This window comes from uncultured Sphingomonas sp. (genome assembly GCF_936927845.1).
Classification (GTDB): domain Bacteria; phylum Pseudomonadota; class Alphaproteobacteria; order Sphingomonadales; family Sphingomonadaceae; genus Sphingomonas.
Map to the genome: position 1 here is coordinate 57,672 of NZ_CAKZHV010000067.1, position 57,346 is coordinate 115,017.

The 57,346-nt window shown below is 68.1% G+C and carries 50 protein-coding genes, 1 tRNA gene and 1 pseudogene (2 of these 52 only partly in view); 21 read left to right on the forward strand and 31 right to left on the reverse strand.

Translation table 11 applies throughout. From position 1 onward, the window contains the following. Positions 1-1,140 carry the 3' portion of an alginate export family protein gene (locus Q0579_RS15105; protein ID WP_298813838.1) on the forward strand. 375 nt of this gene lie to the left of the window's left edge, so only the last 1,140 of its 1,515 coding nucleotides appear in the window; its start codon lies beyond the left edge, outside the window; its stop codon occupies positions 1,138-1,140. Between the two features lie 146 nt (positions 1,141-1,286). Here Q0579_RS15105 and Q0579_RS15110 read toward each other — a convergent pair. After that, positions 1,287-2,046, reverse strand: a pseudogene (locus tag Q0579_RS15110) (IS5 family transposase). Between the two features lie 623 nt (positions 2,047-2,669). Beyond that, a complete protein-coding gene (locus Q0579_RS15115) occupies positions 2,670-3,071 on the reverse strand; it encodes a helix-turn-helix domain-containing protein (protein ID WP_298813840.1) in 402 nt (133 codons plus the stop codon). A gap of 82 nt (positions 3,072-3,153) precedes the next feature. Between Q0579_RS15115 and Q0579_RS15120 the strand changes: the two genes are divergently transcribed. Then, the gene (locus Q0579_RS15120) at positions 3,154-3,888 is read left to right on the forward strand and encodes an SDR family oxidoreductase (RefSeq protein WP_298813842.1); all 735 of its coding nucleotides are present in this window, start codon (positions 3,154-3,156) and stop codon (positions 3,886-3,888) included. 137 nt (positions 3,889-4,025) lie between these two features. Here the strand turns inward: Q0579_RS15120 and Q0579_RS15125 are convergent, their stop codons facing one another. After that, positions 4,026-4,901, reverse strand: a complete 876-nt coding sequence (locus tag Q0579_RS15125) for an aldo/keto reductase family oxidoreductase (RefSeq protein ID WP_298813844.1) — start codon at positions 4,899-4,901, stop codon at positions 4,026-4,028. A gap of 94 nt (positions 4,902-4,995) precedes the next feature. Between Q0579_RS15125 and Q0579_RS15130 the strand changes: the two genes are divergently transcribed. Beyond that, positions 4,996-5,898 (forward strand): LysR family transcriptional regulator, encoded by a 903-nt coding sequence (locus Q0579_RS15130; protein WP_298813846.1) that lies wholly within the window; start codon positions 4,996-4,998, stop codon positions 5,896-5,898. Positions 5,899-5,914: 16 nt separating this feature from the next. Here the strand turns inward: Q0579_RS15130 and Q0579_RS15135 are convergent, their stop codons facing one another. Beyond that, complete coding sequence (locus Q0579_RS15135; RefSeq protein ID WP_298813848.1) at positions 5,915-6,751, reverse strand: helix-turn-helix transcriptional regulator; 837 nt, start codon at positions 6,749-6,751, stop codon at positions 5,915-5,917. 96 nt (positions 6,752-6,847) lie between these two features. Between Q0579_RS15135 and Q0579_RS15140 the strand changes: the two genes are divergently transcribed. Further along, the gene (locus Q0579_RS15140) at positions 6,848-7,750 is read left to right on the forward strand and encodes an SDR family oxidoreductase (protein ID WP_298813850.1); all 903 of its coding nucleotides are present in this window, start codon (positions 6,848-6,850) and stop codon (positions 7,748-7,750) included. 99 nt (positions 7,751-7,849) lie between these two features. On the opposite strand, the gene Q0579_RS15145 is transcribed toward Q0579_RS15140, so the two are convergent. The 3 genes from Q0579_RS15145 to Q0579_RS15155 are packed head-to-tail and all read right to left on the reverse strand — an operon-like array spanning position 7,850 to position 11,831. Next, positions 7,850-10,060, reverse strand: a complete 2,211-nt coding sequence (locus Q0579_RS15145; protein ID WP_298813852.1) for a molybdopterin cofactor-binding domain-containing protein — start codon at positions 10,058-10,060, stop codon at positions 7,850-7,852. Further along, entirely contained in the window at positions 10,057-10,548 is a 492-nt protein-coding gene (locus Q0579_RS15150; RefSeq protein ID WP_298813853.1) for a (2Fe-2S)-binding protein, read from the reverse strand. Before Q0579_RS15150 ends, Q0579_RS15145 begins: the two co-directional genes overlap by 4 nt. Continuing rightward, a complete protein-coding gene (locus Q0579_RS15155; protein WP_298813854.1) occupies positions 10,545-11,831 on the reverse strand; it encodes a cytochrome c in 1,287 nt (428 codons plus the stop codon). Before Q0579_RS15155 ends, Q0579_RS15150 begins: the two co-directional genes overlap by 4 nt. Before the next feature lie 170 nt (positions 11,832-12,001). On the opposite strand from Q0579_RS15155, the gene Q0579_RS15160 reads away from it, so the two are divergent. Further along, positions 12,002-13,288 (forward strand): sorbosone dehydrogenase family protein, encoded by a 1,287-nt coding sequence (locus Q0579_RS15160; RefSeq protein WP_298813855.1) that lies wholly within the window; start codon positions 12,002-12,004, stop codon positions 13,286-13,288. Continuing rightward, positions 13,285-14,160 (forward strand): hypothetical protein, encoded by an 876-nt coding sequence (locus Q0579_RS15165; RefSeq protein WP_298813857.1) that lies wholly within the window; start codon positions 13,285-13,287, stop codon positions 14,158-14,160. Before Q0579_RS15160 ends, Q0579_RS15165 begins: the two co-directional genes overlap by 4 nt. Before the next feature lie 282 nt (positions 14,161-14,442). Here the strand turns inward: Q0579_RS15165 and Q0579_RS15170 are convergent, their stop codons facing one another. Then, entirely contained in the window at positions 14,443-14,634 is a 192-nt protein-coding gene (locus Q0579_RS15170; RefSeq protein ID WP_298813859.1) for a transposase, read from the reverse strand. Between the two features lie 164 nt (positions 14,635-14,798). Here Q0579_RS15170 and Q0579_RS15175 point away from each other — a divergent pair, with 164 nt between their 5' ends. Next, positions 14,799-15,284 (forward strand): DUF892 family protein, encoded by a 486-nt coding sequence (locus Q0579_RS15175; protein ID WP_298813861.1) that lies wholly within the window; start codon positions 14,799-14,801, stop codon positions 15,282-15,284. Here Q0579_RS15175 and Q0579_RS15180 read toward each other — a convergent pair. The 3 genes from Q0579_RS15180 to Q0579_RS15190 form a co-directional block, all read right to left on the reverse strand. Then, on the reverse strand, positions 15,274-16,674 hold the full coding sequence (locus Q0579_RS15180) for an amidase (RefSeq protein ID WP_298813863.1): 1,401 nt from the start codon (positions 16,672-16,674) through the stop codon (positions 15,274-15,276). The genes Q0579_RS15175 and Q0579_RS15180 overlap by 11 nt on opposite strands. A gap of 423 nt (positions 16,675-17,097) precedes the next feature. Continuing rightward, positions 17,098-17,334 (reverse strand): hypothetical protein, encoded by a 237-nt coding sequence (locus Q0579_RS15185; RefSeq protein WP_298813865.1) that lies wholly within the window; start codon positions 17,332-17,334, stop codon positions 17,098-17,100. 67 nt (positions 17,335-17,401) lie between these two features. Continuing rightward, entirely contained in the window at positions 17,402-17,893 is a 492-nt protein-coding gene (locus Q0579_RS15190) for a phosphatase PAP2 family protein (protein ID WP_298814131.1), read from the reverse strand. Positions 17,894-18,121: 228 nt separating this feature from the next. On the opposite strand from Q0579_RS15190, the gene Q0579_RS15195 reads away from it, so the two are divergent. The 4 genes from Q0579_RS15195 to Q0579_RS15210 all read left to right on the forward strand — a co-directional run bounded on the left by Q0579_RS15195 (position 18,122) and on the right by Q0579_RS15210 (position 21,735). Beyond that, complete coding sequence (locus Q0579_RS15195; protein ID WP_298813867.1) at positions 18,122-18,799, forward strand: response regulator transcription factor; 678 nt, start codon at positions 18,122-18,124, stop codon at positions 18,797-18,799. Continuing rightward, positions 18,786-20,141 carry a HAMP domain-containing sensor histidine kinase gene (locus Q0579_RS15200; RefSeq protein WP_298813869.1) on the forward strand — a complete coding sequence of 452 codons (1,356 nt, stop codon included), beginning with the start codon at positions 18,786-18,788 and terminating at the stop codon, positions 20,139-20,141. The genes Q0579_RS15195 and Q0579_RS15200 overlap by 14 nt, the downstream gene beginning before the upstream one ends. A 241-nt stretch (positions 20,142-20,382) precedes the next feature. Further along, a tRNA-Pro gene (locus Q0579_RS15205) sits at positions 20,383-20,459 on the forward strand. A 178-nt stretch (positions 20,460-20,637) separates the two neighbouring features. Then, positions 20,638-21,735, forward strand: coding sequence for an ABC transporter ATP-binding protein (locus tag Q0579_RS15210; RefSeq protein ID WP_298813873.1), 1,098 nt, complete (start codon positions 20,638-20,640; stop codon positions 21,733-21,735). A gap of 6 nt (positions 21,736-21,741) precedes the next feature. Here Q0579_RS15210 and Q0579_RS15215 read toward each other — a convergent pair whose 3' ends face one another. Genes Q0579_RS15215 through Q0579_RS15225 form a run of 3 tightly spaced genes read right to left on the reverse strand, consistent with a single transcriptional unit; the run spans position 21,742 to position 24,760 of the window. Further along, positions 21,742-22,611, reverse strand: a complete 870-nt coding sequence (locus Q0579_RS15215) for a carbohydrate ABC transporter permease (RefSeq protein WP_298813875.1) — start codon at positions 22,609-22,611, stop codon at positions 21,742-21,744. Then, positions 22,602-23,483 carry a sugar ABC transporter permease gene (locus tag Q0579_RS15220; RefSeq protein WP_298813877.1) on the reverse strand — a complete coding sequence of 294 codons (882 nt, stop codon included), beginning with the start codon at positions 23,481-23,483 and terminating at the stop codon, positions 22,602-22,604. Before Q0579_RS15220 ends, Q0579_RS15215 begins: the two co-directional genes overlap by 10 nt. Continuing rightward, on the reverse strand, positions 23,480-24,760 hold the full coding sequence (locus Q0579_RS15225; RefSeq protein WP_298813879.1) for an extracellular solute-binding protein: 1,281 nt from the start codon (positions 24,758-24,760) through the stop codon (positions 23,480-23,482). The genes Q0579_RS15220 and Q0579_RS15225 overlap by 4 nt, the downstream gene beginning before the upstream one ends. A gap of 136 nt (positions 24,761-24,896) precedes the next feature. On the opposite strand from Q0579_RS15225, the gene Q0579_RS15230 reads away from it, so the two are divergent. After that, positions 24,897-27,845, forward strand: a complete 2,949-nt coding sequence (locus Q0579_RS15230; protein ID WP_298813881.1) for a TonB-dependent receptor — start codon at positions 24,897-24,899, stop codon at positions 27,843-27,845. Between the two features lie 28 nt (positions 27,846-27,873). Here the strand turns inward: Q0579_RS15230 and Q0579_RS15235 are convergent, their stop codons facing one another. From Q0579_RS15235 to Q0579_RS15250, 4 genes are read right to left on the reverse strand one after another with little or no spacing between them, the layout of a single operon-like run. Further along, positions 27,874-28,611 carry an SDR family oxidoreductase gene (locus Q0579_RS15235; RefSeq protein ID WP_298813883.1) on the reverse strand — a complete coding sequence of 246 codons (738 nt, stop codon included), beginning with the start codon at positions 28,609-28,611 and terminating at the stop codon, positions 27,874-27,876. Between the two features lie 43 nt (positions 28,612-28,654). Then, the gene (locus Q0579_RS15240) at positions 28,655-29,203 is read right to left on the reverse strand and encodes a hypothetical protein (protein WP_298813885.1); all 549 of its coding nucleotides are present in this window, start codon (positions 29,201-29,203) and stop codon (positions 28,655-28,657) included. Between the two features lie 56 nt (positions 29,204-29,259). After that, positions 29,260-30,675: a sensor histidine kinase gene (locus Q0579_RS15245; protein WP_298813887.1), complete on the reverse strand. Its 1,416-nt coding sequence runs from the start codon at positions 30,673-30,675 to the stop codon at positions 29,260-29,262. Continuing rightward, positions 30,665-31,330, reverse strand: coding sequence for a response regulator (locus tag Q0579_RS15250; RefSeq protein ID WP_298813889.1), 666 nt, complete (start codon positions 31,328-31,330; stop codon positions 30,665-30,667). Before Q0579_RS15250 ends, Q0579_RS15245 begins: the two co-directional genes overlap by 11 nt. A 132-nt stretch (positions 31,331-31,462) precedes the next feature. On the opposite strand from Q0579_RS15250, the gene Q0579_RS15255 reads away from it, so the two are divergent. Genes Q0579_RS15255 through Q0579_RS15270 form a run of 4 tightly spaced genes read left to right on the forward strand, consistent with a single transcriptional unit; the run spans position 31,463 to position 36,020 of the window. Beyond that, the gene (locus Q0579_RS15255; RefSeq protein WP_298813891.1) at positions 31,463-32,521 is read left to right on the forward strand and encodes an extracellular solute-binding protein; all 1,059 of its coding nucleotides are present in this window, start codon (positions 31,463-31,465) and stop codon (positions 32,519-32,521) included. Next, on the forward strand, positions 32,518-34,017 hold the full coding sequence (locus tag Q0579_RS15260; protein ID WP_298813893.1) for a porin: 1,500 nt from the start codon (positions 32,518-32,520) through the stop codon (positions 34,015-34,017). Before Q0579_RS15255 ends, Q0579_RS15260 begins: the two co-directional genes overlap by 4 nt. A gap of 19 nt (positions 34,018-34,036) precedes the next feature. Next, the gene (locus tag Q0579_RS15265; protein ID WP_298813895.1) at positions 34,037-35,338 is read left to right on the forward strand and encodes a CitMHS family transporter; all 1,302 of its coding nucleotides are present in this window, start codon (positions 34,037-34,039) and stop codon (positions 35,336-35,338) included. 13 nt (positions 35,339-35,351) lie between these two features. Then, positions 35,352-36,020, forward strand: coding sequence for an alpha/beta fold hydrolase (locus tag Q0579_RS15270; protein WP_298813897.1), 669 nt, complete (start codon positions 35,352-35,354; stop codon positions 36,018-36,020). A gap of 10 nt (positions 36,021-36,030) precedes the next feature. On the opposite strand, the gene Q0579_RS15275 is transcribed toward Q0579_RS15270, so the two are convergent. The 10 genes from Q0579_RS15275 to Q0579_RS15320 all read right to left on the reverse strand — a co-directional run bounded on the left by Q0579_RS15275 (position 36,031) and on the right by Q0579_RS15320 (position 46,215). Next, a complete protein-coding gene (locus tag Q0579_RS15275; protein ID WP_298813899.1) occupies positions 36,031-36,726 on the reverse strand; it encodes a PIG-L family deacetylase in 696 nt (231 codons plus the stop codon). Positions 36,727-36,736: 10 nt separating this feature from the next. Then, entirely contained in the window at positions 36,737-37,897 is a 1,161-nt protein-coding gene (locus Q0579_RS15280) for a glycosyltransferase family 4 protein (RefSeq protein ID WP_298813901.1), read from the reverse strand. Between the two features lie 44 nt (positions 37,898-37,941). Beyond that, positions 37,942-38,772 (reverse strand): sugar phosphate isomerase/epimerase family protein, encoded by an 831-nt coding sequence (locus Q0579_RS15285; protein WP_298813903.1) that lies wholly within the window; start codon positions 38,770-38,772, stop codon positions 37,942-37,944. Then, the gene (locus Q0579_RS15290) at positions 38,769-40,265 is read right to left on the reverse strand and encodes a YcaO-like family protein (RefSeq protein WP_298813905.1); all 1,497 of its coding nucleotides are present in this window, start codon (positions 40,263-40,265) and stop codon (positions 38,769-38,771) included. Before Q0579_RS15290 ends, Q0579_RS15285 begins: the two co-directional genes overlap by 4 nt. Next, entirely contained in the window at positions 40,262-41,077 is an 816-nt protein-coding gene (locus Q0579_RS15295) for a hypothetical protein (protein WP_298813910.1), read from the reverse strand. Before Q0579_RS15295 ends, Q0579_RS15290 begins: the two co-directional genes overlap by 4 nt. Then, the gene (locus Q0579_RS15300; RefSeq protein ID WP_298813912.1) at positions 41,068-42,072 is read right to left on the reverse strand and encodes a Gfo/Idh/MocA family oxidoreductase; all 1,005 of its coding nucleotides are present in this window, start codon (positions 42,070-42,072) and stop codon (positions 41,068-41,070) included. The genes Q0579_RS15295 and Q0579_RS15300 overlap by 10 nt, the downstream gene beginning before the upstream one ends. Next, a complete protein-coding gene (locus Q0579_RS15305; protein WP_298813914.1) occupies positions 42,072-43,214 on the reverse strand; it encodes a class I SAM-dependent methyltransferase in 1,143 nt (380 codons plus the stop codon). Before Q0579_RS15305 ends, Q0579_RS15300 begins: the two co-directional genes overlap by 1 nt. Further along, positions 43,211-44,143, reverse strand: coding sequence for a hypothetical protein (locus Q0579_RS15310; RefSeq protein ID WP_298813915.1), 933 nt, complete (start codon positions 44,141-44,143; stop codon positions 43,211-43,213). Before Q0579_RS15310 ends, Q0579_RS15305 begins: the two co-directional genes overlap by 4 nt. Then, on the reverse strand, positions 44,140-45,318 hold the full coding sequence (locus tag Q0579_RS15315) for an inositol-3-phosphate synthase (RefSeq protein WP_298813917.1): 1,179 nt from the start codon (positions 45,316-45,318) through the stop codon (positions 44,140-44,142). Before Q0579_RS15315 ends, Q0579_RS15310 begins: the two co-directional genes overlap by 4 nt. A 141-nt stretch (positions 45,319-45,459) precedes the next feature. Then, positions 45,460-46,215 carry a Crp/Fnr family transcriptional regulator gene (locus tag Q0579_RS15320; protein ID WP_298813919.1) on the reverse strand — a complete coding sequence of 252 codons (756 nt, stop codon included), beginning with the start codon at positions 46,213-46,215 and terminating at the stop codon, positions 45,460-45,462. 194 nt (positions 46,216-46,409) lie between these two features. Here Q0579_RS15320 and Q0579_RS15325 point away from each other — a divergent pair, with 194 nt between their 5' ends. The 4 genes from Q0579_RS15325 to Q0579_RS15340 are packed head-to-tail and all read left to right on the forward strand — an operon-like array spanning position 46,410 to position 50,597. Continuing rightward, positions 46,410-47,612, forward strand: coding sequence for a metallophosphoesterase (locus Q0579_RS15325; protein ID WP_298813921.1), 1,203 nt, complete (start codon positions 46,410-46,412; stop codon positions 47,610-47,612). After that, a complete protein-coding gene (locus Q0579_RS15330) occupies positions 47,609-48,859 on the forward strand; it encodes an arsenic transporter (protein WP_298813923.1) in 1,251 nt (416 codons plus the stop codon). The genes Q0579_RS15325 and Q0579_RS15330 overlap by 4 nt, the downstream gene beginning before the upstream one ends. Before the next feature lie 11 nt (positions 48,860-48,870). Beyond that, entirely contained in the window at positions 48,871-49,317 is a 447-nt protein-coding gene (locus Q0579_RS15335; RefSeq protein WP_298813925.1) for a DMT family transporter, read from the forward strand. A 26-nt stretch (positions 49,318-49,343) separates the two neighbouring features. Next, positions 49,344-50,597 carry an MFS transporter gene (locus Q0579_RS15340; RefSeq protein ID WP_298813927.1) on the forward strand — a complete coding sequence of 418 codons (1,254 nt, stop codon included), beginning with the start codon at positions 49,344-49,346 and terminating at the stop codon, positions 50,595-50,597. A gap of 28 nt (positions 50,598-50,625) precedes the next feature. On the opposite strand, the gene Q0579_RS15345 is transcribed toward Q0579_RS15340, so the two are convergent. After that, on the reverse strand, positions 50,626-51,855 hold the full coding sequence (locus Q0579_RS15345) for a heparan-alpha-glucosaminide N-acetyltransferase domain-containing protein (protein WP_298813929.1): 1,230 nt from the start codon (positions 51,853-51,855) through the stop codon (positions 50,626-50,628). 10 nt (positions 51,856-51,865) lie between these two features. Here Q0579_RS15345 and Q0579_RS15350 point away from each other — a divergent pair, with 10 nt between their 5' ends. Further along, positions 51,866-53,974, forward strand: a complete 2,109-nt coding sequence (locus tag Q0579_RS15350; protein ID WP_298813931.1) for a TonB-dependent siderophore receptor — start codon at positions 51,866-51,868, stop codon at positions 53,972-53,974. Here the strand turns inward: Q0579_RS15350 and Q0579_RS15355 are convergent, their stop codons facing one another. Together Q0579_RS15355 and Q0579_RS15360 are read right to left on the reverse strand one after the other, a co-directional pair. Continuing rightward, complete coding sequence (locus tag Q0579_RS15355) at positions 53,975-55,513, reverse strand: MFS transporter (protein WP_298813933.1); 1,539 nt, start codon at positions 55,511-55,513, stop codon at positions 53,975-53,977. 187 nt (positions 55,514-55,700) lie between these two features. After that, positions 55,701-57,346 carry the 3' portion of a long-chain-fatty-acid--CoA ligase gene (locus Q0579_RS15360; RefSeq protein WP_366522290.1) on the reverse strand. 7 nt of this gene lie beyond the right edge of the window, so 1,646 of the gene's 1,653 nt are visible here — the last part of the coding sequence; the start codon falls outside the window, past its right edge — the gene reads right to left on this strand; its stop codon occupies positions 55,701-55,703.

The window sequence follows — 57,346 nt, forward strand, 5'->3', positions numbered from 1 at the left end:
CGTGAAGCGCAACGCCAGGACATCGACCGGCTCGTCGCCGGCGCCGACCTCCACCTGGGCGAGCATGTCCGCCTGTTCGGCGAGATCGCGCACGGTGGCATCTCGGGTCCGAACATCGGCGCACCATCGGGCTTCCTGCGCAACCGCCTGGTGGTGCAGCAATCCTTTGCCGATCTCACCGCTACCGTCGGGGCGGCCGATCTTGGTGTGCGCGTCGGTCGCCAGACTTTTGCCGACGGGCCCAATCTGCTGGTGGTGCCGCGCGACAACAATACGATCTTCCTGACGTTCAACGGCGTGCGCGCCTGGGGCCGCGTCGCCAAAGCACGGGTCGACGTGTTCGATTTCACCCCGACCCGGCTCGGCAACGGCGGCACCGGCGACGACCGGAACGAGGACGGGCGCCGCTTTTCGGGCGTGTCATCCGGCTTCGTGCTACCCACTACCCTGTTCGGCGGGTCGAAGCTCTACGTCGATCCATTCCTGTGGCGGCTCCGCAATCGCGCCGCGGTGTGGGGCGGCGCGCCCGCGCGCGAGGTGCGCACCTTCTACGGTCTGCACGTCTGGGGCGACGCGGGGCCGGTCAATCTCGACTGGACGATCAACCACCAGGGCGGCAGCTACGACAATCGCGACATCTCGGCCTGGCTGCTGCTGCTCGCGCAGAGCTACCGGCTTGGCAAGGACCGCCAGGCGCCCCGCATTGGCTTCCACGTCGATTACGCGAGCGGCAGCGGCGCTTATGGCCGCGGCACGCTGCGTAACGCGCTCGCCCCGTTCGGCAACAATGTTTATTACAGCTACCAGCTCTACGCGACGCCGACCAACCTGATCGCGGCAGCGCCGAACGTCAGTTTTCAGCCGGTTGCCAAGGTGCGCGTGGCGCTGGAATACCAGCTATCCTGGCGCGACAGCGTCAACGACGCGGTCTACCGCGCCAACGGACAGGCGTTCGCGGGGACGCAGAATGTCAGCGGCCGCCAGATCGCGGACACCGCGCGCGCGCAGCTCGTCTGGTCGATCTCGCCGCGTCTGTCGTTCACCGGACGGTACGAACATCTCTGGGCAAAGGCGGCGCTGACCGACGCGGGGTACCGCAGCTCGGATTTTTTGGCGGGGTGGCTCAGCTTGCGTTTGTGACTCCGGCGGCGTTGTTATCGGAGTCCGGGACGCCGACGTCACCAGCACGGCGCATCACAGCCACCCCGCAAACGACACGCTGCTCGCCGCTTCCGAAGCCGGTGCGAAGAAGCAGGCAGCCGCCCAACCCCGCTCGCATGCGAAGGTCAGGCCCTGTTGATCACAGCCAAAAGGGTGACGGTAGCGGCGAAGGCGACGGCGGAGAAAAAGGCGGTGGGGCAGCGATCGTAGCGGGTGGCGACGCGGCGCCAGTCTCTCAGGCGGCCGAACATCATCTCGCTGCGGCTGCGTCGTGGGTAGCGGCGCTTGTCGTATCTGACTGGCTCGTTACAGGATTTCCGGCCTGGGATACAGGGCTGGATGCCTTTGGCATGAGGGGCGTCTCTGAACCGGTCTGCATCGTAGCCGCGGTCACCAAGCAGCTACTGTTCGTTTGGCAGATCATCGAGCAGCGCTGCCGCGCCGGTATAGTCGCTGACCTGGCCTGCTGTCATGGAGAAGCTTAGAGGGCACCCGTTCGCATCGGCGATGGCAGGGAGCTTGGTGTTCATGCCTCCTTTGCTGCGCCCGATCAGGCGGCCGAAGCCCCCCTTTTTTACCCGCAGGCTCGGTGCCGTGCGGTGCACCTTCAGGTAAGTCGCGTTGATCATAACCGTCTTCGGCTCGGCGTCCGCCGCAGCCAAGCCCTCCATTATCCGCGTGAACACGCCTGCCTCGCCCCAGCGCTTTCAACGGCTGTACAACGTTTTGTGCGGACCATGGTCCCTGGGGGCACCTCGCCAGCGCAGCCCGTTGCAATTGACGAACACAATACCACTCAGCACCCGCCGGTCGTCCACCCCCGGCTTGCCATGGCTCTTGGGAGGACGGCCGAAGCCGCTCTATCTCGTCCGTCAACCAGTACAGGTCGCTCGTTAAAGTCTCCTCTTGGAGTCTGAATCAGATCTCGCGCCTCACACCAATGAGTCCTGACCCTAACTCGACCTGTAACTATCGCCTCTCAGCGGTAATGGCGAGTGACGGCGTGTGCTGCAAAGCCGCCTGTCCGCTATCGGGCAGTTGGCTGCGGAGAAAGCCGGTTCGTTCAGGTGGTAGCTGTGAAAATCTGAATGCCCGTGCCTGGTACGAAGCGAGTTGGTCAGGCCAACGTGAGCGCCGGTCGTTCCCGTTTGCGTCCGTCACGGCGCATGATCGCGCGTTCGCGGCGACAAATCTCCGTGCCGTTCGCATTTTCGGCAAACCCGCGTCCTCCGTGTTGGTCGGGACCGCTGGGCGAAGCAGGAGATCGTAGGCGGCGACAACGCGGCCTTCGCCGCGAGCATGTGCCGATTGCGCCATCAACGTACAGCTATCCCGATCTCTGCGAGTGAAGTGGTAGACGGTCATGAATGAACGCGATTTCTCGCTTCTGCGCCGCTGACGTCATCCCCGACGCCGAGGTCGAGGGCCCGGTGAAGGCGTTCGCCAACGCGGTGCGCGCGCTCCACGCCCGCGCGAAACCTTGAGCGTCGTTCGGAGCGATCAGGTCGTCAACGCTGCGCCCGTCCCCAGCCGGCGCGCTCGGCGAAAAGCTTCTGCATCTCCGCCATGTTCTCCGTCCCCCACTGGCATAACGGCTCCAGTGCCTGGGCAAGGCTCTGTCCAATAGGCGTGAGCATATAGTCCACCCGGGGCGGCACTTCCTTGTAGTCGTTTCGGCTGAGCACACCGTCCGCCTCCAGCTCCTTCAACTGCTGGATCAGCACCTTGTCGCTGACGTCGCGAATGGCCCGCTTCAACTCGCCGTACCGGGTCGGGCCGCGCAGCAAGAAGTAGAGGATCAGCGGCTTCCACTTGCCCGAGATGATCTTCAGCGTGGCGTCGAGCCCGCAGGTGAAGGCGGGAGCAGCGATGGTCGCGCCTGGCTGATCGGCGTGGCGGGCTTCAGACATATCTCATACTTACCAAAAGGTGCATACTTGTCCTGAGGTATGCGGATGGTCAGCTGCGTGCAACCAATCAGTGGAGGCATGTATGACCAGACTCGAAGGAAAAATCGCGCTCATCACCGGCGGTGGCACCGGTATCGGTCTGGCGTCCGCGCAGCGGTTCGTCGCGGAAGGTGCGTTCGTCTATCTGTTCGGACGTAGGGCTGATAAGCTCCAGGCGGCTGCGAACATGCTCGGGCCTCAGGCGCGGGCCGTCGCGGGATCGGTCAGCGACGCGGCTGATCTGGACCGGCTGTTCGGCACCGTCCGACGCGAGCATGGCAGACTCGACATCCTGTTCGCCAATGCCGGCACCGGTGCGCTGCTGCCCTTGTCCGAGATCACGCCGGAGCACGTCGACGCGACGTTCGACGTCAACGTGAAGGGCACCATCTTCACGGTGCAGAAAGGCCTTACCCTGATGGAGCGAGGCGGCTCGGTCATTCTGACCGGATCGACCACCGGCGTCATGGGCACGCCCGCGTTCAGCGTTTACAGCGCATCCAAGGCGGCGGTCCGAAATCTCGCGCGCAGTTGGGCGCAGGACCTGCGGGGAACGGGTATCCGGGTCAACGTCCTGTCGCCGGGACCAACCCTGACCGAACTCGCCGCCGAGGTGGTCGGGCGCGACGCCATGATCGAGATGGGTGCGACGACGCCGATCGGCCATGTCGGCGATCCGTCGGAGGTAGCGGCCGCTGCCGCCTTTCTGGCGTCGTCGGACAGCAGCTTCATGACGGGAAGCGAGCTGTTCACCGATGGTGGTCTGGCGCAAATCTGATGCCGTGCGCCAGCCGGGGCAACACCGGCTGGCCGACACCAATGCATTCCCCCGTGAACAAAACCTAGATGTTGAAAGATGCGCGGCGGGCGAACGCTCGGAGTCACCCGCCGCCTTGAACGTGTTCGCCCGCGGGTTCAGCCCTGGTCGGTGCCGATCGTGTCCAGCTCGCTCATCGCCTCGTCCGGCAGCTCGATGTCGGCGACTTGCAGGTTCTCGCGCAGGTGAGACAGCGACGATGTGCCAGGGATCAGCAGGATGTTGGGCGAACGACGCAGCAACCAGGCGAGCGCCACCTGCATCGGCGTGGCACCGAGCCGGTCGGCCACGGCCAGGAGCAATGCCGACTGAAGCGGGTTGAAGCCGCCGAGCGGGAAGAAGGGCACAAAGGCGATGCCGTCCGCTGCAAGCCCGTCGATCAGCGCGTCATCCTCGCGATGCGCGAGATTGTACTGGTTCTGCACGCAGACGATCGGCGCAATGGCGCGCGCCTCGGCGACCTGCGCGGGGGTCGCGTTGCTGGTGCCGAGATGGCGGATCAACCCTTCCGCCTGCATCGCGGCCATCGCCTCGAAGCTGCTGGCAATCGACTGATTTCCGCGACCGTGGTGACCCGGATGCACCCGGAAATTGACCACCTCCAATCGCTCCAGACCAAGGTTGCGCAGATTGTCCTCTACCGCCGAGCGCAACTGCGCCGGCTCTTGCGCCGGGTTCCACGACGCATCCTCGCCGCGGATGGCGCCGACCTTGGTGACGATGACGAGGCCGTCCGGATAGGGCGACAGCGCCTCGCGGATCAGCTGATTGGTGATGTGGGGACCGTAGAAGTCGCTGGTGTCGATGTGATCGACACCCGCTGCCACCGCGTCGCGCAGCACCGCAAGCGCGGCGTCGCGGTCGCGTGGTGGCCCATAAACACCGGGCCCGGCTAGCTGCATCGCGCCGTAGCCGAGCCGCCGGACCTGTCGGTCACCGAGCTTGTAGGTTCCTGCGTGGTCAATCGTGCGCATGGTCGTTCTCCTCAAAGCGTGAACACGATTTAGGCGCATGACTTTCACGCGATTAGCGGCCACGATCCGCACGCCCTGTTCGGATAACCGTACGATGCCCGCCGATCTTTCCGACGTTCAAACGCTGCTGGCGGTGGCCAAGGCGGGTGGTTTCCGTGAGGCGGGGCGGAGCAGCGGGGCAAGCGCGTCGACGATGAGCGAGGCGGTGCGCCGGCTTGAGGAGCGGCTCGGCGTACGGCTGCTTCACCGCACCACCAGGAGTGTGACGCCGACCGAGGCCGGCCAGCGCCTGATCGAGCGGCTGGGTCCCGCGCTGGCCGAGGTGGAGGCCGCGCTGCGTGTCGTGGACGAGCTCAAAGGTCGGCCTGCCGGCACGCTGCGGCTGAACGTGCCGGTCAGCGCCGCGCGGCTGGTGCTACCCGCGATCCTGCCAGGCTTTCTCGCGGCCTATCCCGACATTCGCGTCGAGGTCGATGCCGAGGACAGTTTCGTCGACGTGCTGGCGGCGGGCAGCGATGCGGGGATCCGCTACGACGACCGGCTCGAGCAGGACATGATTGCGATCCCGATCGGGCCACGGGTGCAGCGCTTCGCGACCGCGGCGTCACCGACCTACCTTGACCGACGCGGGCGGCCGTCACACCCGCGCGACCTGCTGGCGCACGACTGCATCCTGGGTCGCTTTGCCAGCGGCGCGCTGACCTCGCCATGGGAGTTCGAGCGGGACGGCGTGGTGGTAAAGGTCGAACCGTCCAGTCGCCTGGTCGTGCGGGTAAACGGGGCAACGGACCTGGCGATCGATGCGGCGCTGGGCGGCACTGGCGTGATCCACTTGTTTGAGGACTGGCTGATGCCCCATCTGACCACCGGTACGCTCGAGCCTGTGCTGATGGAATGGTGGCAGCCCTTTTCGGGCCCGTTCCTTTATTATTCGCAGCGCCGGCTGGTCCCGCAGCCGCTGCGCGCGTTCGTGGATCACGTCAAAGCGCTGGGATGACGGGGCTCTGAAGCGGTCAGCCGCCGGCTGCGCCCATTAGCCCGCGAACCTTGTCGGCGTCGGCCGGTGTTGCGGGATTGTACACGATCATGCCCAGCTCAGGCCTGCCCTCGACCGCAAAGGATGAGAAGTCGAGCTTCACCAGTCCGACCTCCGGATGGCGAATCCGCTTCACGCCTTCGCTGTGCGCGACGACATCGTTGTCGCGCCACAATGCCGCGAACTCCGGGCTCAGACGGCTCAGCTCCTCAACCAGTCGGGCGGCCGTCGCACTGCCGTGCGCACCAGCCCGCGCCACGTCGGCGCGAAATGCGCCAACGACGAAGCGCGCCACGCTGTCCCAATCCTCGTTGCGACTGCGGCTTCTGCCGCCCGTGAACATCAGCCGCAGGATGTTGCGCCCGTCGGCCGGCAGCAGTGCATAGTCGGTCAGCAGTGCCGCGGCGGCGCGATTCCAGCCGACGATGTCCCACATCGCCGTCTTGATGATCGCCGGGCTGAACGGCATCCCATCGAGCACGCGCTGTAGCCGTGGAGTGATGCCGTCGATCGGTTGGTAGCGCTTGTCCGGCAGACGACCGAGGCCGAGCATGTAAAGGTGTTCGCGCTCGGGCTCAGTCAGCATCAGTCCCTTGGCCAGGCGATCGAGCACGTCGGCGGAGGGCGCACCGCCACGCCCCTGTTCCAGCCAGGTGTACCAAGTTGCGCTGATGTTGGCGCGGCTGGCCACTTCCTCCCGGCGCAGCCCCGGCGTGCGTCGCCTGCCACCCGTGTAGCCGAAGGTTGCCGGATCCAGGCGGGCGCGACGATCGCGCAGGTACACGCCGAGCAGATTGGGCGTTGTGCTGGCCATCACCGATCCTGTTGGTCGTTTTACCATGATAAGGTCACTACTTTAACATGCTGCCGTCGGCTGCGACATCCTTCTCCGGCAAGAAGGAGATTAACGATGCGCGTGTTCCTGACCGGCGCGACCGGCTTCATCGGCTCGCATCTCATTCCCGAACTACTTGGCCGCGGTCACCGGGTACTTGGCCTGGCGCGCTCCGACGCGGGTGCGCGGCAACTCGAGGCTGCAGGCGCCGAAATCCATCGCGGCGACCTTGAGCAGCCCGAAACGCTCGCCAACGGGGCGGCCATGGCTGACGCGGTGATCCATTGTGCCTTCGACCACAACTTCAGCACCTTTGTAGAAAACACTCGCAAGGACGAACGCAATATCGCCGCGATGGGTGACGGGCTGGACGGAACTCACAAGCCGCTGCTCATCACCTCGGGCGTCGGCATCGGCACGCCGCTCGGGGGCGGCGTGGCAACTGAGGACGTGCTCAATCCGCGCCATGCAAATCCGCGCATCGCGACCGAACTTGCGGGCGCGGCACTGACCGCGCGGCGCATCGACGTACGCACGATACGCCTGCCGCAGGTGCACGACACGACCAAGGCCGGGCTCATCACGCCGTTGATCGCCGAAGCGCGCCGGGCCGGCGCGATTGCTTATTTGGGCGAAGGCCGGACGCGCTGGGCCGCCGCACATATCAGCGACGTGGCCAGGCTCTACGTCCTGGCGCTGGAGAAGGGCGAGCCGGGCGCGCGCTACAATGCCTGCGCCGAGGAAGGCGTCCCCGCGCGCGACATCGCCGAGGCAATCGGCCGCGGCACAGGGCTGCCAGTCCGTTCGATCTCTGACGACGAGATTGAGCGATATTTCGGCTGGATGGCGCCGTTCGCCGGGCTCGACATGGTTGCGTCGAACGCCTGGACGCGGGCGCGGCTCGGCTGGGAGCCGATCGGACCCGATCTGCTCACCGACCTCGCCGAAACCGACTATGCGGTGCCAGCCGGCACCTGACCTGCGTGTCGACCTCGCGCTGTCAACACCACGCGCTCACATGAACGAACCGCCGCTTTCGCCGCCACCGAGAAGTGGTCTTCAACGGCTACCGCCGGATCATCCTCGATCGGCACCAGTTGGTAGCAGCGGAAGCGATCGCTGCCGCGAGCCCGTGGCCATCGCCAAGGCATTCGCCAGCGCAGCAGCAGTCGGCCCTTGCGCGCATTCGCCGGTGCCGAGGAACGGCGTACCGGGGCGGTCGATGATCTCGACCGCGACGGTGCGCGGCGCGTTGCCGAAGCGCAGGATCGGGTAGGTGCTCCAGTCATAGGCGGTGCGGCGCGCGCCGTCGTGGCTCGCCGCCTCGAACGCGGTCCAGCTCAGCGACTGGACGATCCCGCCCTCGACCTGGTTGCGGATGCCGTCGGGATTGACCGCCTCGCCGCTGTCGACCGCCGCGACCGCGCGGTGGACGATCAGGCGGTCTTCAACCGGCACGCGCTCGACGTCGAGTGCGACCGCCAAATAGGCGCCGTGGTTCTTGTAGCGCGCGAAGGCGAACCCGCGGCCGCGGTTGGGGGCGACGCGGTAGCGCGACCAGCCGAACCTCTCGGCTGTCCGGCTGATCACCGCCGCGGCGCGCGGGTCGTCGAGATGCGCGAGCCGGAACGCGACCGGATCTTCTCCCGCCGCCGCGGCGAGTTCGTCCATGAAGCTTTCGAGCGCGAAGATGTTCAGGTGTGCGCCCAATCCGCGCAGCGCCGACACGCGGATCGGCATGTCGGGCAGAAAATGGCTGACCACGCGCTGATTGGGAAAGCGGTACAGCGGAATCGCATTTCGATCCCCGCCGCCATTGGGTTGCGGGATCGGCTTTGGCGGGGTGGCCGGAAACGGCGGCACCATCTCCTGCCCGGCGAGCAGATCACCCGCCGCGGTCGGGCGCGTGCTGTGCGTGTTGCTCCAAACCTGGTGCTGCCAGTCGACGATCCGGCCCGCGGCGTCGAGCGCGGCGTCGAGCTGCGCCAGCATCGCTGGGCCGAGCGGCTCCCAGCCGTGTTCCTGCGCGCGGCTCCATTGCAACCGCACGGGCACGCCGGGCACGGCACGCGCGACCAGGGCAGCGTCACCCGCGACGTCGTCGGCACCGTTGTGACCGTAGCAGCCCGCACCTTCTCGGTGGACGCAGCGGATGCGTTCAACCGGCATGGACAGCAGTTCGGCGAGCGAATGGCGCAGCGGTTCGACGCCCTGGCTGTGCGTCCACACCGTCATCTGTCCGTCCCGGAACAGCGCCACCGCGCACGACGGACCGATCGCGCCGTGCATCAGGTACGGGCGGTCGTAGCGGGCCGACAGCCGCCGAACAGGGCGGGCCGCGGGATCGCCGCGCTCCTCCGCGATCGTCTGGCTCTCGCGCCGCATCGTCAGCAACGCGCCCGGCAGCGCGCCGGGAAGCTGCGCGGGCGGCGTTGCGATCGACCCGCCGCGTGCCGCGGCCTGGAGTGCACGTTCGAGCGGCCACTCGCGCGGACCAACGATCGCCGCGAAGTTCCCCAGTTGAACGACGCGGGTGACGCCGGGCTGTTGTGCGATCGCTGCCACGTCGAGCTTGGCGCGGGTGCCCGACATCGGCCCGCGCAGCACGCGTGCGTGCACCATGCCGGGCAGGCGCATGTCGTGGACGTAGGCGGCCTGCCCGGTCAGCTTGGCGGGGAGGTCGACCCGCGGCACGGGATGTCCGATCAACCGGCGTGCCGCGACACGCTTGCGCGGAACGTCGGCGCGCGCACGAACGGCAAGTGACGTGGCCCCGGCCAAGTCGGCGTAGGACAGGCGGCGTCCGTGTCCGTCAAGCACCGCACCGTCGCGCGTGAACAGGTCGGTTGCCGCAACACCCCAGCGCGCGGCCGCCGCCTCCGCCAGCAGGAGGCGCACGTTGGCGGCGGCATTGGCGACCGCCGTGCCGCTCTGTTCGAGCGTTTGACTGCCAGCAGTCACGCCCTCGTTCGGCGTCAGCCCGGTATCGGCGGTGATGAGGTTCACGTCAGCCATCGCGACGTCGAGTTCGTCCGCGGCGAGCTGCGCGATCGCGGTCTTGATGCCGGTGCCGAGCTCGGCCTTGCCGGTGAACACCGTGACGCAACCGTCCGGTGCAATACGGATCCAGGCGTCCAGGTCGGGAAACTTGGAAAGCGTGCCGGGCAGGTCGGGCGCGACCGTCGGCGGACCGCCGCTACCTTCGCCGCCGCCGGTCTGCGCCGCGGCCGGGGTGATCGCAAAGGCGACTATCAGCCCGCCGAGCATCTCGCGGCGCGATGGCGTCACGTGACCGGCTCCGCAGGCTCGACCACGCCACCGCCGCGCGCGACCGCGGCGCGGCGCACCGCGCGCAGGATGCGCATGTGCGTGCCGCAGCGACACAGCGAGGGCGCCATCGCGGTGCGCACCTCATCCTCGCTCGGCGTGATTGTCCACCGCAGCAGCGCCTCGGCGCGCGCGATCATGCCCGGGATGCAATAACCGCATTGGCCAGCCTGTTCGTGCAGGAACGCCTGCTGCACATCGCCGGGCGCCTCGGCGGTGCCAAGCCCTTCGACGGTCGTGATCGCGCGACCGCCGACCGCCCCCACGGGCAGCAGGCAGGAAAAAACCGGACGATCATCGACCAGCACGGTGCAGGCGCCGCACTGACCCAGCCCGCACCCGAACTTGGCGGCATGCAGGTGCAGATCGTCGCGCAGCACGTAGAGCAGCGGCGTCGCGGGATCGACGTCGGCGCGCGCTCTCGCGCCATTGACGGTCAATTCGATCACTCGCCTTCCTTTCTGGCCTTTGCGACCTCGGCTGGCAGGTCTTTCCACGCCGGGCCGGTGCCGTGACGCGCCTGCAGATACGCGACGATCTCGGCGATCTGCGCGTCGTTCAGCGCGTCGGCATAAGCCGGCATGTACGGGCCGCTCGCCGACACGGGCGGGCGCAGGCCTTGCAGGATGATCTGGATCGTGTCGCGCGGATTGTCCTCGTGCAGCGGCGTGCCGAGCGGCAGCAGCGGTCGACCGGCCACGACCATCGGCGCACCGGGTTCGTGGCAAACGGCACATGCACCTTCGTACAGCCTCGCGCCGATCGGATGCGCGCGCGTCGCCGACGCGCGACGGTCCGGCAGCGGCGGTTCGGCACGCGCGGCGGGTGCCTGGCGCATCCACCACGCGTAATAGGTCGCGAGTGCGTGCACGTCTTCGGGAGCGGCCCGCGCAAGATTGTAGGTGACCGGACCCATTGGTCCGGCGGCCGCGGCATGATGAACGCTCAATCCCGTGCGCAGATACGCGTCCAGCCGCTCGGGCGTCCACGCGCGCACCGCGGCCGAGCGCGCGTTGATCGGCGGCGCATACCACCCGCCCGACCAGCCGCCGTTATAGGCATCTTCGCCGCGCTTCTCCTGCTGCAACAATCCGCGCGGGCTGTGGCAGGCGCTGCAATGCGCCAGCGTTTCACCCAGGTAACGTCCGCGGTTCCATTCGGCCGACTGCGATGCGTCGGCGCGGACCGCCCGTGGACGAAAAAACAGCAGCTTCCATCCGGCGAGCAACGGGCGGAAGCCGAGCGGCGGGATCAGATCGTTGGCGGGTGGTTTGGCGCTCACCGGGGCGCGCGTCATCAGAAAAGCGTAAAGTGCATCGACATCGGCGTCGGTGATCCCGGCATAATGGGTGTACGGAAAAGCCGGGTAAAGATGGCTGCCGTCGCGCCCAACCCCGCGGTGCAGCGCACGCGCGAACGCGGCGCGCGACCAGCGGCCGATCCCGGTGTCGGGATCGGGCGTGATGTTGCTGCCGTAGATCGTGCCGAACGGCGTCTTGACCGGGTATCCACCGGCATAGGGTCGCCCTCCGCTCGACTGGTGACAGCTGACGCAATTGCCGACGCGCGCCAGGTTCGCGCCGCGCGCGACCAATGCAGCGTCGAACGAGCGGGGATCGGGGCGTGGAACCTCGGCGATCGAGGGCCGATAGGTAAGAAGCAGCAGCAGCAGCGCCGTAAGCAGCGCGACGACCAGCAGCAGCGTCAGCCGCCCCGCGCTTCCGGCCCTCACGATTGGTTCACAGGCAGCGCGGTCATCATCTCACAACACGCGAGCAGGTCAGAGGTTCGCTGGATTGATATGTTGTGCCGGCCTGCTGGGTAACATCGTGTGTCTCAATCGGCTGCCGTGGATATGCAGCCACATCGGATGGTTCTGCGGCCATCAAACCGGGAGTTCTCATGGTCAGGATCGTGCCGCGCCACCTGCTGCTCGCAACCGCAGCGCTCGCCACCAGCGTTCATGCGCAAGCGCCGAAGAAGATCGTTGGGCTGGAGCCGCAGCCCGAGCCTTATGCGACCAAATCCGTCATCAACCATCCGCGCACGATCGGCTGGCCCGAGGGACGCACGCCGGTCGCGCCGCGCGGCTATCAGGTGGTGAAGTTCGCAGGCGGCCTCGATTATCCACGACAGGCCTTGCTGCTGCCGAACGGCGACGTGATCGTGTCCGAGGCGCGCACCAAGCCCAAGCTCGATGCCGAGCCCGAGGTCCAGCGCGGACAGGCGTTGTCGAAAACCACCGGCTACAGCGCCAACCGGCTGACGCTCCTGCGCGACGCCGATCGCGACGGCGTCGCCGAGCAGCGCTTCGTGCTGCGTGAAGGACTGAACCAGCCGTTCGGGATGCAATATGCCGGCGGTCGGCTCTACGTCGCCAACACCGACAGCGTGGTCAGCTTCCCGTTCCAGCCCGGGCAGACGCGCATCACCGCGGCACCGACCGCACTCGCCTCGTTGCCGGCCGGCGGCTACAACAATCATTGGACGCGCAACCTGCTGCTCAGCCCGGACGCGCGCACGCTCTACGTCTCGGTCGGCTCGGCCTCCAACGTCGGCGAACACGGCATGGCCGAGGAGAAGCGCCGCGCCGCGATCCTGGCGATCGATCTCGCAACGGGGCGTGAGCGCTTGTATGCCTCGGGGCTGCGCAATCCCGTCGGTATGGCATGGGCGCCCGGGACCGGCACGGGCGGCGCTACCTTATGGGCGGCCGTCAACGAACGCGACGAATTCGGCGACGATATCTCGCCCGATTACCTCGTCGGGGTGCGCGAAGGCGGCTTTTACGGCTGGCCGTACAGCTATTACGGCAAGCAGGACCCGCGCCATGCCAATGAACGCCGCGACCTGCTCGCCACCACCTTGCTGCCCGATGTCGCGGTCGGGGCGCACGCCGCAGCCCTTGGCATCGCGTTTGCCAAGGGTGCGGACGCCAACACCGCGTACGTCGCCCGCCACGGATCGTGGAACCGGTCGAGCTTCATCGGCTACGATGTGCTCGCCGTACCCTTCGCCGCCGGTCGCCCGGCAGCGGCGCCGCAGCCGTTCCTGACCGGCTTTGTCGCCGACGCGAAAAAGGGTGACGTCTACGGGCGACCAGTCAGCGTGCAGACGCGCGAGGATGGTGCGATCTTCGTGGTCGACGATGCCGGTGACACGATCTGGATGGTGCGCCGTACGTCGTGAGGCTGATCGCCTGGTGGATGCTGCTCGCCGCGGCGATGGTCGCGGCGCCACCCGCCGCCGCGCAATCGATCCCCTTTGCCGACACCGAGGATGCGACGCTATCCGAGATCGAGGTCGACGATGCAGATTTCCACCCGGTCGTCTCGGTCGACCTGCGTAACGGCGATTACGCGCGCGGCGCGCTGGACGACGACGATGCGGGGCTCGGCCGCGTGCCGCTCCATGTCGCGCTGGGTGGTGCGGCGGCGATCCACCGGCGAGCCGATGGCCGGGCAAACGTGTTCCTGATCGGGCAAAGCTCCAACGGCTTCCACGCGCCGGCGGACGACGAGCGGGCGCGGCCCCGGGCGTGGTACGAGAGCAACAATCTCCTCGGCCTCGCGTGGCGACCGGTCGACGGGCTGAACGCTGCGGCCACCTATACGATCAAGATCAGCCCCAACGGCGTGGCGCCGACCACCCATGAAGCGAGCCTCACCGTCCTCTATTCCGCGGATGACGGCCTGGGACGGCTGAAACCGCGCGCCGCCGTCACGCGCCGCACGCGCGGCGACGGCGGCTTCTACACCATCGCTGGCATCGCACCGTCGTTCGACCTGAGCGAGCGCGAACGCGGTCCCTCGATCAGCCTGCCGGTGACGATCGGCATCGGCTGGCGCGGTTTCTACGCCGCTGGCAGCGGTGATCGGCTGTTCGGCAGCGCGGGTGTGTCGCTCGCCCGGCCGATGCGCCTGGGCCGGGCGAACGCCACGCTCCAGGCCGAGATGCTGGGACTGCTGCGCGACGACCGGCTTCGCCGCCTCGATGCGCCTGGCGGCACCACCGCGACGATCGTGCCCTATGCCACGGTATCGTTTTCCGTGGCGCTGTAGGACGATGGTGACGTGACCCCGGCCCTTCATCCAGCGGCAGCCAGAGACCGATTGGGGTTGTCGGTGAAGCAACGGGCGTTAACTCCGCCGGTGTAACGGTCGACCCGGCGGGCAAGGGTCGCGCGAGCCTGACCGTCAACCCTCCTCACGGTAGAGCCGCTGAGCCTTGTCGCGGCTGATCGTGATACCGTCCCGACGGCGCCGGTTGAGCTTAGCGTCCACTTTTCAGAGTGCCCGCAACCGCTTAGCGCTGAGTTCCTTCAGTGCGTCGAACTCGGCCTTTCAACCATATTCGTTGGCGCTCGACACCCCGTGCTTGCGGCACAATTGCGTCACCACCGCACCCGCCTCGGCTTTCTTCAGGAAACCATTGATCTGCTCCTTGGGCGAACTGCTCCCGCTTGATTCTATCCATCCCTTCAAGAGATCGCTTTCTAGGCCCAGGTGGATCGAGAAACGGAGGGTCACGTCCATCCGGAGAAAGCTGTGTTCTTGGTTGGTGACGACGCGAACAAATTTCGAAACAAATACCGCTGGATCATGCGCGCGGCATGCGACGTTCTCGGCGGCGCTCCTCGGCGCGGGGAACCTTCGCGCGCTTGGCCGGTCGGGTACACGACATGTCAGGGATGAGAGAAATGCCAGAAGTTAGCTCGCTTCACGGGTTGATGGTCACGTGCCTGCGTGACCTTCGGAAAGGCGAAGAGGAGACGCTGAAGCGGTTTCCCGCGGTCCTTAACGCCGTCCGCGATTCGGCAACACAGCTCGCGATGCAGCAGCGCCTCTCCGATGCGCGCGAGCGGGCAAGTCTCCTGGACGACCTCGGCCGGACGCTGGAAATCAACCCGATGGGCGACGAGAATATCTGGATGGATGGCATGTTGACCGACGCGGAGGGCGACATGGAAACCGAAGAACCGGGTCCGCTGCTCGACCTCGCGCTGATCGGTGCGGTGCGAAAGATGGTGAACGCCTCGCTCGTCTCCTACGAAACGGCGGTGGCCGTCTCCGACCGGCTGCAACTCGCCGATGCCGCCGCCACGTTTCGCACCGCGCACAAGCACGAACACGATGCCGAGCAGGCGCTGCGCGCGGCGCTGTTCGACGTTGCCGCTAAGCGCTGACGAGATCGGGAGGCATCAACAGATGCCCTTCCAGGACCCGCTCCAGCGCGCAAGCGGCGCGAAGCATCGTGCCGACATCGCTGCACGCGGCTAGCTGAACGCCGACCGGCAATCCGGCGTCGCCGAGCCCGCCGGGGATGACGATGGCGGGCACACCAGTCACGCAGAAGGGCAAGGTCAGCGTCTTCTTCTCGAATGGCAGCTCTCCCTTTACCGCGCTGATCAGGTCGGCCTCCGCGTCCTGCGCGGGTAACAGGAGGACGTCGATGTCGCTGCACGCGTTCGCCATGCGCCGGGTCAAGGCTACCCGCTGGTGCAAGGCAGCGATGTAACGATAAGCCGGGATCGCCTCGGCCGTGATCAATCCTCGCCGCAGTAGCGGGCCGAAGCCGTCACCCCCGTCGTCAGACAATGCCCTGCTATGCGTCGCCAGCAATTCGGCGAGGGCAATCGTCCAGCCGCATGCTCGAAAGTCGGCGAGCGGCGGCAATTCGACCCGGGTGATCGCGGCGCCGTCATCGCGCAACGCGTCCTCGGCACGATCAAGGACACGCCGCACGGCCTCCGATATCTGCGCTTCCTCGCTCCACGACGGAGCGACCCCGATCCGCAAGCCCGCGGCCGGCCGGTCGATCGTTCCTCGGTAATCGATCCCCTGGACGCTGCCGAGCAACAGTGCCGCGTCACGTGCGGTCCGTGCCATCGGGCCTGCCACGTCGAGCGATGGCGCGAAAGGAAGCAAACCCTCTACGGAAACGGTGCCGTACCCTGGCTTCAGCCCGGTGACGCCGCACAATGCCGCAGGGTCGCGCAGTGAGCCGCCCGTGTCGGAACCCGACGCACCCAGCACCAGCCCGGCGGCGAGCGCGACAGCGCTGCCGCTGCTCGACCCGGCGGTGGACCGGTCGGGGTCCCACGGGTTCCGCGGCGGTGCCCAGGGCAGATCGAAGTCGGGGCCGGCGAAAGCGGCTTCGTAGCAGGCGGTCTTGCCGAGTGTGACGCAACCAGCGCGTGACCACGCGGCGACGACTGCGGCATCGCGAACGGGTGTTCGCTCCCGGTAGCGCGCCGAATTTGCGGTGGTCACGATGCCCGCCGTGTCGAAATTATCCTTGTGCGCGATCGGTACGCCGTCGAGTGGCCCGACCCGGCGACCTGCCATCTGCCGCGCCTCCGCGAGCCGGGCTTCGTGCAGCGCAAGTTCCGGGGTGAGCCGGACAAAGGCATGTAGCGAGGAGTTTAGTCGCTCGGCACGCTGGAGCAGATCGGTGACAATCTCGACCGGCGATACGCTGCGCGCGTTGTAAGCCTGGGATAATGCCGAGATGGTGGTGAACGCGGTCACCTTGCGACGTTCGGCAAGGTCGGTGCGGCCGGCTCGTTGGACCACGGCTCGGTCAGCGGGACCGCTTCCCATTGTTCCTTCGCGCACGTGGCGGACCGTTGAAGCATATGCGCATCGACGGTCGGGATCAGCGATCGAGTGAGGCGGGAGTCGGCCCCGTCAAGCCGAGGGAACAGCCACTCAAGCACCACAACGAGCAACCGTCTGGACCGGTGAACCTGCTGGATCGAACATCGTCTTCTCGCCGCGGAAAGAGCGTTAAACGTGCCCTGCGCCCGATCGTTGATTAAACTTTAATTTATAATTTTGGTTGGTGCTGCGCGTTTCCTCCGCCGCCTGGTTCAGGGTATCGCTCGCGGAGATGGTTCCATCGAGGTGCGGGAACTGTCGGGAACGCCGACAGGCAACGATGCCGCCCTCTGGAGCTGCCGTTCAGGATCTCGGCTCGATCACCTCGCGCGGAGTCTGCTAAAAAGGCAGGCTCAGCACCGACATGATGATCAGCATCACGCCCCAGGTGGCGTAGAAGTAGAATTCGCGCGGAAAGGATACACGGCCCGGCGTCTCGTCGATCCAGCTCAGATCGAGCTTCGATCGTGGATCCGAGCGCGGTTGCGGCATCAGCGACTTCGTCTGACAGGGCTCGCCAGTGCCGTCCCGCTCGATCGAGCGTCGTTCCTCGGTCATGCTCGCGTCGTGCTGCATCAGCGGTCCAATGCCTCGCTGGGGCTACCGGTCACGTGCGCGCCGATGTCACGTAGCGACTCGTGGTTCATCGAAACCGCAGCGCCACGTTGATGCCGCCGCCACGATGCGCGCTCCACGGGGTCAGTCGGACCGTCGCATCATGGGTGCGGGTCAGCAGCAATCCGCTCGCCATTCCGATACCGGCGCCCGCCAGAACATCGTGGACATAATGTTTGGACGCTTCGACGCGGGCGAGGCCGACGAAGCTCGCAACCGCAAACGCGGGCAGGCCTATTTGCCAGCCATACCGCTTCTCCAATGTCGCGGCAGCAGCAAAGGACACGGAGGTGTGGCCCGAAGGAAAGCTGCGATCGTCGCTGCGATCGGGTCGACGCTCGTGCACCAGTTCCTTGAGCGCGAAGGTGGTGCCGCCGGCCGCTGCAATGCTGCCGATCGCCATCACGTCACCCTGCCAGTCGGCCTTGACCGCTGGCACCCCGAGCGCCGCCGCGACGAGCGCATCGCGTGCGATGCCGCTTGCGTGACCCCACTCATGACCGCGCGCCTGCGCTGGCATCGGCACCAGAAGCGTCGCTGCGCTCAGCGACAACCAACGGACGGCGCGCCAATTGTTGAGCGCGGACCTTGTGGCCGGCTTGTTGCGTACAAGCGTTCGCACCAGAGCGCTTCTTTCTTCCACCGGCAAAGAGGTAAGCTTTTCGGCGGCGGCCTACGACTAAAACACCGTTCACTTTGTGAACCGCAATTCAGTTGACGCATCGACGCGGCGAGCGGACTAGGCTTTGTGGCGCGTATTCTATTGATCGAGGACGATCCCGGTACCGCGAGGGAAATCGTCCTGGAACTCACGCGAGACGGTCATTCGGTAACGCATGCGGACGTGATTGGCCGGGCGCTGCCGTTGGCGCTGTCGGACGGTGTCGATCTGCTTATCATTGATCGCCAATTGCCCGATGGTGAAGGACTGGACCTGATCGCGCATCTGCGCGCTGCCGGCAGCCGTACGCCCGCGCTCGTGCTGAGTGCGCTCGGAAGTCTCGACGATCGCGTGCGGGGGTTGCGCGCGGGTGGCGACGATTACCTTCCCAAACCGTTTGCCTTGATCGAGTTGGTCGCGCGGGTCGAAGCCTTGCTGCGCCGTCCGAACGATACGCGCGAGACGCGATTGATCGTCGGCCCGCTCGATCTGGATCTGCTCGCTGGCACGGCAAGCCGCGCGGGGCGTCCTCTCGACCTGCTGCCACGCGAGTTGAAGCTGCTGGAATATCTGGTCAGGCGCCCAGGACAGATCGTCACGCGCTCGCTGCTGCTGCGCGACGTCTGGGGCTACACGTTCGAGCCCAACAGCAACGTCGTAGACGTTCACATCGGCCGATTAAGGCGAAAGGTCGACGGAGAGGGCGAAACGCAGCTGATCCGAAACATCCGCGGCCAGGGTTACGTCTTCAATGTTCCCGGCTGATCCTCGCACGCGCGCAACGTTTCGCTGGGGTGGTGCGATCGCGGCGCTGCTGATCGTGCAATCGCTCGTCGCCGCAGCGATCTTCTGGGCGTTGCTGAATGCCAATCACACGCGCGATCTCGAACAATCGATGGCGGGCGATTGCCGCTTCTTCGCGCTGACCCCGGTAGCGGAGCGGACCGAGGAACTGCGCGAGGTATTGACCCGCGATATCCATCGTGAGCGGTTCCTCGGCCTGTTCGATGCATCGGGAAGGCTGATCGAAGGAAACGTCGCCGGTCGACCGCGCATCCCGGCGAGCAACGCCCGCTTCTTCACCACGACGGTCACCCCGACCGAGCTGCCAGGAAAACAGCGCGATGTGGCGCGCGTCACGCTCTGCGCGCTGCCGGGCGGCCAGCAATTGCTCACCGGCTTCGATCTGGACGACGCCGAAGAAGCGCTGCGGATCGCGGAACGCGCGCTGCTGATCGGGTTGGTGCCCGGCTTCGCGCTGGCGATCGGGTTCGGCTTGATCGCAGGTCGGCGCGCGGCACGCCAGGTCGACACCGTTCGACAGGTCACGCAACGCATCGTCGCGGGCGCGCTCGACGAGCGCTTGCCTGTATCGCGCCGCCCCGACAGTTTCGGACTGCTCGCGGTACATATCAACGACATGCTGGCGCGTTTGCAGTCGCTGGTGGCCGATGTGCGCGCCGTCGGCGATGACATCGCGCATCAGTTGCGAACGCCGTTGACGCGGCTGCGCGCGCGTGTCGAACGCGGCATGCGCGAAGCGCGCGACGGGGCAGAATTTCAGCTCGTCGCAGAAGCGTCATTGGTCGAGATCGACCAATTGCTCGGCATCATCGCCGCGCTGCTCCGCATTCGCGAACTGGAGGATCACGAACGCCGCAGCCGCTTCGCCCCCGTCGATCTCGCCCAGGTCGCGGCTGACGCGTGCGACCTTTACCGCCCCATCGCCGAGGATCGCGGGATCGACCTCGTCTGCGTGATCGAGCCGGTCGAGGCGGTGGAGGGAGACGCCAGTCTCCTCATCGAGGTGATCGCCAACCTCCTCGACAACGCCATCAAGTTCAGCCCCGGCGGCGGACGCGTGCTGCTGACGACGGCGCAATCGGCGGGGCAGATCACCGTCACGATCACCGATAACGGCGTCGGCATTCCAGCGGCCGAGCGCGACCTCGTGACGCAGCGCTTCTACCGCGGGCGTCGTGACTGCGACGGTGCCGGCCTTGGCCTGAGCCTGGCAAAGGCAATCGCGGACATGCACGGGTTCGCGCTGCACTTCGCCGAGCAGGTCAGCGCGGTGTCGCTCGTCGCGCCCGTCGCGCGGACCTAGGCGACTGCATCGGGACCAAATCGCGGGGAAACCAATCGCGTGTCGACTCCGACAGAATCGGACTGCGCGACACGCGGGCCCTTATCCGCACCGCTGCGTGACACGGCTCGCGCCGACGCTTACCTGCACCGGCCCGAGCCGCACGGCGCGGGCGAAATAGCGAGACGAGCCGCTTGCAGCCGCGGAAATCGCTGATATAAGCCGCGGCCTGCCCCCGACCTGGTCGGGTTCGGCACATGGTCGGGGAATAGCTCAGCCTGGTAGAGCACTGCCTTCGGGAGGCAGGGGCCGGAGGTTCGAATCCTCTTTCCCCGACCAATTTCATCATGCTGCGATAAGCCGGGTGCGCGTGGCCTCGCATCGCGCGCAAGCCTGATCGTTCCGTCGCAAGCGGCCCTGCCCGCATGCCAGGCCGAGACAACACCCGTCCCCTGCCCTAAGGAATAGCGGCGAAGCGGGCCGCGCGTGCGCGCGCAGGCGATGGAGGGGATCGGGATTGAGCGCTGTCGACATTGCCGGTTTGAGCAAGCGATTCGGCGACGCGGTCGTCCTGCACCCGACCGATCTGCGCATCGAGGAGGGCGAGTTCCTGGTCCTCGTCGGGCCGTCGGGATGCGGCAAGTCGACGCTGTTGCGGATGATCGCGGGGCTGGAGGAGCCGAGCGCGGGATCGGTCTCGATCGCCGGGCGCGACGTCACGCATGCGACACCCTCCCACCGCGGCGTCGCGATGGTGTTTCAATCCTACGCGCTCTACCCGCACCTCTCGATCGCGCAGAACATCGCCTTTCCCTTGAAGGTTGCGGGCGTCCCCAAGCGCGAGATCGCCGAGCGCGTGGCGGCGGTCGCCGCGATGCTCGACCTGGGCGCCTTGCTCGATCGGCGCCCGCGCGCGCTGTCGGGCGGCCAGCGCCAGCGCGTGTCGATCGCGCGCGCGATCGTGCGCAACCCGCGCGTGCTGCTGCTCGACGAACCCTTGTCGAACCTCGACACCGCGCTGCGCGCACGGATGCGGCACGAATTCGCGCGGCTGCACCAGCAGCTCGGCAGCACGATGATCTACGTGACGCACGACCAGCTCGAGGCGATGACGCTCGCCAACCGTATCGCGGTGATGAGCGCGGGGCGGATCGAGCAGGTGGGCGCGCCGCTCGACGTGTATCGCCGCCCCGCGACGCTCGCGGTGGCGACCGCGATCGGCTCGCCGGGGATGAACTTCGTCGCGGTGACGATCGGCGCGCGCGACGACGCGGGCACGGTCGTGCGGCTACCCGACGGCGCGCTGGTCAGAACCGCGGCGGCGGTGCCCCCATCGGCGATCGGCGCGCCCGCCACGCTCGGCGTCCGGCCCGAGCATCTGTTCACCGCCGACGACGGACCCTTCGTTGGCGCCGTCGAGCTGTTCGAGCGGCTCGGCCCGCTGTCGTTCGCGCATCTGGGCGCGGGAGGTGCGGCGGATACGCTGGTCGCGCAATTGCCCGGCGAGCGCGCGGTCACGCTGGGCGAGACGCTGCGCTTCGCGGTCGATCCCGCCAACACCCACCTGTTCGCGCCCGACGGCCGCGCTTATCCCCTAAACCCGTCTACCCCCTGAACCCCTTTACCCCTTCACGCTGCCGCCCAGCAGCCCGGTCAGGTAATAACGCTGGAGCGCCAGGAACAGCAGCAGCACCGGCATCGTCGTCACCACCGCGGCGGCCATCATCAGCTCGCCGTCGGCGGCATGTTCGCGCGCGATCGCGGCGACCGCGACCGGCAGCGTGTAGAGATGCTGGTCGACCAGCACGATCAGCGGCCACAGGAAATCGTTCCAGCTTCCCAGAAACATGAACACCGCCAGCGTGACGACGACGGGGGTGAGCAGCGGCAGCACGATCTGCGCGAAAATGCGCAGCTCGCTCGCCCCGTCGATCCGCGCGGCGTCGATCATCTCGTCGGGGATGGCGAGCGTCGCCTGCCGCACGAACAACACCGCGAAAATGCCCGCCAAGCTCGGCAGGATCACCCCGGCGTAGCTGTTGACCAGCCCCAACTCCTTGAAGATCAGGAACAGGGGCAGCATCGCGACCTGTCCCGGCACCACCAATGCGGCGACCAGCATCTGCAGCAACCGCGCGCGTCCGCGAAAGCGCAGCTTGGCGAACGCATATCCCGCCGGCACCGTCAGCACGAGCCCGAGCAGGGTCGAGATCGCGGCGACCAGCAGGCTGTTCAGCAGCGCGGGGAAGATGCGGTAATCGAACCACGCGCCGTCGAACTGCCGCCGGACGAGCAGCTCGTAATAATTCTCGATGCTCCAGCGCGACGGCCACAGCGGGGTCGGCAGCGTCGTCGATTCACCGCGCGGCATGAACGACACGATCACCATATACGCGAGCGGCAGCACCGTCAGCGTGGTCAGCAGCGCGACCGCCGCGGTCGCGAGGTACGGGCGCAGCCGCGTCACAGCCATCCGCCCCGTCACAGCCATTCGCGTCGCCGTCCCAGCCGGGTCTGCACGACGGTGACCGCCAGCGTCATCACGAACAGCACGAACGCGACCGCGCTCGCCTGCCCCAGGTTCCACCATTTGAAGCCTTCGTCGAACATAAAATAAAGCAGCGTGGTGGTGCTCTGCGCGGGTCCGCCCATCGTCATCACGTATGGCTCGGCGAAGATTTGCAGGAACCCCGCGACGCTCATCACCGTCGCCAGCAGCAGCGTCGGGCCGATCGCGGGCAGCGTCACGTGACGGAACCGAGTCCAGCGCGACGCGCCGTCGAGCCGCGCCGCCTCCATCAGGTCCTGCGGCACCGCGGCGAGCGCGGCGGTGAAGACGATCATGTTGTAGCCGAACACCTTCCACGTGACGAAGATCAGGATCGCGGGGATCGACAAATGCGGGTTACCGAGCCAGTCGACCGGCGCAACGCCGATCGCCCCCAGCGCGCGATTGATCAGCCCGAAGCGCTGATTGAACAGGAACCGCCACACCACCGCGGTCGCGACGATGCTGGTGACATAGGGCGCGAACAGCAGCACGCGCCACAACGGCTTCCACCGGACGGTCGCGTCGTTGAGCAGCAGCGCCACGAACAGCGACGTGCCGATCGCCATCGGCACGCCCAGCCCGGCGAAGATCAGCGTGTTGGCAAGCGCGCGCCAGAACAGCGGGGTCGAGAGCAGGTCGGTGAAATTGCCCAGCCCTACGAAGCGCAGGTTGGACCAGTCGGCGAGCGCGTAGATCGAATAATCAGTGACCGACAGGCACAAGGCCAGCGCGGTCGGCAGCACGAACACCAGCGCGATGATCGCGAGCACGGGGGCGGCGAACAGCCAGCCGGCGCGTTCCTGCCGCGTCACGCGATCACCCCCCGATTGAGCAGCGCGCGTCGCTTGGCGAGCAGGCGGTCGACCCGCTCGTCGAGCGCGGCGAGTGCCGCGTCGAGCGTCTGCACGCCGCGGATCACGCGCTCCGCCGCCGACTGGATCTCGATCTGGATGCGCTCCCATTCGATGACGTTGGGGGTCACCGACAGCGCGCGCGTCTGTTCGGCAAAAGGTTGCAGCACCGGCAACGCGAGTTGCGGCGCGCCCCAGGCATCGGTGCGCGCGGGCAAATTGCCGATCAGGCGCTGATAGTCGAGCTCGCTTTCGATCGAGGTCAGGTGGCGCACCAGCGCCCAGGCCTCGTGCGGGCGCCTGGTCTGCGTCGATACGCACAGGCTCGCGCTCAACCCCGATACTGCGCCATGACCGTTCGGGCCCGGCAGCCGCGCGGTGCCCCATTTATCGGCCGGGATCAGGTCGGCACGCCGCGCGAAGTCCTTCAGCGTCGGCGGTCCGCTCGGCCAGACCGAGCAGTAACCGGTCGCGAACGCGGCGACCGGGTCCTGCATCTCGGTCGACAGCACCATCGGCGCGTAACCGTCGGTGTAGAGCGAGACGTAATAAGCGAACGCCTCGCGCGCCTCGGGCGTCTGGAAATCGCCGCGCGTGTCGTGATCGCGCAGCATCGCCGCGCCCGCCTGCGACAACATCGTGACGAGCGCGGTCGGCCAGTTGAGCAGCATCAGGAACACGTAATCGTCGGGCCGCCGCCGCTTGATCGCGCGCGCCATCGCCCGCCACCCGGCCCAGTCCTCGGGCGGCGCGTCGTACCCCGCCTCCGCCAGAATGTCGCGGCGGTAGAATTGCACCTGCGGCGCGACCGACCAGGGTACGGCGTAATCGTGCGCGCCCACCCGCGTCGACGCACGCAGCGCGGGGAACACGTCCGCCACCAGCGGCGCGGCCGTGACCGGCGCGAGCGCGCCGATCGTCGCGAATTCCTTTATCCAGGTGTTGAACAGCATCAGCACGTCGGGCATCGCGCCGCCGGCAAAGGCGGTCAGCAATTTCTCGTGGCTGGCGGTCGTCGGCAGCGACTGCACGTCGACCTCGATCCCGGTCCGCGCGGTGAACGGCGGCATGAGGAAGGGCGAATAATCGCCTTCCCAGCTCATCGCCCACATGCTGAGCGGGGCGGCGGTGCTCGTGTCGACGCCGCGGCCGGCGCATCCCGCGAGGCCGAGCGCGGGGATCAGCTCAAGCGCGGCACGCCGCGTCCATCCGGTCCCTTGCCCCATCGTCGCGACCATGACGCATCGCCCGGCCGCGCACCACCCGGCGGCGAAATTAATCTATGTTTTCTTAGGGCCGACCGTCGTAAGATCAGTGTAACACGTCGGCAGGGGACAAGCCGGCGCACGCCCACGAGGCAACAGGGAGAATACCATGTCGCGTTTCCACCGCTGCCGCTGGCTTTCCGGCGCGGCGCTTTTCGTGTCGCCGCTCGCGCACGCGCAGGCCGTTCCGCCAAGCGACGCGCCCGTTGTAGCGCAATCCACCGCCGAGCCGACACCCGCGGCCGATCCAGTGCCCGGCGCGGAGCCGGCCGGGAGCGGCGACATCGTCGTCACCGGCTCGCGCATCCGTCGCCCCGATTACGAGGCGCCGACCCCGATCGTGTCGTTCGGCGCCGCCGCACTCGAACAGTCGGGCAACACCAACGTCACCGCGTTCCTGCAACGCGTGCCCGCGCTCACCAACTCGCTCGACAACACCCGTACCGCGGGCAGCAACCAGTCGGACGGCAGCTTCGGCCAGGTCGGGCTCAACCTGCTCGACCTGCGCGGGCTCGGGCCGACGCGCACCCTGGTGCTCGTCAACGGACGCCGCCACGTCGCAGGCCAGCCCGACACCGCCGCGGTCGACATCAACGCCATCCCTGTCGACCTGATCGAGCGCGTCGACGTGCTGACGGGCGCGGCCTCCGCAGTCTACGGTGCCGACGGCGTCTCGGGCGTGGTCAATTTTGTCATGCGCCGCGACTTCGACGGCGTGGCCGCACGCTCGCAATTCGGCGTGTCGGAGCGCGGCGACGCCGCCAACCGCTTCGCCTCGCTGGTCGCGGGGCGCAACTTCGCCGACGGCCGCGGCAATCTGACGCTCGCGTACGAATATAACGCCGACCAGCCGCTCGCCAACGACGACCGCGATTACCTGGCGCAGGGCAAGCGGCAGTATTTCGTTAACGTCGACGGCTATGATCCGACCCGCGCGGGCAGTTACCAGAAGGGGCCGGTCGGCGACCTGCGTTACCCGTACAGCTCGAACCAGGGCATCGTGTACATTGGTGACCAGACGTTCCGCGGCGACGGCGCGATCTACACGCCGGGGCGCTTCCTCGCCAACGACGGTTACACGATCGGCGGCGACGACACCCCGGTCGCTGGTTATATCGGCGACATCTACCCGCGCACCCGCCGCCACGCGGTCAACGCGCTCGCGCATTACGATGCGTCGGACGCGTTCAAGATCAGCCTGGAGGGCAAGTTCGTCCAGTCGACCGTCACCAGCTTCAGCGGTTACGGCGGCAATTACCCCGCAACGATCGCGCTCGACAATCCGTACATCCCGGCGAGCATCCTGAATGCCGCGCTCGGCGCCGGTCTGACCTCGGTCGACGTCAACCGCAACAATTTCGACATTCCGCGCCGCGGCGAGACCGATCGCCGCCGCACCTATCGCGGCGTGATCGACGTCGCGGGACGGATCAGCGATCACGCCAACTACGACGTTTATTACACCTACGGCCAGACCGACGTCCGCGCGACCAAGCTGAACGACCGCCTCAACACCCGCTTCCTCGAAGCGCTCGACGCGGTGCGTGGGCCGAACGGCACGATCGTCTGCCGATCGGCGAGCGCGCGCGCGGCGGGCTGCGTGCCGGTCAACACCTTCGGCGGCGACACCGTCGACCCGGCCTCGTTCGATTATTACCTGAGCAACCCGCAGAGCAACGCGCGGATCACGCAGAACGTCGTCAACGCCTCGCTGACCGGCGACTTCGGCCAGTTCTTCGAACTGCCCGGCGGCCCGGTCGCCTTCGCGGCGGGCGGCGAATATCGCCGCGAGACGAGCCGCTTCTCGCCCGCGCAGGCGCTCGTCGACAACCAATTCTACCAATATGACGAATACATCATCCCGACGCCCTCGTCGGGCAAGTTCGACGTGTGGGAAGCCTTCGGCGAGCTGAACGCCCCGCTGGTCAAGGACCGGCCGTTCTTTCACCTGCTGTCGGTCGGCGCGGCGGGGCGCTATTCCGATTACTCGACGGTCGGCTCGACCCGCGCGTACCAGTTCAACGGCATCTGGGCGCCAATCGCGGCGATCAGCTTTCGTGGCTCCTACGGCCGTTCGGTGCGCGCGCCCAACATCGGCGAGCTGTTCCGCCCGAGCACGGGGTCGAGCGCGTTCTTCTCCGACCCGTGCTACGTCGGCAACCGCAACGCGGGCAGCGCGTCGCGCGCCGCCAATTGCGTCGCACTGATCAACGGCCTCGGCGGCAATCCCGCGACCTTCACCGCGCAGAACAACCCCGACGCCAACATCTTCATCCCCGGCTCGGTGTCGGGCAATCCCGATCTGGCAGCGGAGGTCGCGCGCACCTGGACGGCGGGCGTCGTGCTGCGTCCGGACTTCGTGCCCGGGCTGTCGATCGCGGTCGACTGGTACAACATCAACCTGCGCGGCGCGATCAACAACCCCGACGGTGGCGCTGCCAACAGCATCGCCGAACTGTGCGTCGATCAGCCGACGCTCGACAATCCGTTCTGCGCGCAGATTTCGCGGCGGCAGGGCAGCGGCTACATCAACGGTTACACGATCCGTCCGGCAAACGTCTCGGCGTTCCGCACCGCGGGTGCCGAACTGAACGTCGCCTACCGCTTCACCACCGCGCGCGCGGGCACGTTCGACCTCCGCCTGGTCGGCGGCTATCTCGACAAGCTCGAACAGGTCGCGACGCCGGGCGCGCAGGTTGAGAACAACGTCGACCAGATCTTCCGCCCGCGCTGGAACGCGACCTTCTCGCCGACGTGGATCAACGGCCCGCTGACGCTCAGCTACAATCTGCGCTGGCAGGACGGCGTCCGCCGCTTCAGCCGGTTCGAGACTGACAACAACCCCAGCTACGTCGACCCGCGCTTTTTCCGCTACAAGGAGTTGTGGCAGCACGACGTCCAGGCGCAGATCGCGGTCGACGACGGCTTCTCCTTCTACGCCGGGGTCAACAACCTCGCTGATCAGAAACCCGACATCGGGTTCCAGACCAACGTTCCGATCTCACCCGTCGGCCGCTACTTCTACGCCGGCGCGAAGGTGCGGCTGGGCGAGCGCTAGCCGAACCGGCGATGGAGCCCGCCGCCGGTCAGAAGTGCGCGAGATAGCCGCCGTCGACGCTCAGCACCTGCCCCGTCACATAGGACGCGGCAGGGCTGGCGAAGAACAGCACGGCGGCGGCGACCTCCTCGGCGCGGCCCCAGCGGCCAAGCGAGGTGCGCCGCGCGAGATGCGCGTCGATCGCGGCATCATCCAGCATCGCGGCATTGGCCTCGGTCGCGATGAAGCCGGGGGCGACCGCGTTCACGGTGATGCCCGCAGGGCCGAGCTCGGCGGCGAGCGCGCGCGTCATCGCGTCCACGCCGCCCTTGCTCATGGTATAGGCGGCGTCGCCCGCGCGCGCGATCTGCCCGGCGATCGACGACACGTTGATGATCCGCCCGCCCGCCGGCATGCGCGCGGCGACCGCGCGCGCCAGGTCGAACGGCGCGACAAGGTTGACCTCCAGCACGCGGCGCACCGCCGCGCGGTCGAGCTCGTGCGCCGCGCGCCGGTCGCGCGCACCGGCATTGTTGACCAGAATATCGATCCGCTCGCGCCCGCCGAGCAGCCGCGCCGCCGCGTCCGCGTCGGTCAGGTCGATCGGCACCATCTCGGCCGAGCCGCCGGCCTCGACGATCAGGCGGTGCAGCGCGGTCAACCGCTCCTGCTCGCGGCCCTGGATCAGCACGTGCGCGCCCGCCTGCGCCAGGCTGCGCGCGATCGCGCCCCCGATCCCGCCGCTCGCCCCGGTCACCAGCGCTATTCTGTTGCGCAACGCGGTCACTCAGCCCCTCCCCATCGACGCGCTACCTAGCGCACGAGGAGGATCAGGGAACAGAGACGGGCTCGCTCGTGCGCGCCGGAAATTGCGCGATCGCGGCGTTGGCGAGCGTCTGCGCCACCAGCGCCGCGCCGCCTCCGGGCGTTCCTGACACGCGCGCGGTCACCGCCCCGCCCGACCACACCACCCGTGCATCGCTGCGGGTCGAGATGCTGACCGTCAGCTCGGTTACGACCAGATCGTCCAGCCGCGCGCCGCCCGCGGGCAAGCCGACGCTCAGCCCGCCGTTCAGGCTCACGCCCGGCGGACCGCCGCTCGCCCGGCCCGCGGTGACCACGCCGCGCGATCGGCGATTGACGGTGACCGCGGCGACGTAGCGGCCGTGCCCCGCGTCGCGCAGCAGCGTGAACCCGCGCGCGGCGAGCGCGCGCTGCACCGCATCCTCGAACACGGGTCGCGCCTGGTCGGTCAACCCCACGCCGGTGACCGACGCGATCGTGATCGTGCCGCTGGTCGGCACGGTAGCGGGCGCGGGTGCCGCGGGCGCGCCCTGGGCCAGTGCAACGATGAAAGCCGCGGCGGCGGGAATGGGCATGGGCGTGCGCTCTTCGCTATCGGCGGCGAAGCGCGGCCGGGGTCACTAACAAGGGCCTAACCGTTCAGCGGTTCCCGGTGATGCAAAATCGTCGCCGCACCCGCGAACCGCAGCGTCACGCGCAGCCCCGGCCGCGTGTTCACCAGCTCGAGCGCGGCACCCAGCCGCTGTGCCGCCGATCGGACGATCGCGAGGCCCAGCCCGCTGCCTTCCTGATCGCGGCTGGTCGACAAACGGACGAAACGCTCGCCCGCGCGCGCCAGCTCGGCCTCGGGCAATCCGGGCCCGTCGTCGGCGACCGAGACGAGCGTGTCTTGGCCGTCGCGCGCGATCACCAGCGCGACGCTGCCGCCGCGCCGATTGTAGCGGATCGCATTGTCGAGCAGGTTGGATACGATCTCGAACAGCAACGTTCGGTGGCTGGCGATCGTGATGTCGCCCTCGGCGGCGTCCAGCGTTACCTCGACACCTGCCTCGATCGCCTGCGCGATGCGGCGATTGATGACGACCACCGCCAGCGCGCGCAGGTCGACGGGTTCGAGCGGGGGCGAGGTGCCGGCCTCCTCCGCGCGCGCGAGCGCGAGCAGTTGCGCGACCAGATGCTCCAGCCGGTCGGCCGCGTCGGCGATCTCGGGCAGCGCGCGCGCGTCGCCGCGCTTGGCGAGCGCGACCTGAACCTTCAGCACCGACAAGGGCGTGCGCATCTGGTGCGACGCGTCGGCGGTGAAGCGGCGCACCCCCGCGGTTGCGGCATCGAGCCGGGCGAGCAGATTGTTGAACGCGTCGGCGAGCGGGCGCAGCTCGGCGGGCAACGGTCCGGTGTCGAGTGGTGACAGGTCGGGGGTCGCGCGGGTGTCGCGCACCATCACCGCCCCGCGCAGCCGCGCGAGCGGTCGCAAGCTCCACGCCAGCGCGGGACGGATCAGCAGCATCGCGACGCCGACCAGCACCGCCTCGCCGATCAGCAGCGCCGCGATCAACCGGTGGCGCAGCGCCGTACGCGCGTCCAGCGTCTCGGCCACCTGCACGATCACGGGCGCGTTGATGCGCGGCAGGTCGCGCCGCACCTCGGCGATCCGCACGTCCTGGTCGCGAAACCGCGCGTAGCGGAAGCGCGGCGTGTCGATCTGGAGCTCGCCCGCGCGCGGACGGGGCAGATCGGCATAGCCGGTCAGCAACCGGTCGCCGACGCCGACGCGGTAGTAAACGTTATCACGTTCGCTGTTCTCCAGCATCCCGAACGCGGCGGCAGGCAGGTCGAGCGTCACCTCGCCGCGTTCGACCTCGACCGTTTCCGCGATCGCGCCCAATGCGCCGCCCAGCACGCGGTCGTTGTTGCGTGTGACGACGTCGCCGATCAGCGCCGCGCCCGCGCCGCCCAGCAGCACCGCGATGACGAGCAGCGGGCCAAGCATCGCGGCGAGCAGCCGCGTGCGCAGTGCCATCGCCGCGTGCGCGCGCTCAGCCCGCATCCAGCAGATATCCGACGCCCCGCACCGTGCGGATCTGCGGACCACCTGGCGACAGCTTGCCGCGCAGCCGCGTGATGTTGACCTCGATCGCGTTGGGGCCGACCGGCTCGTCGAACCCGAACACCTCGGCCTGCAGCGTCTCGCGCGTCACGATCTGTCCCGCGCGCGTCGCCAGCGTGTCGAGCACCGCCCATTCGCGCCGCCGCAGATCGAGCGCGCGGTCGCCGACCCGCGCCTCCGCGGTCGAACGGTTGAGCACCAGCGCGCCGACGATCAGTTCGGGGGTGGGATCGCCGCCGCGCCGCCGGCCGAGCGCACGGATACGCGCCTCGAACTCCTCGGGCGCGAACGGCTTGCGCAGATAATCGTCGGCTCCGAGGTCCAGCCCGCGCACGCGGTCGTCGAGCGCATCGCGCGCGGTCAGCATCAACACCGGCACACGCTCGCCGCGCCGCCTGAGCGCCTGGAGCACCGCGAAGCCGTCTTGCCCCGGCAACCCGACGTCGAGCACGACCAGCGCGTAAGGCTCGCCCTGCGTCACCATCAACGCGTCCTCGCCCGTGCCGACATGGTCGACCGCGTGCCCCGCCCCGCGCAGCAACGCGACCAGGCTGCGCGCGAGCGCCGCGTCGTCCTCGACGATCAGGATGCGCATGGCGCGCTCGCTCCACCCCGCGGGCGATGCACGCGCCGGGAATCGTGAAAGGTTGGTGACAGGTTGGCGGCGTAGCGCATCACCTGGTGAGCTTACCCGAACGAAGAGCCGGGAAGCGAGAGGAGCTTTGGCATGCGTTTCCTGATCGTTCTGCTGCTGTTCGCCGCCGCGCTGCCGGCGCGGGCGGAGCGTCCCGCGGGTTACCCGCGATCCTATGATGCGCTGATCGCGGACGCGCGTACCGAAGGCCGCGTGCGCATCTACGGCAATGCCGATGCCGCCGCGATGGTGCCGGTCATCGCCGCGTTCCGCCGCCGTTACCCGGACATCGCGGTCGATTACCGCGACCTTGAATCGCGCGACGTGTTCCGCCGCGTCGTGGCCGATCGCGCCGCGCGGCGCGCCGGGGCCGACCTTGTCTGGTCCTCGGCGATGGACCTGCAGGCGAAACTCATTAACGACGGCTTCGCGCAAGCCTATCAGAGCCCGGAAAAGCCCGCGCTCCCCGCGACCGCGGTGTGGAAGAACATGGGCTACGGCGTCACCGCCGAACCGGTCGCGATCGTCTACAACAAGGCGCTGGTCGCGCGCGCCGCGGTGCCGCGCACGCACGAGGCGCTGGAAGCGTTCGTTCGCGCGCGCCGTGCCCGCGTCGCGACCTACGACCCTGCACGCTCCAATGTCGGCTATCTCTACCTGACCGAAGATTATGCGATCACGCGCGACACGCGCTCGCTGCTGGCGGCGATCACCGCCAATCGCCCACTGCTCGCCGCCACGACCAGCCCGATGCTCGACGCGGTCGCACAAGGCCGCGCGGCGATCGCCTATAACGTCGTCGGCCCGTACGCGCTGACGCGGGCGAAGCGCGATCCCCGGATCGGGGTCGCGTTCCTGCACGATTACACCATCTTCGCATCGCGCGTGGCGTTCGTCGCGCGCGACGCGGCGCACCCCGCCGCCGCGCGGCTGTTTCTCGATTTCCTCTTGTCGCGCACCGGGCAGACGTTGCTCGCGCGCGAATGGCTGCTGCCCGTCCGCCGCGACGTGCGTGCACCGCGGATGGAGCCCGAGCGGGTGCGCGCGATCCGCGTCGGGCCGCAGTTGCTCGTCAATCTCGACACGATCAAGCGTCGCCGTTTCCTTGACCAATGGAACGCGATGCTCACGCAAGGAGCCTCGCCGAAGTGAATCCGTATCGATGCGGCTGCGCGCTTGTCGCGCTTGTCGCCGCCACCCCTGCGCTCGCGCAGACCCCCGCACCCGCCGATCTCGAAGCGCTGGTACGCGCGCAGGCGACCGAGATCGCGACGCTGAAGGCGCGGCTCGACCGGCTGGAGGCGAATGCGAATACCGGCACCGATGTGGCGCAGGCCAGCCCGCCGCCGCTGGCTCAGGCCCCGGCGCAGGCCATCCCTCCGGTGCAGGTCGCGCAACGCGGCCGCCCCAACGTCACCTCGCCCTACGCGCCGCAGCTCGTGCCGCCGGGCCCGGCCGAGCGCGACGTGGCGCGCGCGCGCGAGGCAAATGCGGCGGGCGTGACCACCGAATGGGGCGCGGGGCTGCCGGTGTTCCACTCGGCCGACGGTGTGTTCACCTACAAGCCACGCGGGCGCATCCTGACCGACGTCAGCTCGACCTTTGGCTCGAAAAGCGACACGCGCAACATCACGACCACCGGCATGCGCGCGCTGCGCCTCGGCATCGAGGGCGGGGTCGGCACGCATTTCTTCTACCAGTTCGAGACCGACTTCTCCGAAAACGAGGTCGACATCGTCACCGCCTTCATCGGCTGGCGCAACCGCATCGCGCCCGGGCTCGACTATGACGTGCGCGCCGGCCACCTGTTCAACGACCGCGCGTTCGAGGGCTCGACGGGATCGGACTCGACCCCGTTCCTCGAGCGCAGCACCGTGTCGACCGCGATCATCCCGCAGCGCGGCTTTTACGGCATCGGCATCATGCCGCGCTTGTTCTGGAAGACGGGTCACGCCTCGCTGACGGTCACGGGCGACCGCGTCGACGGCAACCAGGCGGTCAGCGACAGCCGCACGGTCCTGGCGCGCGCGCACTGGAGAACGATCAAGACTGAGACGGGCGTGCTCCATCTGGGGCTATGGGGCTTCGACGAGTCGCTTTCCTCCGCTGCGACGACGCTGACGCGCAACACGGTGATCGGCGGACGCTTCAATGGTGCGCTGCGTGTGTCCACCGGTCCGCTGCTGGGCGGCACCGGCACCACCGGCTACGGCGCCGAGCTGGGCGGCTATGCTGGCCCCGTCTGGGTGATGGGTGAGGCCGGGCGACGCAACGCGCGGCTCGACGGCGGTCGCCCCGATTTCGTCAGCAAGGCGTGGAGCCTGTCGGGCGGCTGGTTCGTCACCGGCGACCTGCCGCCGTACAACCCGCGGCTCGGCAGCTTCGGGCAGCCGCGCGTGCTCAGGCCCGTGTTCGACGGCGGTCCGGGCGCCATCGAGCTGACCGCGCGCTACGAGGACCTCGATTACACCGATCTCGTCACCGGCGGGCGTGGTTGGGCCGCGACGATCGGCGCCAATTGGTATCTCAACAGCTTCGTCCGGCTGCAGCTGAACGCAATCCACTGGAACACCGACAACCGCACCGGCGCGGTCACCGGCGCCGACGACGGGCAGACCGTCAGCACGCGCGTCGCCGTTACCTTCTGATCCATCGGGAGCCCGTTTCATGAACCTTGCCCTGTACGGCTTCCTGATGGTCGCCACCTTCATGACGCTGATCATGACCAAGCGGATGACCCCGCTGGTCGCGTTGATCGTCGTGCCCACCGCCTTTGCGCTGATCGCCGGCTTCGCCGCCGGGCTCGGCGACATGATGATCGACGGGATCAAGAACCTAGCGCCCACCGGCGTGATGCTGTTGTTCGCGATCCTGTTCTTCTCGACGATGACCGACACCGGACTGTTCGATCCACTGGTCAACCGCCTGTTGCGGCTGGTTCACGGCGACCCGATGAAGATCCTGATCGGCACCGTCGCCTTGTGCGCGATGGTCAGCCTGGATGGTGATGGGTCGACGACGTACATCATCACGATCGCCGCGCTGCTGCCGCTCTACAAGCGCTACGACATGAACCGGCTGTACCTGTGCTGCCTGTTGATGACGACCAGCGGCATCATGAACCTGACACCGTGGGGCGGCCCGACCGCGCGCGCGGCGAGTGCGCTGAAGCTCGATCCCGCTACCTTGTTCCTGCCGCTGATCCCCGGCATGATCGCTGGGCTCGCCTTCTTGGTCGGCCTAGCCATCTGGTTCGGGCGCAAGGAGCGCGCGCGGATCGGGCACGTGCAGGCGAACGAGCCCGCGACCTTCACCGGCATGGCAGTGTCGCAATTCCCCGAGGCGCGCCGCCCGCATCTGCGCTGGTTCAACGCCGCACTGACGATCGCGCTGCTCGCCGGGCTGGTGTCGGGCATCCTGCCCTTGTCGGTGCTGATGATGCTCGCCTTCGCGGTCGCGATGATCGTCAACTATCCGCAGGTCGCCGAGCAGAAGGAACGGATCGCCGCGCACGCCGGCAATGTGCTCTCGGTCGTGTCGCTGATCTTCGCCGCGGGCATCTTCACCGGCATCCTCTCGGGCACCGGCATGGTGGAGGCGATGAGCAAGGAAGTGGTCGGCATCATTCCGCCAGCACTCGGGCCGTACATGGCGCCGATCGCCGCCGCGCTCAGCCTGCCGTTCACCTTCTTCATCTCGAACGACGCCTTCTACTTCGGGATGCTGCCGATCCTGGCGGAGGCCGGCGCGCATTACGGCGTCGCGCCGATGGCGATCGCGCGCGCGTCGTTGATGGGGCAACCGGTTCACCTGCTCAGCCCGCTGGTGCCGTCAACCTATCTGCTGGTCAGCCTGGCCGGGATCGATTTGGCCGATCACCAGCGCTTCACGCTGATCCCCGCCGCGCTCGTCTGCCTGGTCATGACCATTGCGGGCATGCTGGTGCTCGCATTCCCGCTGGTCGGCTGAGGGAGAACGCACGATGATCCGCAGGACGGTTCCGCTGGTGCTGCTCCCCGCCATGGGGTGCGACGGACAATTATGGGCGCGACAGGTGCTCGATCTGGGCGACATCGCGCATCCCGAGCTCGGCGACCTGACCGCCGACGACACGCTGGAGGCGATGGCCGCGCGCGTGCTCGCGCATGCCCCGCCGCGGATCGCGGTCGCGGGGGTAAGTCTGGGCGGCTATGTCGCGCTGGAGATGATCCGCCAGGCGCCCGAGCGGATCGAGCGCGTCGCCCTGTTCGCGACCCGCGCCTCGATGCAGATGCGCCCGCGCACCGTCGGCGAACAAGGGATGCTCGCCACTGCGCCGCACGCCGACCCGATGTTGAGCGGCCTCGTCAGCGGCCCGGTGCAGGCGATGGCCGAACGCGTCGGCGCGCCGGTGTTCGAGCGGCAACAGCGCGCGCTGCTCGCCCGCCCCGATATCGCGCCCGCGATTGCGGCGGTGCGTGTGCCGACGTTGGTGGCGGTGGGCGACCGCGACCGCATCTGCCTGCCCGACGACGCGCGCGCGCTCGCCGACCGCATTCCTGGCGCGCAGTTCCACGTGCTTCGCCACTGCGGCCATCTCGCACCGATCGAACGCCCGGGTGAGACGACCATGCTGCTCCGCACCTGGCTGACCGATCGGGCGAGCGGGTGAACGCATCGGCTCAGTCGGGCGTGGGCGCGTAGAGCCGCTCCTCGTCGATTTGTGCGATCGCGGCGCGCATCCGCTCGACCGAGCCGAACTGAAAGCCCAGTTGCGTGGTGTAAGCCGCGCACATTGCGGTGCGCGCCGCACGGTCTTCGTCACTCAGCGCGTGTCGCTGGCGGACCGGCTCGCGCGGGCGCTCGGCGGAACGCGTCAGGTAGGGCCAGTCCTCCCACAGCAGCATCGGCGCGCCGATCGCGACGAGCGCGTCGCGTACCAGCCAATGGTCGACGTGATTGCCGACCGCGAGCGGCCCGAGCAGCAGGTCGGGGGCGAGCGCGTCGATCTGCCCGGCGAGTGCGGCGGCCAACGGCGCGAGCATCCCGTCGTCGTCGCGGCGCGCGGCGAACAACGCCGACGCGCTGGCGTAGCCGCGGTGCGGCGCCTCGAGCAGCGGCAGGTGAATCGCTGTCGCGCCGATCACTGCGCACGCGGCGAGATCCTCGGCGCGACGCAGCGCCATATAGTCGACGTCCGGCGCCAGCCCCTTGTCGAGCTGGCAGGCGAGCGCGAAGCCGGTCGGCTGCGCGACGTTGCCGGTGAAGCAGGTCACGATCGTGACGCGGTCGCCTCCCCGCGCGTGTGCGGCCAGCAGCCCGCCGACCGAGAAGGCGGCATCGTCGAGGTGCGGCGAGATCGCGACGACATGGGTCATACGATGGGCGTCACAGCAGATGCGGCTCGGCGCGAAACCGGCACGGCGTGATCGGAATATGCGGGTCGATGCCGGTCGCGGGCATGGTCCCCCGAAGCTCCTCGTAGATGCCCGCGATCTGCCTGCCCACCGCGTGCCAGCTATACACGCGGCGGCATTCGGCGAGCCCGGCGGCGGCGAGACGTTCGCGCAAGGCGGTATCGCTGACGAGACGCGACATCGCAGCGGTAAGCGCGGGCACGTCGCCCGGCTCGACCAGCAACCCGTTCTCGCCGTCGCGGATGCAGTCGGTCACGCCCACCGCCCGGCACGACAGCACCGCCTGCCCGCTCGCCATCGCTTCCAGGATCGTGTTGGAAAACCCCTCGGCATAGGTGGGTGACACGAACACGTCGTGGTCGCGGTAGCGCTCGGGCACGCTGTCGTAGTCAGCGTAGCCGGTGAAGGTGACGCGGTCGCCGAGGTCCAGCTCGGCGGCGAGCGCGTGTGCCGCGTCGACGTCGGGGCCGATACCCGAGATCGTGCAATGCCACGCGCCCGCGACACCCGGCAGCGCGCGAAGAAGGTCGAGCACGCCTTTGCGACGATCGACGCGACCGTGGTAGAAGAAGCGCACGACGCCATCGTCGGCGCGCATACCCGGTGCGAAGCGATCGGTATCGACCGCGCCGGGGACGATCGTGAAGCGCTCTATCGGCGTGCCGAGCCGGTCGTGCACCTCCTGCGCGAAACTCCTGCCGCCGATCAGCAGCGCGCCAGCGTGATCGAGCACGCGTTCCATCGCGATGCGGTGCGTGTCGCAGCACGATCCGACCCAGTGACCGTCACCGCCCTGGATCGAGACGACGCACGGCACGCCCAGGCGCTGCGCGGCAAGCAGCGTCGCCCATCCGGTCGGATAGCCATATTGCGCGTGGAGCACGTCGAACGGCGCACGCGCGTGCTCCGCCGCGATCGTCTCGATCATCGCGTCGACGTCGCGCTCGAAGTCACCACCCCCCTGCTCGCCCAGCGCCTCCAGCCCGATCACGCGGACGCCCTCCACGCACGGGGGCGGCCCGCCGCCGTAAACCTTGGCGCGCTCGGGATCACCGTAGAACTGGCTGACCATTGTCACGTCGTGCCCGGCCGCAACCAACTGCCGGAGCAGGTTGATCGCGTAAATCGACATGCCCGAGATCGCCGGGAAGAAGCGGCGCGAAACGAAACACACTCTCACCGCGCGAGCGTCCGCAGATAGTCAATCGACTCAGGGATGGCGGCGTGCGCGCGCGGGCTCTCGCGTGACAGTTCGACGCACACGAGCCGGGTGAAACCGATCTCGTCCAGCGCATCCAGCACCGCGGGCATGTCCATGTCGCCCTGCCCGAACGGCAGATGCGTGTGGTCGCCGCGGCGCATGTCCTCGATCGCCACGGTGCCGAGCCGGCTCGCGTAGCGGCGGATCGCGTCGGCGGGCTCGATATCCTCGGTGACGAGGCAATGCCCGGTATCGAGTGCGAGCCGCAGCCGCGGGTGGCGCTCGGCGAGCGTGTCGTAATCGGCGACCGTCTCGATCAGCATGCCGGGCTCGGGCTCGAAACTCGCGTCCACGCCGACCGCCTCGGCATGGTCGAGCACCTGTTCGAGCCCCTCGTCCATCCACACGCGCGCCTCTGCGTGGTCGACACCCGCCTTCGGCACCCCGGCCCAGAAGGACACCGTCTCGCTGCCGAGCCGGCTTGCCACGTCGAGCGCGCGGTTGAGGAACGCGACGCGACGCGCACGGCCCTCTGCATCGGGGGTGACGAGCGTCGGCTCGTGCTTCTGCCGCGGGTCGAGCAGATAGCGCGCCCCGGTCTCGATCACGCTGCCGAGGCCGAGGTCGCCGAGCAGCCGCGCGACACGGTCGCACTCCTGCTCCCACGCTTGCGCGAACGGATCGAGGTGGTGGTGGTCGAGCGTTAGCGCGACACCCGCGTAGCCCGCGTCGGCGATCAACCGCAGCGCGTCGTCCAGCCGATGGTTGGCCGCGCCGTTGGTGTTGTAGGCGTAGCGCAGCGTCATGCCTCAACCTTCCCAACGTCCTTCCACGCGACGTGATGCGCCTCGGGCTCGCGGTAGAGCGGGTAGAGCGGGCCGACGAGCCGGTCCGCCGCCTCGGTGTCGAACAACGGATGGCCGAGCCGCTCGGCATCGGCTTCCGGCAGCCGGATGCGCTGCAATGCCGCACCTTCCTCGCCGAACTGGATCAGGGCTGAGTCCATCGCCAGCAGCTTCTCGGTGTTGCGCGTGCCGATGCGGTAATAGCTCATCGTCTCGACTTCCATGCCGGGCACGATGACCTTGACGACCGTGACCGAACGATCGGCAGGAGACATGTCGACGTAAAGCACGTCGAACCCGGCGGCCTCGACCGCGGCGCGCGCGGTGCGGGCGCGTGCGTGGCCATCGGGGGCAGGCTGCGTCGGCAGCTCGGAGAAGCGGTGCGACGATCGCTCGGCGAGGACGTTGTCGGCGAGCCAGCCACGCAACTCGCCCGCGCTACGCCCGGTCCAGTCGCGCATCGCGTCGAACGCGCGTCGGTCGCTCGACTTCGCAGCACCACCCGCCTGCGCCATGAAGCGCGCGACATAACCCTCCGGCGCGACCTGCGCGACGAGGTCGGCGGGGCCGTGCGCGAACGCCTTGCGCGCGCGGCTCGCGGCGAACTCGGTCAGGCATTTGTCGAGCGCGGCGGCGCGGTCCGCGTGGCACGCCTCGCCGCAGGCGGTGACCATGATCGGCGCGGCGGGCTCGCCGCGTTCGTCGACCCCGGCGCAATACAGGTTGGGCAGGCCGTATTGATCGGTCGCGAACTTCGGGATCGCGCGAATGCCCGCCGTGTCGAAGCGGTCGAGAATCGCGCGCGTCGAGGCGGGCAGATCCCCGTCGAGCTCCAGCGTCACGCCGCGGTCGAGCGCGCGGAACAGCAGCCCGTTGCCGTCGCGCTGCAGGATCTCGCACAACCCATGCCCGATCGCCCAGTCGAGATCGGGCCCCGCCCCCATCCCGTTCGAGATGATCGTCGTGAAGGGCTGGTAGCCCCGCGTCAGTTCCTTCGACGAATAGGCCGCGAGGTCGATCGGCACGAGCACCGATGAGCCATCGCGCCAGCGCTTCGCTTCGACCCATTCCAGCACCGTGTCGTGATCGACCGGCGAACCCGCGGGCAGGCAGAGCGTGAACGGATCGGCGACCGCGCTTGCGCCCAGACTGCGCACGAGATCAGCGTAGCTGCCGCGCGTCTTGGTGCGTTGCCCGAGCGTCAGCGTCGGCCACACCATCTCGGCGATCTCGCCCAGTCCGCCGAGCACCGCCGCCTCGTCGGTCGCACCGTAGCCGACGCCGTAGGGCATGATCCCCGACAGCGCGGCGTCCTCGGGGAACAAGGCCACGACCCACACCGGCAGGCCGAGCCGGTCGAGCGGATGGATCGGAAACGCGACCACGTCGCCCTTCGGAAAAGCGTCGAGGTAGCGGCGCGCGGCTTCGCCCAGCCCGGTGGGGAGTCCGCTCACAGGCTGATCCGTCGCACGCCGGGTGCGCGCGCGAGGCCGTCGTCGAGCGCGGCGAGCGCGACCGTGCGGTTCACCTCGGGCGCGTACTCGAACGGGGTCAAGACCGCGTCGAAGTCGAGCGGGGCGATGACGTCGCGGTAGCGACGAAGCTCGGCATGGGTCAGCGGAATATCCTTGTGAAAGGCCTTGTGGCTGGAAATCGCGTGGCTGCGGCCGTCGGCGTCCTGGTCGATCTTGAACATGTCGCCGCAGAACAAGCGTTGGCCGGGCGCGTCGTGGAGCGCGGCCTGCCCCTCGTAATGCCCGCCGACGTGGTGGAGCGTGTAGCCGGGCGCGAGTTCGAGCGTGTCGTCGAACGGCGCGGTGACGCGGAACGCCTTGGTCATCTTCAGATCATCGCGCTGAATTGCGACGACGGCGGGATCGAAGCGACGCTGGAGCTGGAACAGCGCGCCGTAGCCGTGCGCGTGGCTGGCCGATAGGAATGCGATGCCGCCGAGCGCCTCGATCCGGTCAAGCATCGCCTCGGTGTAGAAAGGCGCGGCCTCGAACGCGATGTTGCCGCCGTCGCGGACGATCAGCCAGCCCGTTCCGGCGAGGCCGAGCGCGGGACTGGTGGTGAACGCCCACAGCCCCGGCGCCACCTCGCGCACCGCGCCGTCGTGGGTGGCCGCGACCTCGCTCTCAGGCAGGAAATGCCAGCCGTCCTCGGGCAAGTCGTTGCGCACGTCGGTGCAGACGGGACAGTCGGGCGGCGCGAAATGCTTCTGCCAGAAGCCGCAATTGGCGCAGGCGAACCAGGTCAGAGCCATCGGCGAGCCTCCGTGTAGGCGCGGTCGAACAATTGCATCAGCGCCAGGTCGCGCGGCATCGAGAAATCGTGCGGCTCACCGCGCGCCGCGGCCATGAACGCGGCCGCCTGCGCGGCGAAGGGCGAGGTCGCGGCGTCGAACGGCATCGCGCTTTCCTCGCCAGTGCTGCCGCAGCGGCGCACCAGCGTGCCGCCCGCTGTCTGCCCCATCGTGTCGGTGGCAACGAGCAACCCACGCTCGCCCAGCACCTCAAGCCGGCGCCTCGGCAGCACTTCGGCGCAATTGTAGGCGACATGGCTCTGGAACAGCACGCCCGACGCGGTGCGCCCGCTCAGCATCCCGCCGTCGTCGACCGGATAATCGTGGATGCGGCGCTGAAGCTGGATCGACAGGTCGGCGAGCGGTTCGCCGAGCAACCGTTCCGACAGGTCAAGCCCGTGGAGCGCGAGGTCGATCACCGCGCCGCCGCCCGCGCGAACGGGGTCGGCGCGCCAGTTATCATGCTCGCCGCCGTCGGGCGTCCAGGCCGGATCGACCCAACAGGCATAGACGATCCGCACCGCGACCGGTCGTCCGATCGTGCCCCCCGCGATCGCCTCGGCCATGGCCACGTGCGCAGGATGGTGACGCTGGTCGAACGCGGTACCGTAGAGCGTGTCCCCGAGCGATGCGGCCATCGCCTCGGCCTGCTGCACCGTCGCGGCGATCGGCTTCTCGCACAGCACCGGCACGCCTGCCGCCGCGCAGGCCGCGACGGGCGCGGCATGCGCGTCATTGGGGGTCGCGACGTAGACGAGGTCGCATATTCCCGCTGCCAGCATGTCCTCGACGCTCGCAAATGCCGCGAGCCCATTGCCCTCCGCCCGCACACGCGATGCAAGCGACGGGTCGGCGACCGCAGTCACCCTTCCACCCGCCGCGGCGATCCCCGGCGCCATGTAATCGCGCGCGACCCAGCCGTAGCCGACGATCCCCCAGCGCGGCGCCTCGGCCATCACCACCGCTCCGGCAGGTCGACCACGCGCCGCAGCCGCGCGTCATCGGCGTCGAATGGCAGCGCGTCGTCGGCCAGCGCCCAGAAGCACCCGGCGGCATATTCATCGCGGTAGCGCGGCGACGGCCACTCGACCTCGCCGTCGTCGCCGATCAACGGATTGCGCCTGAGCGTCGCGCCCGCGGGCGGCATCGCCAACCCGCCCGTAACCGCGCGCGGCTCGCCGCCGCCCTCGACCAGCGACCATGCCTCGATCACCGGATCGTCGCGCCAGTCGGTCACCGGCGGCGCAGCCTGCTTCATCAGCGCACAGAGCAAGGCGCGCTCGTCGTGCACCCGCGCGGTCGGGAACAGCGTGCGCCACTCCGCGCCGACACGCGCCGGCCCCTTGGCGCCGCCCGCGACGCCCGCATTGTGCAGGTGGCTGACCGCGAGCACGCCGCCCGGCGCGGTCACGGTGCGCAACCGCCCGGCGACGCGCGGCTGGTCGGGCAGGAAGTAGAAAGCGTCGTGGCACATCACCAGGTCGAAGCGCTGATCCGCAACCGGCCATTCGGCGGCGGCATCGAACACGACGTAGTCGGCGGCGGGCGCGACCCAGTGCTTCGCTAGCCAGCATTTGGCGAACACCACGTCCGCGCCGACGCAAGCGACCCCGACACGCGTCAGCTCACGCAGGTGATGGCCGATCCCGCAGGCAAGCTCGAACGCGCTTTGTGGTGCCGCCCAATGCGCCTCCAGCAACGCGAGCCCGGCGAGATAGGTCGGATCGCTCCAGCGATAGGCGAAGTAATCCGCCACCGGCCCCATCCGCAGCAACGCCATTGCCTCACGCAAGCTGAGCGTGTCACGCTCGCGCACCAGCCGCTTTAGCTCGGTCAGGTCGGTCGCGGGGCCCGTCCACCACGCGTCCTGATCGGTCAGCAGCGCGACCAGCGCATCGTCGGGGCAGCCCGCATCGAGATGGTCGAGCGCGACCGCGACCAGCCCCTCGCTCTCGGTGCGCAGATACGGGATGCCGTCAACCACCGGCCAACGCTCGCCGAGTGCCGCCAGCGAGTGCGGCGTGTCGTGGACGAGCACGCGCCCCGTCAGCGGCGAGCGCCAGCGGCTCGCCTCCCCCGCCACACCAGCACCGGTCACATCAACCCCGCGTCGAGCAGGATACGATCGTGGAACGCCTTGACCGGACCGTCGTGGACGAGGCCGTAGTCGCCCAGCACCACCTGCATCGTCAGTTTGGCGGCGCGGGTGTGCTGTTCGATCTCCAGCACGCGGTCGAGCACGTCGGCGACGTGGAACGCGCGCGCCTCGGGTGTCTCGTCGCCACCGATCGGGGCGAGCGCGTCGCCAATGACGTGCGCGAGCTCGGGCGCGAGTTCCGCCATGCTCGCCGCGCGCGCGTGCCGTAATGCGGTGTCGAGGGCGTCGCCCAGCAGCATCTCGCCCGAATAACCGCTGTCGGGCATGTCGGCGTTGTGGAAATGGTGCGCCATGCCGGCGAGAAAGACCGGCACCGGATCGGCACCGTGCCACGCGCTCGCCAGCACGCCGTAGACCGCGACCATCAGGCAATGTTCGGCGTGGTTCTCGGGCGGTTGCAGCATGATCCGCGGCTGGCCCGGACAGGTGACCCCGGCGCGCGGTTGCCGCGCGAGCTTGCCAACGAACGCGGGGGTATCGCCCGTCTCGGGTCGGCCGAGCGGCAGTGCGGCACGCAAGCGCGCGTGGAGCGACGGCGCGACCTGGTCCGCGATCTCGTCGAACGCGCGCTCCAGCACCGCGACCGCCCGATCGCCGATGCCGAGCGCCTGCATCGCCGTCACATCGAGGTCGCCCAGTCGTGCGGAGACGAGCGCCGCGGCAGTGACGCGCATCGTCACCGCGGCGGGATCGTCACCGCGCACCAGCGCGGCCCAGCCCGCGACGAACAACCGCTCCGCGATCGAACCCGGCGCGGCGGCCGATCGGATGCGCTTCAGGTCGCCCAGCTCGCGCAGAAACGGCAGCGCCGCGGGCGTGAGGCCGGGCGCCTCGGCGGCGAGGACGTCCAGCACTGGCGTGTCGGTCACGCGCCCTTGCCGTCGAGCCAATTGTCGAGGATCAACTGCTGCTCGGGCACGCCGTGCACGGGGTCATAGTCGCCGCGTGTCTGCGGCAGCTTGAAGAACAGCCCCATCTGCTCCTGCACGCCGCCTTCGCCGCGCTGCTTCGCCAGATCGAGGCAGCGCGCGATCTCGATCGCGAGCGGCGCGGCCAGGATCGAATCCTTGCACAGGAAATTGAGCTTCAACTGCATCTTCTGACCCATGAACCCGGTCAGGTCGATGTTGTCCCACGCTTCCTTGTCGTCGCCGCGGGGTTTGTAATAATGGATCATGATGATGTGATCCTCGACCGGGTAGCCGAGGATCTGATTGAGCACGCTCTTCTTCGTGCCCAGTTTCGATTGCAGCGACTTCGGATCGTCGAGTGCCAGGCCGTCCGAATTGCCGAGGATGTTGGTCGAGAACCAGCCGTCGACGTGGAGCGCGCGGTCGCGCAGCGCAGGCGCGATCACCGTCTTCATGAACGTCTGCCCGGTCTTTCCGTCCTTGCCCGCGACCGGCACACCCCGCTCGGCGGCGAACTCGGCGAGTGGGGCGACGTCAGCCGCCACCGAGGGCGTGAAATTGGCGTAGGGCGTGCCCGAGTCGATCGCGGCATAGGCATAAAGCATCGCCGGGCTGATCGCGGCGTCGTCCGCGTCTAATCCCTGCTCGAACGCGTCGCGCGATTGGAGCGCACTGTCGTCGCCGGGCTTGCGCTCGGTCGAGGCGAGATTGACGACGACGACGCGGTCGAGCTTCTTCTCGTCCTTGAACCGCGCCAGGTCGGCCTGGATCTGCTCGATCGCGGCACGGTGCCCGCCGCCCAGCTTGTTGGTGCCGTCGATATTGGCGCAATAACCGGTCGAGCCCGCCGCCTTCCACGGCCGCATCTGGTTGAGCACCGCTGCGCCGTCCGCCAGTTCCTTTTCGCCGATCACGCCGTGGCGCAGCGCGCACGCGCCCAGCGTTTCGTCCGCCAGGTCCCAGCCGCCGAATTCGAGATCGCGGTAGGCGACCATGCCCGCTACGTCGCGATCGGCGAGCGGCAGCCCGTCGAGGCTGTTCGAGCCCGCCTTGATCATCTCGATCCCCGCGATCGCGGTGGTCGCCACTGCTCCACCCACGCCGACAATCGCGACGCCCAACCGTTCCGCCATGTTCCGTCCCCACCCTTGAAGTAGGGGATCAAAGGCACGGATCGCCCTGCGTTCCGCGCGGTGTTGGATGAGAAAGCGAAAAAGTTCCCGGGCGCTGCGCTACGTCACACGATTTCGCGCCTGGTATAACCTATGTCACTTTCAGGTGAGCGCGGGCACCGGCGCGCCGACCGCGGGCAGCCAATCGGTCGCGATCGAATGATGGCGGTCGCGAAAGTCGACCAGCTCGGCCAAACGGTCGAGATCGGTGATCCTGATCACCCGCCCGTCACGCTCCACCAGCCCGGTCGCCTCGAGTGCCTTCAACGAGCGGTTGACGTGCGTCTTGGTCAACCCGACCGCGTCTCCAATGTCCTTCTGCGTCAGCGGCAGCTCGAACGAGCTGCCCTTCAGATCGTCGACCACGCGCAGCCGCGACCGGATGTCGAGCAGCAGGGTCGCGATGCGGGTAAAGCCATCGGCCTTGCTGATCGAGGTGAGCCGGTCCCCCAGTGCCACCTGTTCCGCCGCGGAGATCGCGAACATCAATGCACCCAACCGCGGATGGCGGCGAAACAGTTCGCCGAACATTTCCTTGGGGATCGAGAACAAGGTCGTGTCGCTCACCGCCTGCAGCGTGGCGGAGCTGTTCTGCCACGCGATCGACAGCGTGGTCGTGATGTCGCCGATGAAGAAGAAGCGCAGGATCTGCCGGTCGCCGTCCTTCAAGGTGATCGAGCTGTGCAGCCAGCCGCTGCCGACGATGTAAAGGCAGTCGAGCGCCTCGCCCTCGCGGAACACGATTTCGCCCGCACCATAGGATCGCTCGCGCCGCTCCAGCCAGCGCAGCGCGTCGCGCTCGGCAAAGGTCAGGTCGAGATGATGCGCGAGGCGCGCCTCGAGAGGGCTGGCAAGCATGGCGCTGAAACGTACCAGGCCGCACTGATTTCCATCAACATGTCACGGTAGCGGTACGAGGGCGGGGCATCGGCACGCTCGGCAATCGGAAGGCTGAACCAAGTGCGCCCATACTAACTCACTTTAATTTGGCCGGGTTGGACATTTCTGAATGTTGCCGGGTTTGAACGCCACTTCCACCACGGGCGCAGGCGATGACCGATCGGACGATAGTTGATACGCTGCCGTCTGATCAGGCTTCCGTCGCCGCGCATCCAGGCAACGCGCCGGCGCGCGCAATATCATGGGTGCATATCGGCGACCTCCATCTCGACGAAGCCGACGGCTGGGAAAGCCTCGATCGGCTGCGCGCGATCGTCGCGCAGATCGAGGCGCGGCTGCGCGACCGCGTCGACTTCGTCTATCTGCCCGGCGACAATGCCAACCACGGCACCCCCGACCAGTATCGCGCGATGGTCGACGCGCTCGCAGGATTGACGCTGCCGTGGCGGGTGATCCCTGGCGATCACGACATCGAGCCGGGCGACCTCGCGGCTTACGACGCGATCATCCCCGAGGCGAACCGCCCCGAGCAGGAGGTGATCGCAGCGCACCGCTGCGTATTCCTCGACGTGGTGTCGGCGGGTGCGGGCGGCCCCGACTTCCGGCTGACGATGCACGACCGCAACCGCATCGCCGAACAGCTCACGCGTGCGGCGGCCGAGGGGCAGACGCCGCTCGTCTTCATGCACGCCTATCCCGGCGATCTGGCCGCCGACGGCGACGTGGTAGCGCGCACGTTCATCGACGGCGGCGTCGCCTTCGTCGATACCGGACACACGCATTACAACGAATTGCTCAACGACGGGCGCGTCATCTACGGCGCGACGCGCTCGACCGGACAGATCGAGGAGGATGGCGGACGCGCCGGTTTCGCGATCGTCTCGATCTACGATGGCGTGCCGAGCTGGCGCTTCCGCACGCTGGATGCGGCCTGGCCGCACGTGCAGATCGTCGCACCGTGCGACCGCCGCCTCGTCACGCGACCGGCCGACCACGCGCAGGTGCCGCGCCCCGGACGCGTGACGATCGTGGCGCGGGTCGACGGCGGCGCGGACGACACGGTGGACGAAACCGGCGTGACCCTTGAGCATCCAGACACCAGTGTGGCCATGACGCGCGGCGCGGACGGCCTGTGGCGCGGCGACGTGGAACTCCCCGCCGGCATGCACACGCTGTCCGTCACGAGTGCCGGCGCGATCGACACGATCGACCTGCTGGTGCGCGACGTCGACGCGATCCCCAAGCGCCGGCTGGCGACCTCGCCGGGGCAGGATTGCCACGCGATCGGAAGCTGGCCGATCGCCGGGATCGACGGTGCGCAACTCGGCCCCAACAAGAACGGTCGCGGGTGGTGAGCGCGGCGGTCGGGGCGAGCTGGGCGATTGCGGGGCTGTCGACCGCGGCGGTCATCACGCGTCCGATGCGCTGGCCCGAGTGGATCTGGGCGGTCGCGGGCGCGGTGCTGCTGGTGGTGCTCGGCCTCATGCCGCTGGGCGAAGCCGGCAGCGCTGTCGCCAAGGGGCTCGACGTTTATCTGTTCCTGACCGGCATGATGCTGCTGAGCGAGACCGCGCGCGAACATGGCGCGTTCGACTGGATCGCCGCCACCGCGGTCAACGCCGCGCACGGATCGCGCCCGAAATTGTTCCTGCTCGTCTACGCGACGGGGGTGGTGGTCACGACCTTCATGTCGAACGACGCGACCGCGGTGGTGCTGACCCCGGCGGTGTTCGCCGCGGCGAAGAAGGCGAAAGCCGATCCGCTGCCGCTGCTGTTCGCCTGCGCATTGATCGCCAATGCGGCGAGCTTCGTGCTGCCGATCTCCAACCCCGCCAATCTCGTCCTCTACGGCGGGCAGATGCCGCCGCTGGGGCAATGGCTGCGCTCGTTCGCGCTGCCCTCGATCGCCTCGATCGCGGTCACGTTTCTGGTGCTGCGCTGGCTCGAGCGGCAGCGGATCGGGGGCGATTGCGCGCGCGATGTTGCGCGCGACGCGCTGACCACGCCCGGCAAGCTCGCGATTCTCGGCATCGTCGTGACCGCCGCGCTGCTGCTGGTCGTCTCCGCGCTCGATCGCGAGCTCGGCCTGCCAACCGCGATCGCCGGGATCACCACCACTCTGGTCGTGTCGGCCGCGGCCAAGGCGTCGCCGCTGCGGCTCGCACGCCAGGTGTCGTGGGGCGTGTTGCCGCTCGTCGCCGGATTGTTCGTGCTAGTCGAGGCGCTCGACCGTACGGGCGTGATCGCGCAGGTGGCCGCGTGGCTGCGCGCCGCGTCGGCCGATCCGGTGCGCGCCGCCGCCGCGTCGGGCACGATCCTCGCCTTTGTCAGCAACCTGATGAACAACCTGCCCGCCGGGCTCGTCGCCGCCACCGCGATCCAGCAGGCGCACCCGCCGCAGATCGTGACCGATGCGCTGCTGATCGGCGTCGACCTCGGCCCCAACCTCTCGGTCACCGGCTCGCTCGCGACGATCCTGTGGCTTCAGGTGATCCGGCGCGAGGGTGAGGACGTGAGCTTCACCGCATTCCTGAAAATCGGCGCAGTGGCGATGCCGCTCGCATTCATCGCCGCGCTCGGCGCGCGGCTGTTGCTGGGTTGAGGACCAACACCATGAACGCTGCCTGGGACTTTCCCTTCATTTTCGTCGCCGGCATGTTGCAGGCAGCGGGCGCGGCGATGGGGGGCGAACTCAACAAATCGCTCGGCAACCCGTGGCTCGCGACCTCCGCGTCCTTCATGCTGGTGCTGTTCGTCACTGCCACGTTGTTCGCCTGCATGCCCCGCCCGTTACCAAGCGTCGGCGATCTCGCGGCGATGCCGTGGTGGGCCCCGCTCGGCGGGATCGTCGGCGCGGTCGCGGTGTTCGCGGGCTTCACCTTTATCCAGAAACTGGGCGCGGGCCCGGTCAACGGCGTGACGATCACCGCCAACATCCTCGCCAGCCTCGCGATCGATCATTTCGGACTGCTGCGGATGGAGCAGCATTCGATGAACCCGATGCGCTTCCTCGGCGCGGCGCTGATGGTCGGCGGCGTGACGCTGATCTCGAAATTCTGAACGTCCTCGAACGAACGGACACGATCATGGCGACGACGACGGCATCGATCACCGCGAGCGGTTCGGCACCGCAGCGCTCGGGCCCGGGCAGGACGCTCGACGCGCTCAACTTCTTCCTCGCCGACGTGCGCGACGGGTTGGGTCCTTATCTGGCGATCTATCTTGTCGCGGTGCGCGGGCCCGCGCACGGCTGGAACGAGGCGACGGTCGGCATGGTGCTGACGATCGCGGGGATCGTCGGGCTGCTCGCGCAGACGCCCGCGGGCAGCCTGATCGACAAGAGCCGCAACAAGCCGCGCATCGTCATGCTTGCGGCATTGCTCGTCACGCTGACCAGCGTGTCACTCCCCTTCGTCCACGGCTTCGCGCTGGTGACCGCGACCCAGTCGATCGCGGCCGCCGCGGGCGCTGTGTTCGCGCCCGCGATCTCGGGCATCACCTTGGGGCTGGTCGGGCCCAAGCTGTTCGCCAAGCGCGTCGGGCGCAACGAAGCGTTCAATCACGCGGGCAACGCGGTGTCGGCGGCACTCGCCGGCGCGCTGGCGTGGAAGTTCGGCCCCGTTGTCGTCTTCTGGCTGATGGGCGCGTTGACCGTCGCCAGCATCGTCAGCGCCACGCGCATCCGTAACGACGATATCGACAACGCGGTCGCGCGCGGCCTCGACTGCGAGCCCGAAGAGGGCTGCGAGGAGCCGAGCGGGTGGAAGACGCTGGTCGAGAACAAGCCGCTGCTGATCTTCGCCGTCATTGCCTTTCTGTTCCACCTTGCCAATGCCGCGATGCTGACCTCGGTCAGTCAGTTGCTGGCGAAAAGCGTTGGCAAGGATCAGGCGACCTCGCTGACCGCGGCGTGCATCGTCGCCGCGCAGCTCGTGATGGTGCCGGTCGCGATCGTCGTCGGGCGCAATACCGAAAAATGGGGCACGAAGCCGATCTTCCTCGTCGCCTTCGCATTCCTCGCCGCGCGCGGCGCGCTCTACACCTTTTCCGACAACCCCTATTGGCTGGTCGGCGTCCAGGCGCTCGACGGCGTGGGCGCTGGGATTTTCGGCGCACTGTTCCCGGTCGTGATCGCCGACCTGACCGAAGGGTCTGGCCGCTTCAACGTCAGCCAGGGCGCGGTCGCGACGACGCAGGGGCTGGGTGCCGCGCTGTCAGCGACGCTCGCGGGGTCGATCATCGTCTGGGCGGGGTATAGTGCGAGTTTCCTGACGCTCGCCGCGATCGCGGGCGCGGGGCTGGTGCTGTACGTGGTCGCGATGCCGGAAACGAAGCGATGAGCGCCGCCGCGCCTCGTGCCTCACCGCATCAAAGATAGCGCATCCACCAATAATCGCTCCGCCGTTTCGCCGCCGCAAAGGCGCGGCACGCGAACCATGACGGTACTGCGACAATCGCGGCGATCACCCAGATGCCCCACACCTGAGGCACGCTGACGAGCGCGTCGCCGTGCCCGATCGCGGCACCAATCAGGCGATTTCCGGCGTGCAGCACGTAGAGGTGGAGCAGGTAGAAGAACAACGGCGCCGACCCGAAGACCGCCAGGATGGCGAGCCATCGTCGCCCGCTCAGTTCGAGCGTCGCGAGCAGCGCTAGCCCGATGCCGAGCGTGAGCAGCAGGAAATCGGCCGAGGGCGGGTATTTGGTCACGTTGAGGAAGCTCATCACGGTGCGCGGCACGTCCTGACCGGTCACCCATGGATGCGGGTCGCCATAGCCGTTGATCGAACGCAGGATGACGAAGAGCGCAATCGACGCGGTTGCCGTCAAGCGCAGCAGGCGCCGACGCCGGACCGGATCGGCGTGCCGCGCGAACCAGGGACCGAGCGCGTAGCCGAACGCGATCACGCCGATCCACGGCAGCACGGGGTAAGACGTCCGCGCGCGGGCGCCCCAAGGCAGATCGATATGATCGCGCTGATGGAGCACCGCCCATAAAGCGTGGCCGGGCTGCCCCGCGGCGATCGTGATGCGGTCGAGCAGATTGTGGCCGAGCATCAGCGCGAGCGCGAGCACGACCAGCCAGCGACGTGGCAGGTGGACCAGTGCGGCCAGCACGATCATCGACAGCCCGATGGCCCAGATGACCTGGAGAAAGATCGTCGGCGGCGTCGGATCGAACGTCCAGGCGAAATTGACGACGCTCCATTCGAGCACGACGAGAAACAGCCCGCGCTTGAACAGGAATGCCGACGCCGCCGATGCATCGCCGCTTATGCACCGGCTCAGATCACCCTCGGTCGCTTGACCACGCCCCGCACCGTATAGCCAGGCGGCGAGCCCCGTCAGCAGCACGAAAACGGGTGCGCACAGGTGCGCCGCCAGCCGCGACGCGAACAGCGCGAGCGACGTGGTCGCGACGTCCATCGGATCGCCGACCTGATGGTCGAGAAAGAAGAATTCGCGCGCATGGTCGACCAGCATCAGCAGGATCACCATCCCGCGCAGTGCATCGATCGCCTGGATGCGCGTGGCGGGCCGAGCTGAACGCGGCGCAGCAGCATCCGCAGCCGATGCGCTTGACAGGAACGTTGGCATAAGAAAGTGGATGTTACATCATACCATAAAAGGCAACCTCTTGCGCATTCCTGTCACGATTGCGGCGTTCTCGCTCGCCACTGTTCCCTTCATCGCCGACGCGCAGGAGGTCGTGTCGGCGGCTCCGGAGACGGAGCCGGACGATGCTGACATCGTCGTGCTGGGTACGCGCGCGGCACCGACCGATCGCACCTTGTCATCGGACGGCGTGACCGACCGCATGTCGCCGTCGAGCCGCTCGATCGAGCGCGACCTGCTGACCGCGTCGGGCGCGCACCGCCTGTCGGATGCGCTTGAGCTGGTCAGTGGGGTCAGCAATCAGAACAACCGTGGTGGCTTCCTCGACAATTTCGCGATCCGCGGTTTTCTGGGCACGCCCGATGGCGGCGCCGAATATTACGTCGACGGCTTTCTCGCCAATCGCGGCATGGGGCCGCCGCGAGATCCCGCCATCGCCGAGCGGATCGAGGTGCTGAAGGGTCCATCGGGCGCGCTGTTCGGTGACATCGATCCGGGCGGACGCGTCAACATCGTCAGCAAGACGCCGCGCTTCGTGCCCCGCGCCGAGGCGATCTTCACCCTCGGCTCGTTCGGGACCCGCCGGGTGGAGGCGGACGTAACCGGCCCGCTGTCTTCCACGCTCGCGGCGCGGATCGTCGTCGCGGCCGAGCATAGCGACGGCTGGCGCGATTTCGTGACGCTCGACCGCACCGTTGTCGCGCCGTCACTCACCTGGGCACCCAGCGACCGCGTGCGGATCACCTATGTCGGCGAGGTGACCAGGTTCGACGCGCCGTTCGACCGCGGTATTCCCGCGATCGCGGGCGATGCCAATGCGGTGCCGCGCCACCGCTTCTACGGCGAGCCGGGCGACGGGCTGACGCGGTTCCGCAACACGCGCCATCAGGTGACCGGGCTGATCGGTCTTGGCGGCGGCTGGAGCGTCAACGCCGGCGCGGCGTATCGCACCGGCACGCTCGCAGGCTTCTCATCCGACCACACGATTCTGGTGCAGCTCGACGAGCGCGTGCTGCGGCGTCAGCGCCGTCAACGCGACTATGCGGTCGATGACCTGTCAGCGCGCGCCGAACTGGCAGGCGAGATCGGCGCGCACCGCGTCGCGATCGGGCTCAAGGGCTACCATCTCGCCTACCGCGACAAATACCTGCGCGTCAGCCCGACCGCGGCGGCGCCCTATGCGATTGAGGTGGAGAACCCGGTCTACGGCCAGCCGAAACCGACACCGCGGCCCTTCGTCGACAATCGCGAGCGGCGCTGGGCGGGCACGCTCTACGTGCAGGACATGTGGTCGCTCGGCGACCGGCTGACGTTGCTCGGCGGGCTGCGGCTCGATCCCTACCGTCAGCGATTGCACAACCGGCTGACCGGCGTCACCGGCGTGAACAAGGACGCGCCGGTCAACGGGCGCTTCGGGGGGCGGTTTCAGCTAAGCGAGCAGGTCGCGCTGCACGCCAATTGGGGTGAAAGCTTCCTGCTCAACTCGGGTACCGACCGGCGCGGCAACGGCTTCGATCCCGAGCGCGGCCGCGGCTACGAGGCTGGCGTAACGGTCAGGACCGCTCGGCTCGACCTGGGCGCGACCTGGTTCGACATCACCAAGAACGGTATCCTGACCAACGATCCGACCGATCCAGGATTTCTGGCACCGGTCGGTACGCTCACCAGCCGCGGCGTCGAGCTGGACGCGTCGCTGCGGCTAGGTGAGCGCTGGCAGATCGTCGGCAATTATGCCTGGACGCACGCGCGCACCGACGATGCCACCTTTGCTACCGACCGTGCGCTTAATGTGCCCGCGCACAGCGGCACGCTGTTTGCGGTCGGCCGCTTCCTCGATGCCGATGCGCGTGGAGCGTCGGTCAGCGCCGGTATCGGCTATGTCGGGCGTCGCGCGGGCGCGATCGACGCGAGCGGCCTGGTGCTGCCCGCTTATGTGAAGCTGAAGGCGGCCGCCGACTATACCTTGTCGGCGACGGTGTCGGTCCGGATCGAGGCCGACAATCTGCTCGACGAACGTTATGCGCAGAGCTCGTACAGCCCGGTGTGGGTCTATCCCGGTGCGCCCCGCAGCATCCGGGCAGTGCTCAGGACGAGGTGGTGATCAGGCCCGGCGCGGGCTGGAGCTCGCGTGCTGCCCCGTCGCGGCGCGGTGCCCGCTCAATTGCGCGCCGGCGTCGGGTGCGAAGCGACGGTTCCAGATCGTCGCGGCGGCCGAGACCGCGGTGACCACGAAGAAGGCGAGCGTGAAATCCACCAGCTCAGGCCGTGCGTGTCCGGCCGAGCGCATGCCGACGTGGAGCGACGCGGCACCGACGCAAATGCCGAGCGACAGCATCAACTGCTGGAACGTGGCGTAGAAGCTGGTCGCCGAACTCATCCGTTCAGGCGGTATCTCGTCATAGGCGATCGTGTTGTAGGCCGAGAATTGAAACGACATGAAAAAGCCCGAGGTCATCAGAACGGCGAAGATCAGCGGCACCGGCCAGTCCGGCCGGAACAGCCCGCACACCGCATAGCCCGCGCTGGCGCCGAGCCCGCCGACGATCAGGCTGCGGCGGAAGCCCCAGCGGCGCAGCACGCGCGGCGCGAGCCCCTTCATCGCCAGCGATCCGATCGCACCCGCGACCGTGATCGCGCCGCTCGCCGCCGCGGTCATGCCGAAACCAAGCTGGAGCATCATCGGCAGCAGGAACGGCTGCGCGCCCTGGGTAATGCGGGTCAGCGATCCGCCGATCACCGACAGGCGAAACGACGGCACCGCGAGCAATGTCAGGTCAAGGATCGGCTGCGCATGGCTGCGCGCGTGGCGAATGTAGAGCGCGCCCGCGACAAGGCCGACCGCGATCAGCGCGAGCGCGGTCGGCAGCTCACCCGTCCGGCTCGTCATCTCGAACCCGAACAGCAGACAGCCGAGCGCGACGCCCGACAGCACGAAACCGGGCAGGTCGAACCGAGCCGGACGATCCTCGCGGATGTTGCCGATGAACCGCGTAACGAGCACCACGCCGAGCAGCCCGATCGGCAGGTTGAGGTAGAAGATCCATCGCCAGTCGAGATAGGTGACGATCGCGCCGCCCACGGGCGGACCGATGATCGGACCGATCAACGCGGGCATGATCAGCCACGACATCGCCGACACCATGTCCTCTTTCGCGACGCTGCGCAGCAGCACCAGCCGTCCGATCGGGATCATCATCGCGCCGCCCAGACCCTGCAGGAAGCGCGCCGCCATGATGAACGGCAGCGTCGGTGCGATGCCGCACAAGGCCGAGCCCGCGACGAAGATCAGGATTGCGGCGCGGAACACCGTGCGCGAGCCGAACCGGTCGGCGAGGCGTCCGCTCGCCGGGATGAAGATTGCCAGCGCGAGCAGGTAGGAGGTCAGCGCCGAGCTCATGCTGGTCGCGGGCACGCCGAAGTCGCGCGCCATCGTCGGCAGCGCGGTCGACAGGATCGTCGCGTCCATCTGTTCCATGAACAACGCGCAGGCGATGATCAGCGCGGTAACGCGGTAGTTGCGCGGTGTGTGGTCCGCGGCATCGTCCGCCAGTGCGACCCGCGCGATCCCGTCCGCGGCGGGCAGGATGCCGTCGCGAACCTCACTGTTGATCGAGGCAAGACCTCGGCGGCGCAATCTCATGACGTGATCCCGGATGCACGGTCTCCCGCGCGGGGCGCGGCGATCACGGGCGCGCGCGGCGGCGCGTGTCGGCGATCTCGACCAATCGGTTGAGCCTCTCCGTTGCCGACGTTCTGAGCGCCGACGCGCACCCGATGCGCCTCATCGCGCGATTATGCAAATCGCGCACGGGGGTCGGCCGCGCCGACTATCCCGCGGCGAGCTCGGGCAGGACGTAACCGGCCATGCGCTGGCGCAGCAGTTTCTTGTCGATCTTGCCCGTCGCGCCGAGCGGGATCTCATCGACCACCACGACGTCGTCAGGCATCCACCAGCGCGCGATCTTGCCGTCCAAAAACGCGAGCAGTTCGGCGCGACCGCACCTCGCCTCCGCGTGGCGCTGGATCAGCAGGATCGGGCGCTCGTCCCATTTCGGGTGCGCGACGCCGATCACCGCGGCGAGCGCGACCTCCGGGTGGCCGACCGCGATATTCTCGATCTCGATCGAGCTGATCCACTCGCCGCCCGATTTGACGATGTCCTTGGCGCGGTCGGTGATCTGCATGTAGCCCGCCGCGTCGATCGTCGACACGTCGCCCGTGTCGAAGAAGCCGTCCTCGTCGAGCACGTTGCCGCCCTCGCCGCCGAAATAGCCGCTGGTGATCGTCGGCCCCTTGATCTTGAGCCGGCCCGCGGTGCGCCCGTCGTGCGGCAGACGGTTACCCTCGTCGTCGGCCAGCTTGAACTCGAGCCCGCAGACCAGCCGTCCCTGCATCCCCTTGCGGCGCACCTGCTCGTCGTACGGCTGCTCGAGCACCTCGGGGCTGGGCGTCGACAGCGTGGCGAGCGGTGACGTTTCGGTCATGCCCCAGCCCTGGATCACGTCGACGCCGTATTCGTCCTGGAATGCGCGGATCAGCGCCTCGGGCGGGGCGGAGCCGCCGATCACGACACGCTTCAGCGTCGAGAACCGCGCGCCGCTCTGCCGCAGGTAATGGAGCAGCCCCTGCCACACCGTCGGCACCGCGGCGGAGAAGGTGACGCCCTCGTCCTCGATCAACCGATAGATCGACTCGCCGTCCATCCGCGCGCCCGGCAGCACCAGCTTCGCACCGACCGCGGGCGCGGAATAGACCACGCCCCAGGCATTGGCATGGTACATCGGCACGATCAGCAGCACCGTGTCGCGCGTCGTCAGCGCGAGCGCGTCGGCCTGGAGCGTCATCATCGTGTGGAGATAGTTGGAGCGGTGCGAGTAGAGCACCCCCTTCGGATTTCCCGTCGTTCCCGAGGTGTAGCACAGCCCGCACGCCAGCCGCTCGTCAAACCCGCCCCAGGTACACTCGGCTGGTTCGTCGGCGATCCAGTCGTCGAACGCCACCGCGGCATAATCGGTCGCGGGCAATTCGGCGGCGGCGCACAGGAACACGACCCGCTCGATCGACGGCGCGGCGGCGAGCAGCGGGCCGATCAATGGCGCGCACGCCGGATCGGCGAGCAGGATGCGGTCGCCCGCGTGGTCGGCGATATAGGCAATCTGTTCGGCGAACAGCCGCGGATTAAGCGTGTGGAGCACCGCACCCATGTTGGTCGCGCCGTACCAGGCGGCGAGATGGCGCGCGCTGTTCCACCCCATCGTCGCGACGCGGTCGCCCTGCCCGATCCCGGCGCGTGCGAGCGCGTTCGACACCCGCTTGGCGGTCTGGTGCAGCCAGGCGTAATCGAGCCGCGTCAGGCTGCCGTCGCCCTCGCGCGAGACGATCTCGCGCGCGCCGTGCCACGTCGCTGCATGGTCGAGGAAGCGGTCCACCGTCAGCGGTACGTCCTGCATCAATCCGAACAGCGGCTGCGTCA

Coding starts and splice junctions, on each gene's coding strand:
- Q0579_RS15350 (WP_298813931.1), top strand. CDS start 51,866: ATGTTACATCATACCATAAAAGGCAACCTCTTGCGCATTCCTGTCACG.
- Q0579_RS15190 (WP_298814131.1), bottom strand. CDS start 17,893: ATGCCAGCGCAGGCGCGCGGTCATGAGTGGGGTCACGCAAGCGGCATC.
- Q0579_RS15335 (WP_298813925.1), top strand. CDS start 48,871: ATGAACGCTGCCTGGGACTTTCCCTTCATTTTCGTCGCCGGCATGTTG.
- Q0579_RS15345 (WP_298813929.1), bottom strand. CDS start 51,855: ATGCCAACGTTCCTGTCAAGCGCATCGGCTGCGGATGCTGCTGCGCCG.
- Q0579_RS15240 (WP_298813885.1), bottom strand. CDS start 29,203: ATGCCCATTCCCGCCGCCGCGGCTTTCATCGTTGCACTGGCCCAGGGC.
- Q0579_RS15285 (WP_298813903.1), bottom strand. CDS start 38,772: ATGACGCTGCGCTACGCCTACAACACCAACGGCGCGGCCAACCATCGG.
- Q0579_RS15215 (WP_298813875.1), bottom strand. CDS start 22,611: ATGGCTGTGACGGGGCGGATGGCTGTGACGCGGCTGCGCCCGTACCTC.
- Q0579_RS15125 (WP_298813844.1), bottom strand. CDS start 4,901: ATGCGCACGATTGACCACGCAGGAACCTACAAGCTCGGTGACCGACAG.
- Q0579_RS15115 (WP_298813840.1), bottom strand. CDS start 3,071: ATGTCTGAAGCCCGCCACGCCGATCAGCCAGGCGCGACCATCGCTGCT.
- Q0579_RS15325 (WP_298813921.1), top strand. CDS start 46,410: ATGACCGATCGGACGATAGTTGATACGCTGCCGTCTGATCAGGCTTCC.
- Q0579_RS15200 (WP_298813869.1), top strand. CDS start 18,786: ATGTTCCCGGCTGATCCTCGCACGCGCGCAACGTTTCGCTGGGGTGGT.
- Q0579_RS15320 (WP_298813919.1), bottom strand. CDS start 46,215: ATGCTTGCCAGCCCTCTCGAGGCGCGCCTCGCGCATCATCTCGACCTG.
- Q0579_RS15340 (WP_298813927.1), top strand. CDS start 49,344: ATGGCGACGACGACGGCATCGATCACCGCGAGCGGTTCGGCACCGCAG.
- Q0579_RS15170 (WP_298813859.1), bottom strand. CDS start 14,634: ATGGACGTGACCCTCCGTTTCTCGATCCACCTGGGCCTAGAAAGCGAT.
- Q0579_RS15270 (WP_298813897.1), top strand. CDS start 35,352: ATGATCCGCAGGACGGTTCCGCTGGTGCTGCTCCCCGCCATGGGGTGC.
- Q0579_RS15275 (WP_298813899.1), bottom strand. CDS start 36,726: ATGACCCATGTCGTCGCGATCTCGCCGCACCTCGACGATGCCGCCTTC.
- Q0579_RS15120 (WP_298813842.1), top strand. CDS start 3,154: ATGACCAGACTCGAAGGAAAAATCGCGCTCATCACCGGCGGTGGCACC.
- Q0579_RS15140 (WP_298813850.1), top strand. CDS start 6,848: ATGCGCGTGTTCCTGACCGGCGCGACCGGCTTCATCGGCTCGCATCTC.
- Q0579_RS15265 (WP_298813895.1), top strand. CDS start 34,037: ATGAACCTTGCCCTGTACGGCTTCCTGATGGTCGCCACCTTCATGACG.
- Q0579_RS15300 (WP_298813912.1), bottom strand. CDS start 42,072: ATGGCCGAGGCGCCGCGCTGGGGGATCGTCGGCTACGGCTGGGTCGCG.
- Q0579_RS15135 (WP_298813848.1), bottom strand. CDS start 6,751: ATGGCCAGCACAACGCCCAATCTGCTCGGCGTGTACCTGCGCGATCGT.
- Q0579_RS15245 (WP_298813887.1), bottom strand. CDS start 30,675: ATGCGGGCTGAGCGCGCGCACGCGGCGATGGCACTGCGCACGCGGCTG.
- Q0579_RS15255 (WP_298813891.1), top strand. CDS start 31,463: ATGCGTTTCCTGATCGTTCTGCTGCTGTTCGCCGCCGCGCTGCCGGCG.
- Q0579_RS15130 (WP_298813846.1), top strand. CDS start 4,996: ATGCCCGCCGATCTTTCCGACGTTCAAACGCTGCTGGCGGTGGCCAAG.
- Q0579_RS15295 (WP_298813910.1), bottom strand. CDS start 41,077: ATGGCTCTGACCTGGTTCGCCTGCGCCAATTGCGGCTTCTGGCAGAAG.
- Q0579_RS15185 (WP_298813865.1), bottom strand. CDS start 17,334: ATGCAGCACGACGCGAGCATGACCGAGGAACGACGCTCGATCGAGCGG.
- Q0579_RS15175 (WP_298813861.1), top strand. CDS start 14,799: ATGCCAGAAGTTAGCTCGCTTCACGGGTTGATGGTCACGTGCCTGCGT.
- Q0579_RS15315 (WP_298813917.1), bottom strand. CDS start 45,318: ATGGCGGAACGGTTGGGCGTCGCGATTGTCGGCGTGGGTGGAGCAGTG.
- Q0579_RS15355 (WP_298813933.1), bottom strand. CDS start 55,513: ATGAGATTGCGCCGCCGAGGTCTTGCCTCGATCAACAGTGAGGTTCGC.
- Q0579_RS15160 (WP_298813855.1), top strand. CDS start 12,002: ATGGTCAGGATCGTGCCGCGCCACCTGCTGCTCGCAACCGCAGCGCTC.
- Q0579_RS15225 (WP_298813879.1), bottom strand. CDS start 24,760: ATGGTCGCGACGATGGGGCAAGGGACCGGATGGACGCGGCGTGCCGCG.
- Q0579_RS15230 (WP_298813881.1), top strand. CDS start 24,897: ATGTCGCGTTTCCACCGCTGCCGCTGGCTTTCCGGCGCGGCGCTTTTC.
- Q0579_RS15280 (WP_298813901.1), bottom strand. CDS start 37,897: ATGTCGATTTACGCGATCAACCTGCTCCGGCAGTTGGTTGCGGCCGGG.
- Q0579_RS15250 (WP_298813889.1), bottom strand. CDS start 31,330: ATGCGCATCCTGATCGTCGAGGACGACGCGGCGCTCGCGCGCAGCCTG.